This is a genomic window from Neoroseomonas terrae, assembly GCF_018129025.1.
Classification (GTDB): domain Bacteria; phylum Pseudomonadota; class Alphaproteobacteria; order Acetobacterales; family Acetobacteraceae; genus Neoroseomonas; species Neoroseomonas terrae.
Map to the genome: position 1 here is coordinate 107,277 of NZ_JAAEDI010000016.1, position 40,441 is coordinate 147,717.

A 40,441-nucleotide genomic window follows, 5' to 3' on the forward strand; every position below is an offset into this window, starting at 1 on the left:
AACAGCATCGATCAGGACCGCATCATCGCGGACTTGGTCGACCTCGCCGGCGAGGTCGCGGTGCGAGAGATCGCGGTCGATCGGTGGGGCGCCACGGGCTTCCTGAACCGCTTGCAGGATCGCGGCTTGCCGGTGGCGACGTTCGGGCAGGGCTTCGCGTCCATGTCGGCACCCTGCAAGGAAATCGAGCGCGCGATCCTCGGTCGGCAGTTCCACGCCGGCGGCGACCCGATCCTGCGCTGGAACATGGGCAACATCCGTATCGAGATGGATGCCGCGGGCAACGTGAAATTCAGCAAGAGCAAGGCTGACGGGAAGATCGACGGTGCCGCGGCGGTCGCGATGGCGATCGGGCGGGCGCTGGCGAACGAGGTGACGCTGTCGGTCTACGACCGCGACGGCGCGCGCCCTGATGGCTTTCTGTTCGTGTGAGGTGAGAAGATGGACCAGGTAACTCGCTCGATCGTGCAGGCCGGCCTCGACGCGTCGCAGTACCAGCGCGGCGCGCAGCAGGTGGAAGCCGCCAACGCCAGCATGGCGCGCTCCGGCGAAGGCGTGGTAGCGGCCGGCACGCGGGTGGAGCAGACAACCACGTCGCGTGCCTCTGCGACGACCTGCTGACGGCGGGCGGCGCGCTGCGGTGCTAGCGAACAACCGGGCCACCCTGGCCGCAGGGGGCCGCGGCCAAATGATGTGGCTAGAAGACCCGTCGCCGGAATGTATCCGTCTTCGCGCGAGAAGCCATGAGCGCACGGGCAGGGGCGAGACCCCGGTGGAGTCTTCTACGGCGCGGTAGAAGCGTTGTGGCTGTCTGTGACAGGTGCGAAGCCAACAGTAGAGTAGATGACCACCATCATGACACTGAACACGAGCGCGCACGCTGCCATCATTAGGCTGAAACGATGCTTGGATATGTAGCTGACGAGGCCTGATGAAGACGGGTGTATCTTGTGCGGCATTCCCGCCTCCTTGGTTGTGCGTTCCGGATGTTGGATCGGCATTTCACAGCATCCCATACTGCGCAGCGCTAACGCCCCAACGGAACGGATCGCTCGTCCTCCTCATCAATGTCGGGTGAGCCGCCATTCACAGGCGCGGGGGTCATACGCACAGTGTCGTCGTCTTCAGGCCCCTCGTCGTCGAGCCCTTTGCTCGCTTCAGCGAGCGCTAACGCGGAAACCGTGAGCCGCACCGTGTCGTCATCGACACTGCGCACCAAACTCAGCGCGATATGGGAGTCGCCGGCCTCCGTTGGATCCGGGCTGTCGCTACGAGTAAGCTTGATCCGGGGACCCTCGACGCGATCGACGGTCCCAACGTGGAGACCATTGATGTCGACAACGGCCATATGCTCGCGCACCTGATCGATCAAGAAGTTCATGACGGTTTCCTTCGGCGCGACGGCTCAGTTATGCGCCGCCCGTCTGGGATGTGGGGATCGATCGCTGGACACTGCTGCTGCGAAGAGACTGTGGCGACCAGCGCCCGTTCGTCTCAACCACCCAAGGCGCTAGCGATCACCATATGGAACGCGCCGTGGCTCCGAATAGTTTGCGCATCTCCCTCACACCACGGAGAAGTCATCGACGCTTATGATGCAGGCGACAGCCGTGCCCTTTTTTCTTGCCCTCCTCGTCAGGGATCTCTCGAGACAGTGCAGGCGATGCTTCGCGCTACTGGCGCTTGCGGACGGCGCTGAAACCATCCAGAGCATCTGCGATCTGCATGGCCGCGGCCGCAGCTTGATGGTGGCCATCCGCTGTTAGGCGGGTGGCGTCACTCCGATACTCGTTTTCCAGATCCCACACCCGTTGCTGCAGAGCGGCTATCGCCGATCCGAGTTGATTGTCCGATGAGCCGAACCCCAAACCTGCCGCGCGGGTCTTCCAAGCGGCCAGGATTGTCTCAGATACCTGCTCCACATCAACTCTGTTACCGGAGGCAGCACTAGCCTGGATCAGCACGAACGCTTCTTCGATCAGCGCCACCGGATCCTCCGTTCTGTTCGCAAAAATGGAGAGGCCGGCCTGACCTCCCCGACGTCAGTGCCGCTTGCCGCTACCTTCCTGGAAAGTAACCGACAAGAATTACGGTCATGGCTGCGACCAAAACCACTGCAATCCAGAATCGTCGGTCGTTCATGGCGCTCCTCGCGTCTGGGTAGTACCTAGCGCCGGTCAGGCGGGCGCCGTCGGGAGCGCCGCCCCGATGCCGATCAGGCTAACTTGCGGACGCGTTGCGGGAGGTTCGGCAGATCCATGACGAGGCGAAGCAGGAAGCTAAGGCCCGCGCGCCGCCAACACCTCCGTGACGACGGTTTGCCAATCAATCCGCGGGGGAAGCAGATCGCCCTTCCGCGACCCATTCTCCAACAGCCAGCGCCGCAAATAGCCACTGACTTCGGGGTGCTCCAATCGTTCGAGGCGCACCACCGATATCGGGGCAGTAGAGCCGATTTCCAGATGGCCGAAGCGCTTTCCGTCGCTGATCTGGAGCAGTTTGCCTTCAGGACCGATGGTTCTGATTTCGAGTGGCGCGCTCATGATGGCGGCCTCCGGAGACTGACCGTTCAGCATACACGCATTATTGGCCCGCAGATGCATCGCACGCAGACGTGCGTACTACCCGTTACATTTCTCCGCTTTCAGCCCCCGCCTAACGGAATTCTGTTGAAGATGGTGGCCACCGACTCCTGGGTCGCCGCTACATAGACGCTGTCGGTCGCAGGGAGCGCGCTTCAGCGCAAGCAAGTGAACAGCACCGCGGCGGGCAACACATCGGGCCGAATGCAGGAGCTCCTCTATGGGTAGTCCTCCGGCACGACGAGCGGCGCGCGATAGGCCTCTGGCGTCGCGGTGCTGGACAAGTACCGCCGTGCTGGTGACCTCGAAGGGTTCGCGGGAGCGGCGCCCGGCGTCATCTCGACGGCACGGGACTTCCTCGGCACGTCGGAGGCGTATGGCAGCTTCACCAGCGCCCTGCGGAACACTCTCTCGAAGCTGGGCGGCGACCCGGAGGCAAAGGAGCTGCTTCGCCGGCTTCTCGCCGAAGATACAGTCGCGCCGCCCACCGACGCCCGCCGGGCGCGGTTCAGCGTGGTGAAGGGGGAGAGGTAGGTCGGCGCTGGAGGTGGTGGCTACCGCAGCAGAATAAAGACGGCGGCGAGAAGGGCACCCAATATGCAGCCGACGCGAATCCAGTAGGCACTATGCCCCATCGCGGTTCTCCGCGGGTGATGTGGGTTGGGCCAAGCCGGCGAGGCACTATGCGAGGACGGAGCCAACGGCACGGGGCGCGCTTTCCGTCCCGGTGTCGACTCTATTCGACGATATGCCGACAAGGTGCGCGCATGACTCTGCATCGGCACAAAGAAAACCCGCCAGTCATCTCTGGCGGGTTAGTTTGATACCGTGAAACATCACGTTCACTAGCGATCGAACGTCGGCACTCTACGACGCGCGCGGCTGCCGTCGCGTCACATGTTGCGGCAACGATGAAGGGGCGTGCAGTAGGGCCGGAGGATCTGAGGTATTACTCCGCCTTGCGCAGCCTTTCCCGCTCTAGCTGCTCCTCCGCCGCGCGCTGGAAACCCATCACTTCCCCGAGGACGAGCCGCGCCTGATGCAGCATGCCGACGTTGCCGGCCTTCTCCAGCGCATAGATCAGATCGAGCTGGCGTCGGATCCGCACATGCCCCTCCGCCACATGGCGCTCGCACACTTCCAACGGGGTTTCCACGATTGGTGCCTCCCTGTTGGCGAGAGGGTAGCACGGGGGAGCGGGAAGGCCCTGCCTCAGTCAGGCAGGGACCTTCTTCAGGGCCTCCGGTTGAAAGGCTTCGTCCTGCCGCTTCTGCGCTCCGTCGAAAAAGGCGCAGCTCACGAGAACGCCGCCAATGCCGTTGTTGATGTGCGTCACGGTCATGGGAGGGCCACCTGACTTCAGCTTGAAGACGTCGCCCGGTGAAAAGTCCATGTTTGCGAACCCTTGTTGCGTTACGCACCAAGAATAACGCAACCGAGAGGCGATTCGCCATGGTTCCGACGCCCGGGCCGGAGGTGGTGGCGGGGTAGGGCGGCGCAGAGGTTAGGTGCTACCTACGTCGACTCGCAGCCTGCCGCTTTCGTTCACCAGTACCATAGCCCTCGGCAAGTTTTAGAAGACGGAGGATTTCCGCGAGGAAGTCTCGTGCCTCCAACGCAGCTTCCACATCATCTTCAGCCGCGACGACCTCCATCTGTCGCTGAAGCATCTCGCGGATCACGCGAGCATGTTGCTCGTACGCGACAAGTGAGTCCACCATACCGATGCCCTCGTCAGACGCCGTTGCTCAGCAGCGCCGGTAAAGCGCTTTCCTCCGCTTAGTCGGCGAGCCGTTCAACGCCTATCTGCTTCGAGAAGCGCCAAAAGGCTTTGAACGTTAGCAAGCGCCCTATGATGGATCGGCGTGTCTTCGCCGCCTGTGATTTGTCGCAAGAGAGCTTCTTCGTGGCGCAGGAGCTCAAGCTCAAGCTCCGATATCGTCGGCATTGATTGTCCTAGCGCCGAGGGGTGTCACTGACCTGGGTGAATAGCGGCCAGACGTGATGAGATTGAAAGCGGTTAAACGAGTGTCGCGACAGAGTGATCCCGCAAAGCGCGGGGGACCCTTTCGGCAGCGCGTGCCACAGCAGCCGGGCGCGGCCTGCTGTCGGCAAAAGAAAGCCCGCCGTTGGGGTGCGGCGCGCGCGACCGATTCCGCATAGCGTTCGCGATGCCGGGAACGTGCAAGACGATGGCACCTCAGCGAGATGCCCCGGCGCAACCAAATTTTCGCCACCGCGCTACGAGTAAACCGAAGTTCATCCTGAAAGCACGGTCACCAGCCATGACGCCGCCGGAGACCCTCCCCCCAAATCCATCGTTCTATGGCGTGCGCATCAACCACGCACCACCCATGCTCGACCAGCGGCTCAAAGGCGTCATTCGAGCCAGCGATCTATCGGCCCGTATGTCGATGCTGGCTCATAGCCGCCGCGAGTTCGAAGCTGCGAAGGGGCAAGTCGCCCGTGATGGATGGAGTGCGGTTATCACGTTCCTCGTATGGCTGCCGGCCGACTGAACGCGCATCCCTCAGCGAATGATCGCCCACGCGACGAGAGCAGCGGCCACGAATAGGCAAGCCACGTACTGCCAGAAGGCGCGCCCGTTCATGGCTTGGAGCGCTCCAGCTTCAAATGGCCGTGCCTTACCAGCCATTCGCGCAGGACACGCTCGACCAAGTTCGAGACCGAGCGGTCATCGGCCTTCGCCGCGCGCTCTACGGCTGCCTTCACCTCAGCCGACAAGCGGACACTCGTGGGATAGACGTCTGCCATGGGGCACCTTTGACTACAAACTAGTTGACGGCCGGCGTCGAATCTAGCAGATTGTAGTCACATTCGCTACGGCGAGTTCGGCCGGACTGTGTGCTGGAACACACAACCCGGCCTGACCAAACCGCGATCCGGGAGACCGCGACTATGGCTGAGCCTAACACTATCACTCTCACCGGCGGCACGCGCCTGGATCTTCTCGGTCCGATCGAGGGGCCGGTGAACGAGTTGCGCACCCGCCTCGAGTTCCTCACGGAGTTCTTCGCGCAGAAAGACGCTGCGGCGACGATGGGTAGCGGAATGCTCTACCTCCAGCTCGCCGATTGCCTGGACGAGGCGCACGCCGCCTGCGTGGCCTGGGAAGCAGCGTGGGTGGCGACGGGCGGCTTGCCAGACGGCGGGGTGCCGGCATGACCCGCCCCCGCTTCCACCTGTCCCGCCGTCGCCGCCAGCGCATCGAGGCCCTGGTCGCGCATCTGGTGGACCTGCTCGACGCCGTGGACGGCGACCCGGACATGGAGCCGGAGACGGACGAGGACGACGGGGAGGAGGCAAGTCTGCAGCCGGTCCCGCGCCGGGTCCGGTGCTTCCGCCGCATCCGTCACGTCACCCTCGCGGATTACGCCCGGTGACCCGCCCCTTCCGCTGGCCGGAGCGTCCCAAGCCCGGCGACAAGCCCGAACCGCCGCCGCAGTGGTGAAAAGGGGGGCCGGGGAGACCCGGCCCTTTTCGCGCTCGCTTGCACAATAGTCGTTTACACGAATCGTAAGCGTTTGCTAAACGCGAAGGCATGAGCAAAACACTCCCCTGGGCCGAGCCCACGTTCACCTTCGCTGAAGTGCTGACTGTGGTCGGTACGGAGAGCGCTTGGCTGCGCACCCTCCTGCAGAGGGACAAGGACGGCCGGCTCGGGACGAAGCATCGCACCGGCCGCCTTCTGTTCGCTCTCAAGGACGTCGTCGGTATCAATGTTCTGTGGCAGCTGAACACCACCCTGCGCATGGCGCCCGCTGCGGCGTGGGAAGTGGTCGAGTCCGTCTATTGGGTCATCGGCAACGCGAAGAAGGCCGACGGCACCAAAGACCGCACACATGCAGATGTGCGCATCGCTTTCGATAGCGACGGCGGCGTACTGGTCTGGACTGTCCGTGACGATGGCCGTGTCATCACTTGGAACGACAACGCGACGGAGAAGATGTCCATCACGGTCGCCGCTGAACGCGGGCCGCGGATCGTCTTTCCTATGTCGGCAATCATGGCGCCATTCCACAGGGCGGTACAGTTGTGGGCAAACTGGCCGGAGGCCGGCGCGGAGGCTGACGAGGAGCCCAGCGGAGGCGAGAAGTCCCCCGATGACGACGGCGTGCCGGCCACGGCGAAGGCCAACTGATAACCGCGCCCCGTGACCGCACCCGCCACCCCGCGCGCGCCTGCCACCCCTGCCGTGCCCCGTGGCGCGCCGGTGCCGGCTGCGCTGGGCTTCTCGGCACGCCTGAGCCCGCCTGACGCCTCGCGCTACCTCGCCGCCGTGTGGGCCATCCGGCGCACGCCGAAGACGCTGGCGAAGATGCGGTGCGTCTCCGTCGGCGGTGGGCCGGCGTTCCAGAAGTGCGGGCGCGATGTGATCTATCAGCGCACCGCGCTGGATGCTTGGGCGAATGAGATGACGCGGGAGGGCGGCGATGGGTGATCGCTCCGTCCGGACCCGCTGGGGGCGCGGCCTGCGCCGCGAGGATGCAGCCGAGTACCTCGGGCTGTCCGGCTCCATGCTCGACAAGGCGCGCAAGGAAGATCCGACCTTCCCGAAGCCGGTCCCCCTGGTGGGTAGTGTTGAGGCCTGGGACCGCGAGGCCTTGGACCGCTGGTTCGAGGACCGGAAAGCTACCGCAGAAATGCGGGAGGTTCCTGCGTCCGTATCCTGGGTAGCGCCATGATCACGAAGCCCCGCCGGTGGAAGCATGTCGTGCAGGACAAGGACCGCCATGGGAACGTGCGGACCTACCTGCGCGTGCCCGGCCGGCCAAAGGTGCGCCTGACCGAGACGCCTGGCACCGACGCCTTTGAAGCCGAATATCGCGCCGCCATGCATGGGCCAGTGTCGCGCAAGGCGAAGCCCCTGCCGATCGGCGAGGTGCGTTCTGGCTCCATCGACGCGCTGTGCGTCGCCTACTTCGGCACGGCCGAGTACAAGGGCCTGGACGAGCGCGGGCAACGCGTCCGCCGTCAGATCCTCGACCGCTTCCGGGCGAAGAACGGGACCAACCCTGCGGCCTCTCTGACGGCCAAGGCGCTGTGGGACATCAGCGACGCCCTGGCCGATCGGCCGGAGGCGTTCAACGGCCTCCTGAAGGCGCTGCGGGCCGTCTACAAGGCCGGGGTGCGTCGGCAGCTGGTGAGCGCCAACCCGGCCGCTGCGGTGCCACTGTTGCCCAGCAAGAACCCCGACGGGTTCCATTCATGGACGATGGACGAGGTCGCGCAGTTCGAGGCGCGCCATCCCATCGGCACGAAGCCGCGCCTAGCGCTCGCGCTGCTTCTCTACACCGCCCAGCGCCGTAGCGACGTGGTGCTGTTCGGCCGGCAGCATGTGAAGGACCGGTGGCTGTCCTTCACGCAGCAAAAGAACCGAAAGCGCAAGCCGGTCCATCTGACGATACCTGTTCGGCCGGAGCTACAGGCGATCATCGATGCGACACCGTCAGCGGGGCTGACGTTCCTGTCGACCCGCACCGGCGGGAATTTCTCTGCCGAGTCGTTCGGCAACATGTTCCGCAAATGGTGCAACGAGGCCGGCCTACCGCACTGCTCCGCGCATGGCCTGCGCAAGGCGACGGCCGCGCGCCTGGCTGAGACCGGCGCCACGGAACTCGAAATCATGGCCATCACGGGCCATCGGACCTCGAAGGAGGTGGTGCACTACACGCGCGCCGCCTCTCAACGGACGCGGGCGGAAACGGCGTTTGGCCGCCTCGCGGGGGCGGCTGCCGCCCAACAAAAAGTCCCACCAGCCGGTGCAACGGCTGAGTGGGACGAAAACGCTAACCAAACCGTTGATTCGAAAGGCAATTCAAGTGCTTGGTGCCCAGGAAAGGACTCGAACCTTCACAACCTTGCGGTCACTGGCACCTGAAGCCAGCGCGTCTACCAATTCCGCCACCTGGGCAAGGAGGCCGGCGCCTTGCGGCGAGGGCCGGGGAATTACCCGCGGTCCGGCGGGCCGTCAAGCGTCCCCGATCGGAATTGCGCCAGCTTTCGTGACCGTTCCGCGGCCGCTGCGCCGCCGGCTTGGTTCCCCCGTCCCTGCCCCATATGAGGGCGACACAGGCGGGCGAGGGGTAGGGTGATGATGCGGCAGGTGGCGACGGTGTTCGGCGGCGCTGGGTTCATCGGCCGGCACGTGGTGCAGCGCCTCGCGCGGCAGGGCCATGTCGTCCGCATTGCCGGGCGCGATACGGAACGGGCACACCGCCTGCGCACACAGGGGGACGTCGCGCAGGTGGTGCCGGTCTCCGCCTCGGTGACGGATGAGGGATCGGTGGCGCGCGCCGTGGCGGGGGCGTCGATCGTGGTGAACCTCGTGGGCATCCTGTTCGAACGGCGGCCGGGCGACTTCGGGCGTATCCAGGCGGAGGGCGCCGGCCGCATCGCGCGGCTCGCAGCCGCGGCGGGCGTGTCGCGCCTGGTGCATGTCTCGGCGATCGGCGCGGACCCGGCAGCAGAGAGCCGGTACGCGCGCAGCAAGGGGGAGGGCGAGGCAGCGGTGCTCGCCGCCTTCCCTGGCGCGACGATCTTGCGGCCCTCACTGGTGTTCGGGCCGGACGACCAGTTCTTCAACCGCTTCGGCGCGCTGGCGGCGGCACTGCCGTTCATGCCCGTGGTGGAGGGCGGGACTCGCTTCCAGCCCGTCCATGTCGGCGACGTGGCGGACGCGGTGATGGCGGCGATCGAGCGGGACGATACGGCCGGCCGGATCTTCGAACTCGGCGGGCCCCGCGTGATGACGATGCGGGAGGTGCTGGAATTCGTGCTCGAGCATACGCATCGCCGCCGGCGGCTGGTGGCGCTGCCCGAATGGCTCGTGTCGCTGCAGGCGCGGCTCGGGGAATGGCTGCCGACCCCGCCGCTGACGCGCGACCAGCTGATCATGCTGCGGCGGGACAATGTGGTGACGGCGGCGGATGACCTCGGCGCACTCGGGATCCAGCCCAAGGCTGTGGAGGCCGTGGTGCCGGCCTATCTGGCGCGATTCCGGCGCGGCGGGGTGCGCCAGGCGGTGCCGCTGTGAAGGTAAGGCCGATTCGGACATAAAATCCGATATTGCGAGCCTCTCGCAATCAGCTGTGCGGCATTTCGGAGAAAATTAGGACATAAAAGCTGCCTTATCGGCTCGGAAAGGACTCGCGTCGGCTCTATTCATGCCGTATGTGACCGAAGCCGGCGCCCTTGCATTGGGTTAATGCCCCACGCGCGCCGGCTCGTTCGGGTGGTCCCTGAACGCGACCTAGCAATACCGATGCCGCCGCGGGGGTTCGCATGGCCGAGAAAATGCTCCAGTTCGTGCGCCTGCAGCAGCGGCAGCCCGACAAGCGCGATGCCGGGGAGCGCCGTGCCGACTGGGAAGAGGTGTACCGCCCCTTTGCGCAGGAAGCCGCCGCGACCCAGGCCTCGCGCTGCTCGCAATGCGGCGTGCCGTTCTGCCAGGTGCATTGCCCGCTGAACAACAATATCCCGGACTGGCTGAAGCTGACGGCCGAGGGCCGTCTGGAAGAGGCCTACGAGATCGCCGCCGCGACCAACACCTTTCCCGAGATTTGCGGCCGCGTCTGCCCGCAGGACCGGCTCTGCGAAGGCAATTGCGTCATCGAGAAGGGCTTCGATTCCGTCACCATCGGCGCGGTCGAGAAGTACATCACCGACACCGCCTGGGAACGCGGCTGGGTCAAGCCGCCGAAGCCGGCGATGGAACGTGGCCAGTCGGTCGGCATCATCGGCGCGGGCCCCGCCGGCATGGCGGCGGCCGAGCGGCTGCGCGTCATGGGGTACCAGGTCACGGTCTATGACCGGCATGACCGCGCCGGCGGGCTGATGATCTACGGCATCCCGAACTTCAAGCTGGAGAAGGACGTCGTGCTCCGCCGCCAAAAGCAGTACGAGGATGGCGGCATCGAGTTCAGCCTGAATGTCGCGGTGGGCCGCGATGTCACGCTTGGCGAGCTGCGCAACAAGCATGATGCGGTGCTGGTCGCGACCGGCGTCTACAAGGCGCGCGACATCGCCAATCCCGGCGCGGAGCTGCCGGGTGTGGTCGCCGCGCTGGACTATCTGATCGCCGCGAACCGCAAGGGCCTGGGCGATGCCGTGCCCGAGTTCGAGGGCGGCGCGCTGAATGCCGAGGGCCGGCATGTCGTGGTCGTCGGCGGCGGCGACACCGCGATGGATTGCGTGCGCACCGCGGTGCGGCAAGGTGCGGCTTCCGTCACCTGCCTCTATCGCCGCGACAAGGCGAACATGCCGGGCTCGATGCGCGAGGTGAAGAACGCCGAGGAAGAGGGCGTGATCTTCGAATGGCTGGCGGCGCCCGAGGCGTTTCTCGGCGGGACGGCCGTGGAGGCGGTGCGCGCGCAGCGCATGCATCTCGGCCTGCCGGACGCGACCGGCCGCCAGCAGGTGGAGCCGATCGCGGGTGCGCTGTTCGACCTGAAGGCGGACCTCGTCATCAAGGCGCTCGGCTTCGATCCCGAGGATCTGCCGGCCGCCTTCGGTGAGCCCGAGCTCGGCGTGACGCGCTGGGGCACGCTGAAGGTGGATCACCGCACGATGATGACGGCGCTGCCCGGCGTGTTTGCCGCCGGCGACATCGTGCGCGGCGCCTCGCTGGTCGTCTGGGGCATCCGCGACGGGCGCGACGCCGCCGACCAGATCCATGCCTACATCCAGGCGCGGGCCGAGTGCCCGGCCATCGCGGCGGAGTGACAGCCACCATGTCGCAGTTCGAATCCGGTCCCGACTTCGTCGCTTCCTACGCCGCCGGCCGCGCGGCGCTGGAGAGCCACGCGCATCTCGACCTGACCGAGCATGATGCCTGTGGCGTCGGCATGGTCGCAGCCCTCAACGGCAAGGCGTCCCGCAAGGTGGTGCAGGCGGGTATCGATGCGCTGAAGGCGGTGTGGCACCGCGGCGCAGTCGATGCCGATGGCAAGACCGGCGACGGCGCGGGCATCCATATCGAGATCCCGCAGGATTTCTTCGCGGAAGTCGTGCGCCGCGGCGGCGACAAGCTGAAGCCCGGCCACATCGCCGTCGGCATGGTGTTCCTGCCGAAATCCGACCTCGGCGCGCAGGAACGCTGCCGCCAGATTATCGAGACCGAGATCCTGAACGCCGGCTACCTGATCTATGGCTGGCGGCAGGTGCCGATCAACGTCGCCTGCATCGGCGAGAAGGCGAATGCCACGCGCCCCGAGATCGAGCAGATCCTGATCTTCGACCCCGAGCAGCGCGAGGTCGCGACCGCCGAGCGCGACATGTATGTGATCCGGCGGCGCATCGAGAAGCAGGCGATCGCCGCGCAGATCCCGGAGTTGTATCTCTGCTCGCTGTCGGCGCGCTCGATCATCTACAAGGGGATGTTCCTGGCCGAGAGCCTGACGGAGTTCTACCCCGATCTGGTGGACGACCGCTTCGTCTCGCGCTTCGCGATCTATCACCAGCGCTACTCGACCAACACCTTCCCGACCTGGCGCCTCGCGCAGCCGTTCCGCATGCTTGCCCACAATGGCGAGATCAACACGCTGCACGGCAACGCCAACTGGATGAAGAGCCACGAGACGCGGCTCGCCCATCCGCTGCTCGACGACCACATGGACGACCTCAAGCCCATCGTGCAGGCGGGCGGGTCGGATACGGCGACGCTCGACAACGTGTTCGAGCTTCTGGTGCGGGCGGGGCGCGACGCGCCGATGGCCAAGGCCATGCTGATCCCGGAAAGCACCGGCAACAACGCGACGATGCCGGAAAACCACCGCGAGCTGTTCATGTACTGCAACGCGGTGATGGAACCCTGGGACGGGCCGGCCGCGATCGCCGCGACGGATGGCCGCTGGGTGATCGGCGGGCTCGACCGCAACGGGCTTCGCCCGATGCGCTATACCGTCACGACCGATGGGCTGCTGATCGTCGGCTCCGAGACCGGCATGGTGAAGGTTGCCGAGGACAGCACCGTGCTGAAGGGCCGCGTGGGTCCGGGACAGTGCATCGGCGTCGATCTCGAAGAGGCGAAGTTCTACGAGGACGCCGCGCTGAAGGACCTGATGTCCGCCCGCAAGCCCTTCGGCAAGTGGACGGCGCGGACCACGCGGATCGATGAGATCGTGAAGGCCGAGGCGGACGAGCGTGCGCATTACGGCGTCGAGGAGTTGCGCCGCCGCCAGCTCGCCATGGGCTACACGCTGGAGGAACTGGAGCAGATCCTGCACCCGATGGCCGACGAGGCGGCCGAGGCGCTGGGCTCGATGGGCGACGACACGCCGATCGCCGTGCTGTCGGAACAGTACCGCGGCCTGCATCACTATTTCCGCCAGACCTTCGCGCAGGTGACGAATCCGCCCATCGATTCGCTGCGCGAGACGCGCGTGATGACGCTGCGGACGCGGCTCGGGAACCTCGGGAACATCCTCGACGAGGACCCGTCCCAGTGCGACATGCTGATGCTGGAAAGCCCGGTGCTGTCGAACGCGCAGTTCGAGGCGATGCGCGACTACATGGGCAGCACCGTCTGCACCGTGGATTGCACCTGGCCGGCCAGCGACGGTGAGACGGGCCTGCGCCGCGCCATCGAGCGCATCCGGCGGGAAGCCGAGGAGGGCGTCCGGTCCGGCTGCGCGCATGTGATCCTGACGGATGAGGCGCAATCGGCGGAACGTGCCGCGATCCCGACCATCCTCGCGGTCGGTGCCGTGCAGGCGCATCTGATCCGCCACGGGCTGCGCACCTTCACCTCGCTGAACGTTCGCTCGGGCGAGTGCATGGACGTGCACTACTTTGCCGTGCTGATCGGCGCGGGCGCGACGACGGTGAATGCCTATCTGGCGCAGGAGAGCATCGCGGACCGGCACCGCCGCGGGCTGTTCGGCAATGCCGGGCTCGGCCAGGCGGTGGGCAAGTACAAGAAGGCGGTGGACAAGGGCCTGCTGAAGGTCATGTCCAAGATCGGCATCGGTGTGCTGTCCTCCTATCGCGGCGGCATGAATTTCGAGGCGATCGGCCTGTCGCGCGCGCTGGTGGCGGAATTCTTCCCCGGCACGCCGTCGCGTATCTCGGGCATCGGCCTGTCGGGCATCGCGCGGCGCGTGCTCGGGCTGCATGCGAAGGCGTGGCAGATCGGCGCGGTGACGCTGCCGGTCGGCGGGCTGTACAAGCTGCGGCGGCGGGGCGAGGTGCATGCCTTCGACGGCAGCCTGATCCACACGCTGCAGAAGGCGGTCGAGACCGACAGCTACCAGACCTACAAGCGTTACACGGAGGCCGTGCGGCGGCTGCCGCCGGTCGCGCTGCGGGACCTGCTGGATTTCCGCCTGGAGGGCCGCACGGCCGTCTCGCTCGAGGAAGTCGAGAGCATCACGGAGATCCGCAAGCGCCTGCTGGCGCCCGGCATCTCGCTCGGCGCGCTGTCGCCCGAGGCGCATGAGACGCTGTCGATCGCGATGAACCGTATCGGTGCGCGGTCGGACAGCGGCGAGGGTGGCGAAGATCCCGCGCGCGCCAAGCCGCGCGCCAACGGCGACAATGCGAATTCCGCGATCAAGCAGATCGCCTCCGGCCGCTTCGGCGTGACCGCGGAATACCTGAACAACTGCCGCGAGATCGAGATCAAGGTCGCGCAGGGGGCGAAGCCCGGCGAGGGCGGGCAGCTTCCCGGCTTCAAGGTCACCGGGCTGATCGCGAAGCTGCGGCATTCGACGCCGGGGGTGATGCTGATCTCCCCGCCGCCGCATCACGACATCTACTCGATCGAGGATCTCGCGCAGCTCATCTACGACCTCAAGCAGATCAACCCGGATGCGTCGGTCTGCGTGAAGCTCGTCTCGCGGTCGGGCATCGGTACCATCGCGGCGGGTGTCGCGAAGGCGAAGGCGGATGCGATCCTGGTGTCCGGCCATTCGGGCGGCACAGGTGCGTCGCCGCAGACGTCGATCAAATATGCCGGCCTGCCTTGGGAGATGGGGCTGTCCGAGACGCATCAGGTGCTGCAGCTCAACCGCCTGCGGCATCGCGTGAAGCTGCGCACCGATGGTGGCATCAAGACCGGGCGCGACGTTGTCATCGCCGCGATGCTGGGCGCCGAGGAGTTCGGGATCGGCACGGCCTCGCTGGTCGCGATGGGCTGCATCATGGTGCGGCAGTGTCATTCCAACACCTGCCCCGTCGGCGTCTGCGTGCAGGATGAGGCGCTGCGCGAGAAGTTCACCGGCTCCCCGGAGAAGGTCATCAACCTGTTCTCCTTCGTGGCGGAGGATGTGCGCGAGATCCTGGCCTCGCTTGGTTTCCGAAAGCTGACGGACATCATCGGCCGCACCGACCTGCTGCAGCAGGTCTCGCGCGGGTCGGAGGATCTCGACGACCTCGACCTCAATCCACTGCTGGTGCAGGCGGATGCGGGGCCGCACCCGGCCTATTGCACGCTGGAAGGCCGCAACGAGGTGCCGGAGACCCTCGACGCCGAGATGCTCCGCGACGCCGACGCGCTGTTCCGCCACGGCGAGAAGATGCAGCTCCAGTACAACATCCGGAACACGCATCGTGCGATCGGCACCAAGGTGTCGTCGCGTATCACGCGGCAGTTCGGGATGTCCGGGCTGCAGCCGGGGCATCTCACGGTGCGGCTGCGTGGCACGGCGGGGCAGTCGCTGGGCGCCTTCGCGGTGCGCGGGCTGAAGCTCGAAGTGTTCGGCGATGCCAACGACTATGTCGGCAAGGGGCTATCGGGCGCCACCATCGTGGTGCGGCCGGCGCCGTCATCGCCGCTGGTGTGGAACGACAACACGATCATCGGCAACACCTGCCTGTATGGCGCGACGGCGGGGGAGCTGTTCGCGGCGGGCCAGGCGGGCGAGCGATTCGCGGTCCGCAATTCCGGTGCGACGGCGGTGGTGGAAGGGTGCGGCGCCAATGGCGCCGAGTACATGACCGGCGGCACGGTCGCGATTCTCGGCGCGGTGGGGGATAATTTCGGCGCCGGCTTCACCGGCGGCCAGGCCTTCGTCTACGACGCCGATGATACCTTCGGCGTGCGAGTGAATCCCGAGACGCTGGAATGGTCGCGGCTTGCCCATCCGCATTGGGAAGGCGTGCTGTGCGACCTGATCGCCCGCCACGTTGCCGAGACGGGCAGCCGTTTCGCTGCTCGCCTGCTGAACGAGTGGGCGGTGGAGCGCACGCGCTTCTGGCATGTCGTGCCGCGTGAATTCTTGAAGTACCTGCCGGTGCCGATGACCGAGGCCGCGGCCGTCGCCGCGGAGTGACCTGGCACACCGCCCACTGAAGCGATTCAGCGGGCGGTGTGCTGCCATCTTCCGTTCCCATGACGACGGGGTAATCTACACCCGTGCGATGCGCGTCCGGCGCGTCGCGAGAAGGGGAGCAGAGTCGTGCGCCGTCTTGCCCTGGCCCTGGTGGCCACCCTTGCCATGGCAGCGCCCGCGGCGGCGCAGCAGGTCCGCAACCTCGCGTCAAACAATGGCTGGGTCGCCTATACGGCCCAGAGCAATGCCGGACCGCTTTGCGGGATGGGCACCGAGGCCAACTCCGTCGGCCGCTTCTTCTGGATCAAGGTCGAGCGCCTACGGGGCAACCTGCACGGCTTCATCCAGGTAGGCGACCGGAGCTGGAACGTGCGCCAGGAGGCGCAGGGCCGCATCGTCGTCGGCATCGACCGCCAGCGCGCCGAGCTGAACTACACCGGCACCTCGCGGCCCGACATGGTTGAGGCATCCTATCGTGGCGCCTTCGAGAACTTCCTCAACTTCGTGCGCGCCTTCGCGCTCGGCAACCGCATGCAGGTATCCTTCCCGGGCGAGGACGTCTCGCCCTGGGGCGCCAATCTGCGCGGGACGCGCGCGGTGACCGAAGCCTTCCTCAACTGCGCGCGTCGGATGTGACGCGACGGCTTTGCGCCGGCGCTGGGGGGGTGGCATAAGCAGCCCATCGTGAGGCTGCTTTTCCACCTTCCCCTCTCCCCCTTCTCCCGTAAGGTGCGCCTCGCGTTGGCCGAGAAGCGCATCCCGTTCGACATGCGCATCGAGCGCGTCTGGGAACGGCGAGAGGATTATCTGTCGATGAATCCTGCCTGCACCGTGCCGGTGCTGCAGGAGGACAACGGCCTGACGATCGCCGATTCCACCGCGATCTGCGAGTACCTCGACGAAGCCTATCCGGACATGCCGCTGCTGGGCCGTACCCTGGCCGAGCGTGTGGAAGTGCGCCGCCTGGTCGCGTGGTTCGACGGCAAGTTCCATGCCGAGGTCGGCATGAACCTGCTGTACGAGAAGCAGATGAAGCGGCTGATGGGGCGCGGCAACCCGGATGCGACGGCGATCCGCGCCGGCTACGCCAATCTGCGGCCGCACCTGGAATACATCGGCTGGCTGGCGGAGACGCGGCCCTGGTTGGCGGGCACCTCCCTGACGCTGGCCGACCTGGCCGCGGCGGCGCATCTCTCGGCGCTCGACTTCACCGGCGATCTCGACTGGACGCTGAATGAATCGGCGAAGGATTGGTATGCGCGGATGAAATCCCGCCCGTCCTTCCGCCCGCTGCTGACGGACCGGGTCAGCGGCGTGACACCGCCGGCGCACTACGCGGACCTCGATTTCTGACGTTACCGAGGGCCGGCGGCTGAGGGCTTTTTTTCCGTCAGATGCCGGGCGCCTCGGCTCGCGCCGCGTGGGCGGTTTGTGTCGTGTGTGGTGCGGACGCAGTCCGATGGTGCTGGCGGCGCTACCGCACCGGCCCGGCCTCGATCAGCGCCATGTTTTGCGCCGCGAGGTCCGCGGCCGCTCCATCCGGCGCCAGTTCCACCACCCGTTCCCAATCGGCGCGCGCGCCAGCCGCGTCGCCTTGCGCCTGCCGGATGATGCCGCGCTCCAGCAGCGCCTCGACATTGTCCGGTTCGAGCCGCAGCGCATGCACCACGCTCTCCGCCGCCGGGCCGAGCCGTTCCAGCCGTCGCAGCGCGGAGGCGCGGATCACCCAGGCCTCGGCGAAGGACGGTTCGGCCGCGACGACCTGGTCGAGATCGGTCAGCGCCTCCGCCGGGCGGTTCAGCGCCAGGGACGCCATGGCCCGTTCGGCCAGCAGCTCGGGATTGGCCGGCGTCAGCGCCAGGGCGAGCGACAGCGCCGCATGGGCGCGCTCCGGTCGGCCGGCGGCGATCCAGGCCTCCCCTGACTGACCGAAGACGGCAGCGCGCGCGGCGATGCCCGCGCGGCTGCGCGTCGCGATGCGCTCCAGGGCTTCAGCGGCGCGTTCCGCCTCGCCCAGCGAGAGCATGGCGAGCGCCGCGCAATGCGCCGCCGCTTCGCCGCCGCCTTCCATGGCCCAGGAATCCGCGAGGCTGCGGGCGCCCTCGGGGTCCTCGTCCAGCATCTGCAGGCAGCGCTCGTATTCCGGCGCATCGGTCAGGCGCGGAGGGTCGGGCGGGGTGGGCAGGGCCTCGTCGATGCCGGGGCTGGCGGACAACCACCACCATGCGCCACCCCCGGCCACGATGAGCAGCATCGCGGCCCCGGTCAGCAGGAGGCGGAATGGCGTCATGCCGGGCAATCTAGTGCCCGCTGCGCAGCCGTGCCAGATCACGACCGTGGGAGGTAGCCATGCTTCTGGTGGTGGGACTCGGCTTTGCCGGTACGGCGGTGGCGAAGGCTGCGGCAGCGGCGGGCCTTCCGGTCGCCGGGACGGCACGGGAACCCGGCACGGCCGCACCGGTGCCGATCATACCCTTCGCCGGCGCCGGGGAGGCGTTCCGCGCTGCGACGCATCTCCTCCTCACCGCGCCGCCGGGGGAGGTCGGCGATCCCACGCTGCTGGCGCACCGCGCGGCGCTGGAGGCGGCGCTCTCGGCCGGCACGCTGCGCTGGGTCGGCTACGTCTCGACCACCGGTGTCTATGGCGATCGGGGCGGCGCGGAGGTGGATGAGGCGACGCCCCCCGCGCCTGGCCAACCGCGCAGCCGGCGCCGCGTGGCGGCCGAGCAGGCCTGGCGCGACGTCACGCGGGGGCGCGCGGCGCTCGACCTGATGCGTGCCGGTGGCATCTACGGACCCGGGCGCTCGGCGATCGATGATCTGCGGGCCGGCACGGCGCGGCGGATCCTCAAGCCCGGCCACGCCTTCTCCCGCATCCATCGCGACGACATCGCCGGCGCGGCGCTCGCCGCGATGGCGCAGCGCCGCGCGCCGGAAGCGCGCGTCCTGCATCTGGTCGATGATGAGGCGGCCGAAAGCGCCGCTGTCACGGAGTACGCCGCCACGCTGCTCGGCGTGCAGCCGCCGGCGGCGATCGCCTTCGAGGCCGCCCGCGAGACGATGTCTCCCATGGCGCTGTCCTTCTGGTCGGAGAACCGTCGCGTCGCCAATGCGGCCACGAAGGCCGCGCTCGGCATCGCCTGGCGCTACCCCACCTATCGCGAGGGCCTAGCCGCCATCCTCGCTGAGGAACGGCGCGAGCGTCTCGCCCAGTAGCGCGAGGTCCTGCGGCCGCGACAGACGGTGGTCGCCATCCTTGATCAGGTGGACGCGAACATCGTCGCCCGTCAGCGCCTCGGCGATGCGCAGCGCATGTTGCCACGGGACGTCTGGGTCGCGCTGCCCTTGCAGGATGCGCACCGGCACCCCGACCGCGAGCGGTCCGCGCAGCAGCAGGTTCTCGCGACCGTCCTCGATCAGCGCGCGCGTGATGGGGTAGGGGGCGCCGTACTCGCTCGGGCGGTGCCAGACGCCGTCGCGCTCGATCGCCGCGCGGATCTCGGGCGTGAATTCGGCCCACATCAGGTCCTCGGTGAAGTCCGGCGCCGGTGCGATGCCAACCAGGGCGCGCACCGCCATCCGGCGCGCGAGCAGCAGCGCGATCCAGCCGCCCATGGACGATCCGACCAGCACCTGCGGTCCGGGCGTCAACGCAGCGATAACGCAGGCGGCATCCGCGGCCCAGCGGCCGATCGTGCCGTCCACGAAGCGGCCTTCCGACGCGCCGTGCCCCGAATAGTCGAAGCGCAGGAAGGGCGCGCCGCGCGCCGCGCACCAGCCGGCGAGGAACTCCGCCTTGCTGCCCGTCATGTCCGAGTTGAAGCCACCGAGGAAGACCACGCCGGTGCCGCTGCCGGCGATGCGACGCCAGGCGAGGCGGACGCCGTCGCTGCGGTCGAGGGTGCCGGTTTCCTCCTTCATGGTGCGGCCGTTGGAGAGAGATGCCGCCGCCCGCCAACCCTTATCCCGGCCGAGGCCGCGCGGCGGAGCATCTTGAGCTGCCAGACCGCCCGCCGCGCCGTCATGGCCGTGGCAATCCACGCCGCGTCAGCGACGCGAACAGCGCGCCCGTCCCGAATACCCAGGGCGGGCATTCATCCGTGCGGTCGACCTCGTTCACCAGCGCACCCAGTCGCGGCGAGGCGACGCGCACCACGTCGCCTTCCTTGTGCGTGAAGCCCATCCCTGCCGTGCCGCGGTCCTTCGAGGGTGAGAAGGGCGTGCCGAGATACAGCACCGCGCCGTCCGGGTATTGGTGATGGGCGCCGATCATCTGCCCGACGATCGCGGTCGGGTCGCGACTGATCGAACCGACCGCGCCGCGTTCCTCCAGCGCGAAGCCGTCGGCGCCACTGATGGTCAGGGTGATCTCGGCCCGGCGGACGTCCTCCAGGGTGAAGCCTTCGTCGAACAGCCTGATCATCGGGCCGAGCGCGGCGGAGGCGTTGTTGTCCTTCGCGCGGCCGAGCAGCAGCGCGCTGCGCCCTTCCACATCGCGCAGGTTCACGTCGTTGCCGAGCGTCGCGCCCTGGATGCTGCCGCGGCTGTTCACCACCATCACCGCCTCCGGTTCCGGGTTGGACCACTGGGACGCGGGATGCACCCCGACCTTCGATCCGGTGCCGACGGCGGCCATCGGCGCGCACTTCGTGAAGATCTCGGCATCCGGGCCGATGCCGACCTCGAGGTACTGGCTCCACCAGCCCTTCTCGACCAGCGCGGCCTTCACCTTCATCGCCTCGGCGCTGCCGGGAACCAGGTTGGCAAGATCGTCGCCGATGATGGCGCGCACCTCGGCGCGAACGGCTTCGGCGCGGGACGCATCCCCGCGGCAGCGTTCCTCGATAACGCGCTCCAGCATGGATCGCACATAGGTGACGCCGGCGGCCTTGACCGCCTGCAGGTCGATCGGCGCGAGCAGCCATGGCTTCGCCGGATCGCGTGCGTCATGCGCGGAATTCGCCAGCAACGCATCGAGGTCGATCGCCATCGGCACGCCGCGTGTCCGGATGCAGGCGGCTGGCGTCTCGGACTCCATCCAGCGGGACATCGTGCCGAACTTCAGTGTCATGTCGAAGGCTGCGCCGCCGATGAAGCCGATGATGGAGGGGCCGTCGGCCGTCATCACGCGCGCAGCGAAATTGCCTTGCATGAAATCCGCCGGCAGGCACGTGCGGTCCAGTCGCATCGGAGCTTCTCCCCCCGTTCCCTCCGCACAGGCTGGCCGGACTGCGGGGAACTGTGAAGAGGGGGCGGCCCGACGATTTGGGGAGGAGCGGGCGTGGCCCTACTGCGACAACTGTCCTGACGCTTCCAGCAGTGGCTTCCACCGCGCCACCTCCGCCTGCCAGAAGGCCTGCGCGCCGGCCGGGGTGGTCCGTTCGCCGGTGGCGGGGATGCTGCCGAGTTCGACCATGCGCCGCGTCACCGCTTCATCCCGCAGCGTGGCGAGCAATGCGCGGTTCAGCCGTGCCACGATCGGCGCCGGCGTGCCGCCGGGCGCGAACAGCATGTTCCAGCCGGACATGCTCATCGCCGGCAGCCCCGCTTCGGCGGTGGTCGGCACATTGGGCAGGGCAACGGCGCGCTGGGGCGTGCTGATGGCATAGCCGCGGATGGCACCGGCGCGGATCTGCTCGGCGTTGTTGGTCGTCTGGTCGCAGCCGAGGTCGAGCGTCCCGGACATCAGGTCGTTCATCACCGGCGCATTGCCGCGATAGGGCACGATGGTGACCGGCGTGCCGATGGCCGAGATCAGCAGCAGGCTGCAAAGATGGCTGGTCGAGCCGACCCCGGCATTGCCGAGGTTCAGCCGCAGCCCCTCCCGCCGCACGACGGCGGCGAGTTCCATGAGGTTGGCGGCGGGGAAGTTCGGCCGTGCGATGATGGACATCGGCACTTCGTTCACCATGCCGATCGCTTCGAGCGCCATGGGGTTGAAGCCGGGGTTGCGGATCAGCGTCGGGATCGTCGCCTGGGCCAGGCTGCCGAACAGGATGGTGTAGCCATCGGGCCGTGCCGCAGCGACGCGCGCCTGCCCGATCGATCCGCCGGCACCGGAGGCGTTCTCGACCACCACGGGCTGGCTGAGATCGGCGCTGAGTGCCGGGGCGATCAGCCGGGCGATGATGTCGGCGGGGCCGCCGGGGGCGAAGCCGACGACCATGGTGATGGGGCGGCTGGGGAATTCGGCGGGCGCACCACCCTGCGCTGCGGCTGTGCCGGCCAGGATGGCCGAGAGCGCAAGCCCCAGCACCCCGCGACGCGCTGTCCTGAACATGAACCATCTCCCGATTTCGTTGCGCGGGAGCGTCGCAGCATTGGCGGTGGCTGCAAAGGGCTGCGACGGTCGAATCGGTGGCCGCTGCGACGAGTTGTCGCCGCGTTGTGCCCGCGCTGTCGCCCGCGTGGCGCTGCGGCGGGAACGCCGGACGACGACGGCGCGCAGCATGCCGCGCTCTGCCGGGAGGGTAAGGGCGTGCTGCTGGCGGATGGACGGGCGCCGCGGCAGCGTCCACTCTCCGCGGCATAACCACAATAGCGCCTGGAGGACCCCGTCATGACCACTCGCCGCGCCGCGCTCGGCACCATCGCCGCCACGGGCGCACTCGCCCTGCCGCGCATTGCCCATGCCGCCTGGCCGGCCGATCGGCCGATCGAGGTCGTCGTTCCCTATCCGCCTGGCGGCGGCGTCGACACCATGGCGCGCATGGTGCTGCCGGCGGTGCAGAACCGGCTGCCGGGCGCGCGCTTCATCGTGACGAACCGCGCCGGTGCGGGCGGGCAGCTCGGCTGGGAGGTGGTGTACAACGCGCCGGCCGACGGCTTCATGCTGGCGGCGACGTCGGTGCCGGCGATGGTGACGTATCCGATGGAACGCACCACCCGGTACAAGGCGATGGACTTCACCTTCATCGCGAATGTCGTGGATGATCCTGGCGGGTTGTTCGTCTCGCCGAACTCGCCGCTGCGCACGCTGGAGGATCTGGTTGCCGCGGCGAAGGCACGGCCGGGGGCGATCAGCTACGGCACCACGGGCATCGGCTCGGATGACCACCTGCTTGTGCTGGGCCTCGAGGACAAGCTGAGCCTGCCGCCGATGACGCATGTGCCGTTCAACGGCATGGCGCCGCTGTCGACTGCGCTGGTCGGCGGGCATCTGCAGGTGGGTGCGTTCAACATGAGCGAGGGGCTCGCGCTGCTGCGCGACAACCGCATCCGCTGCCTGGGGCAGGCCGCGGCCGCGCGCTGGTCCGGCACGCCGGAGGTGCCGACCTTCAAGGAGCAGGGCGTGGACCTGATCAGCGGTGCGACGCGCGGCATCGTCGGCCCGCCCAACATGCCTGCCGAGATCACCGCGCGGCTGGAGACGGCCTTCCGGCAGGCGCTGGCCGACACCGACTTCGTGCGGGAGGCCGAGCGGATGGGCCTGCCGCTGGCGCCGCGCATCGGCGCCGATTTCCGCAACGACATCGCGGCGCTGGAGGTCGAGTTGCGCGGCCTGTGGCAGCGCCGGCCCTGGAAGGAATCATGACCGAAGCGGCTACCGTTCACGTCGAGGTAGGATCCCTCGGCGACTTCCTCCGCGCCATCGTCGGCGCAACCGGCAGCACGAATCAGGAGGCGGCGGAGGTCGCCGCCCACCTGCTGGAAGCCAACCTGCAAGGGCATGACAGCCACGGCATCATGCTGCTGCCGCGCTACGTGCAGCATGTCCGCGAGGGCAAGCTGCATCCGAATGTCGGGCCGACGCCGGTGCGGCAGGAGCCGTCCCTCGCGCTGTTCGACGGCAACATGGGCTACGGCCAGCATGTCGGGCGCATCGCCATGGATTGGGCGATCGAGGCCGCGCGCACCCATGGCCATGCGGTGATGGGGCTGCGCAACGTGCACCACATCGGGCGCGTGGGGACCTATGGGGAGCAGGCGGCGCGCGCCGGGATGATCTCCGTCCACTTCGTCAACGGCGTGTCGGGGCCGCCGTCGGTGGCACCCTTCGGCGGGTCGGATGGACGGCTGTCGACCAACCCGGTCTGCGTGACGATCCCGCCGGCCGCGGAAGGCGGGCAGCCGCTGGTGCTGGACTTTGCGACGGCCGCGATCGCGCTCGGCAAGTGCCGCGTCGCGTTCAACGCGGGGAAGGCGGTGCCGGAAGGCGCGCTGGTCGACGCGAAGGGGCAGCCGACGACCGACCCCGGCGTGCTGTATCGCGACAATCCGCGCGGCGCGCTGCTGTCCTTCGGCGCGCATAAGGGGTACGGACTGGCGCTGGTCTGCGAGGTGCTGGCCGGCGCGCTGCTCGGCGGCGCGACCGCCTGGCGGCCGGAAATGCGCGAGCGCGGGATCGTCAATTCCTGGCTGGCCTTCGTGCTGGACCCCGCGCGGTTCGGAGATGTGTCGGCGTTCCGCGAGGAACTCGCCGCGGTGATCGCGGATGTGAAGGCGTCGCCGGCGGCCGATCCGGACAACCCCGTGCTGGTGGCGGGGGAGAAGGAACGGATCACCAAGGCGAAGCGGCTGTCAGGCGGCATCCCGGTGGATGCGACGACCTGGGGGAACCTGGTCGAGGCGGCGCGGAGCCTCGGGATCAACGACGTGCCGGGCGTGCGGTGAGAGGCGTGTTGTGGAGGGGCTCGGCGGTTTTTGCGCGGCGGTAAGATCGGAGAGGGGCGCTGCCCCTCTCCGAGCCTCTCCCCGCCAGGTGCTTGGAGCACCTGGACCGCAGTGACTTGGCCTTGAGCGCGACGGTCAGTCCCCTGCTTTGCGCAAAGGCGTGTCACGACAATGGTTTGAACCCTCCGCGCACAGCGACAAGTGGAGGTTTGCAAAGGCCTTTCGGCCTTTGCCGGGGAAGGGTTCGGGAAGGGGCAGCGCCCCTTCCTGATCCGACCGTCAAGCGCTGGCGCGAACGGACCGAACTCGGCGCGTCTGGCGGTCGCTCAGAGTTCCACGATAGGGATGAAGCCTGAAGCGATCAGGCGCTTCCCGTCGAAGATCGCTTCCTCGGTGTCGGCGACATGCATGCGCGGGTCGGCCATCGCGGCGGCGAGGCCTCTGTCGCGCGTTTCCTTGTCGGGCCATTCGGTCCAGGCGAAGACGATGGCTTCGCCGGGTTGAAGGCGCATGGCCTGGGCGAAGCTCGTGACCATCGCCGGCGTTCGTGCGCCAAGGCCATCGCGGGCGTCGTCGGCGTGGAACTGGGCGTCGTCGCCCGACTGGTCGTCGATCCAGCATTCGACGATGCGCAGCGCGCCGTACTCCTTCAGCACGGCGCCGGTGCGCTTGCTCAGTGCGACGTATTGCTCGCGCTTGTTCGCGGGGACAGGCGCGAGGTAGCCATCGACATAGGTCATTCTGTCAGATGCCGGCGGGGACGTTGCTCAGCGCCCTTCGAAGGATGGGGGGCGCTTCTCCAGCATCGAATCCACCGCCTCGCGATGGTCGCGCGTGCCGTGGGCGAGGGCCTGGTACGCGGCCGACATCTCCAGAAGCGTCGACAGGCGCATGTGCTGGCTTTCGCGCAGCAGACGCTTGGTCATGCGCACGGCCTGCGGTGGGTTCACCGCGATGCGGGCCGCCATCTCACGTGCGGCGGGCAGAAGCTGATCGGGGGCGACGACCTTCGACACCAGCCCGCAGGCCAGCGCCTCGGCCGGGTTGATGGCGTCGCCGGTCAGCGACATCTCCAGCGCCTTGGACATGCCGACGACCTTCGGCAGCAGATAGGCGCCGCCATCGCCTGGCACGATGCCGACTTTCACGAAGGATTCGGCGAAGCGCGCCGTGTCGCTCGCGATGCGGATATCGCACATGCAGGCGAGGTCGAGGCCCGCGCCGATCGCCGGGCCGTTGATCGCGGCGATGGTGGGGATGTCCATCTCATACAGCGCGAGCGGGATCATCTGGATGCCGAAGCGGTAGGAATCCCGCATCTCGGCGCCGGTCTCGCCGCGGGTGATGCCGGTGCGATCGCGCATCCCCTTCAGATCGCCGCCGGCGCAGAATGACGTGCCGGCGCCGGTGACGATTACCACGCGCACATCGCCGTCGCGGTTCAGCGCGCGGCAGGCGTCCGCGACCTCGGCGCATTCCTCGGCGGTCGAGATGGCGTTGCGCTTCTCCGGCCGGTTCAGCGTCAGCGTCACGACATGCCCGTCGCGCTCGATCTTCACGAAGTCGGTCATGCGGCGGGTTCCTCGTCGCGGTCGGTGATGAAGGTCCAGAGACTGCCCGGCGCGGCCTGCACCGTCGCGCCGAGGCGCGCGGACCAGAAGCGTTCGGTGCCGCCTTCCTCGCGCCAGGACCACAGGCGGCGCGTCAGGTGGTGCAGGGAATGCTCCTCGGTGATGCCCATGGCGGCGAGGACCTGGTGCGCGATGGCCGCGCCCTTGGCGGCGGCCTCGCCGGCCGTGACCTTGGCGCAGCCGATCTCGAAGGCGGCGCCGGCCAGCCCGCGCCGGTCCGCGGCGCGCGCTGCGGCAGCGGCAGCGACGGACACTGCCGACGTCTCCGCGGCGAAGACCGCAAGCTGTTGCTGCACGGCCTGGAAGCGCCCGATCGGGCGGCCGAACTGCTTGCGGGTGTTGGCGTGTTCAACGGCCAGCGCCAGCGCTGCCTGCATCGCGCCCGCGATCTGCGCGGCACGGAGCAGCGCGGTGACGAGCATGGCGGCTTCCGCGCCCCAGCCGTTCGGCAGCGTGCCCTCGGCGATCGGCGCACCGGTGATCGCGGGCCGGTCGCGCGCCTCGCGTGCGGTGTTGGTGCCGTCCGTCCAGCGTAGCGACGCGGCCGGATACAGCGCGACCCGCGCGCCATCGACCAGCGCGACATGGCTGGCGTGACGGCCCCAGGGCACCGCCGCGCCCGATGCGGCGAAGGTCAGCACACCATCCGGCACGTCGATGCCCGCGGCCGCCAGCAGCGCGGCGCTGCCGATGCCTTCCGCCAGCGGCACGGGCGCACCGGCGCGCCCTAGCGCCTCCAGCACCGGCACGACATCGAGGAAGCCGAGGCCCGCGCCGCCGCGATCCTCCGCCACCAGCGCGGCGCCGAGGCCGAGCGCGTTCAGCGCGTCCCACGCGGCATCCGGAAACATGCCGTCCTCGACCCTGCGCAGCACCTCGACGCCCGCGGCGTCGTCCAGCGCGCGCGTGACCTGCTCGGCGAGTTCCGCCCCGATCGTCGTGCTCATCAGCGCAGCCCCAGCTCGCGCGCGATGATGCCGCGCATGATCTCCCGCGTGCCGCCGCGCAGCGAGAAGGTCGGCACGATCTGGGTGAGGTAGGCGTGCATGCGACGCATTGCCTCCGGCATGTCCTCGGTGTCGATGACGTCGCGCATGCGGTCGGGCAAGGCCTGTTCGAAGTCGTTGCCGAGATCCTTCACCAGCGCTGCCTGGCGGATCGGGTCCTCGCCTTCCTGCAACATGCCGGCGACGGCGGTGGACATGGACCGCAGCGTCCACAGCCGCGCGACCTGCCGGCCGAGCGTGGCCGCCGAGGCGGGATCGTCGCGCAGCGCCGCGATGCCGGCTTCCAACAGCGGATGGGATGACATGAACCGGTCGGGGCCGGAGCGCTCGAAGGCGAGTTCGGATGTCGCCTGTGCCCAGCCCGCGCCTTCCTGGCCGATCAGCGCGTCCTCGGGCAGCATCACGTCGTCGAAGGTGATCTCGTTGAAGCCTTCCTCGCCAACCAGGTCGCGGATCGGGCGGATGGTGACACCCGGCGCCTTCAGATCCACCAGCACCTGCGACAGGCCTTGGTGCTTCGATCCGCTTTCAGGCGCGGGGGATGTCCGCACCAGTGCGATCATCCAGTCGCAGAGATGGCCGAAGGTGGTCCAGATCTTCCGCCCGTTCAGCTTCCAGCCGCCATCGACGCGATCCGCGCGCGTGCGCAGGGAGGCGAGGTCGGACCCCGAATCCGGTTCCGACAACCCGATGCAGAAGGCGTAGTCGCCGGTTACGATCTTCGGCAGGAACTTCTGCCGCTGCGCCTCGGTGCCGAGCCGCAGGATCAGCGGCCCCGACTGCCGGTCGCCGATCCAATGCGCACCCACCGGCGCGCCGGCGGCGAGCATTTCCTCCAGCACGATGAAGCGGTCGAGGAAGGACCGCTCACCGCCCCCGTATTGCTTCGGCCAGCACATGCCGACCCAGCCGCGCGCGCCGACCGCCCGGGTGAAGTCGCGGTCGAAGCCCATCCAGGATCGGGCGCGCACTTCGGGCGCCCAGCCCTGTTCGTGTTCCGCGATGAAGGCGCGGACCTCCGCCCGCAAGGCGGCCGCGCCCGGCGGCGGGTCGCGAAGGTCGAAGCGCAATCCGGTCATGGCGTTACTCCCGCCACGATCCTCCGCGTCGGGGCCGCTGCGTCAATGCCCCTTGTGCAGCAAGCGCGAGAGCAGCGGGATCGATGCCCATCCCACCGCGAAACCCAGGATGCCGGCGAGCGTGGCTTCCACGATCCAGCCGATGAAGCCGCCGCCCACGGCCAACCCGGCCCCGTGCACCCAGTGATACGGCGCCGCCAGGCCGAAGAACTCCAACCCATGCAGGATGATGCCGCCGCCCACCCACAGCATCGCGACCGTGCCGACGATCGACAGCAGCTTCAGGACCTTCGGCATGCCGCGCACCAGCAATGCGCCGGCACCGATGCCGCGGCGGACCATCGCCGCCCCGACATCATCCGCCTTCACGATCAGCGCGACGACGCCATAGACGCCGACCGTGATGGCCAAGGCGACGACGGCGAGCGCCGCCCCCTGCGTCCAGACGGTCGCCTCCGGCATGGTGGACAGCGCGATCGCCATGACCTCGGCCGACAGGATGAAGTCTGTCTTGATCGCGCCCTTCACCCGCGAATCCTCGAGCTGCTTCGCATCCATCGGCACGTCCGAGGACTGCGCCTGTTCAGGATGCGGGCGGGTCCATTCCAGCACCTTCTCCGCACCCTCGAAGCACAGGTAGATGCCGCCCAGCATCAGCAGCGGGGTGATCAGCCAAGGAGCGAAGGCGGCGAGCAGCAGGGCGGCCGGCAGCAGGATGACGAACTTGTTGAACAGCGAGCCCATCGCGATGCGGCCGATGATCGGCAGTTCCCGCTTCGCATCGAAGCCGACGACGTAGCGCGGCGTGACCGCCGCATCGTCGATCACCACGCCGGCTGCCTTGGCGCCGGCCTTGGCGGCCTGTGCCGCAACGTCGTCGATCGAGGCAGCGGCGACCTTCGCGATGGCCGCAACGTCGTCCAGCAGTGCCAGCAGGCCTGTGCTCATCTGTAATTCCCGGCTGTTTGTGGCTGAGTCGGAACATCATGGCACGGGTGGAGCAACGCCGTCGCCACGGAGGCTGCGACAGATCGAAGAAGTGGGACCCGCGCGCCGTCCCTCGGATCACAGTGCGGGAGGGGCGTCTTGCCGCGATGCGAGCTCGTGGGGCGCCAGGCCGCGCAAACCGCGCGCGTCAGCCGCTGCGCAGGAGCCCGCCGCTCGGCGCCGCCGCGTCGCTGCCCGGGAAGGCGCGCGCCACCGCCTGGTCCTGGAGCTTCAGGTGGTCGCGCAGCAGCCCCTTGGCGAGGCTGCGCAGGTCCGTCGTCGGCGCCAGGTCCCGTCCCTGGAACAGGGTGCGCTCCGACAGGCCGGGCCAGTCGCCGCCGATCCGACCGCCGGCCACCGCACCGCCGACCAGGAAGGCGATGCCGCCGGTGCCGTGGTCGGTGCCGCCGGTGCCGTTGATGCGTACGGTGCGGCCGAACTCGGTCGTCACCAGCACCGCGGTGCGCCGCCAGTGGTCGCCGAGCGCCTCCTTCAGCGCGGCCAGCCCGTCATCGAGCTGGCCGAGCGGCCCGGGCAGGCGATTGACCTGTTGGGCATGCGTGTCCCAGCCGGTCAGCTCGAAGGCCGCGATGCGCGGGCCGTCCGGTCGCGCCAGCAGCCGGCCGGCGGCCTGGGCGAGGGTGCGGAACGCGCCGCCCGGCGGCGGCCGGGCGCCGGCATCCATGCCGAGCGCCTCCATCGCATAGCCCCGCGCCTGAAGCCCTTCGATGATGGCCGGGCCGGTCAGCGGATCGGTGTGGTTCAGCTCGGCGATGCGCGCCATCAGATCGGGGGAGGGTGCCCCGCCGCCCCGCCGCGAATAGGTGCCCACCTGCGTCGGACCGCGCATCAGCAGCGGCAGGTCCGCACCGACGGCGAGCCCGTTGGGCTGCGCGCCCGGACGGGCCGGTACGGCCGACAGGGCGCGGTTCAGCCAGCCGCTGTTCAGCCGCTGGTCGGCACCCGATTCCAGCAGGTCCTGCGCGTCGAAATGGCTGCGCGTGCGCCAGTTGCCGGCGACGGCGTGGATCAGCAGCGCCTCGTTCGCCGCATACATCGCATGGAGCTGCGGCATGCGCGGATGCAGCCCGAAACGGCCGCCGAGGTCGAGCAACCCGCCTTCCTGGCCCGGTTCGGGCAAAGCGAGGGCGCCGCGCAGCTCACCGAAGCCGGGCTCGCCATAGGGCTGGACGGCGAACAGCCCATCCAGGCCGCCGCGCAGCAGCACCACGGCGAAGCGGGCCTCCCCGGGTGCCTGGGCGAAGGCGACGCGGGCGCGCGGCAGGGTAATCGCGGCGCCGAGGCCAAGCAGCAGCGAGCGGCGGCCCAGGGCAGGCAGATGGGCGGTCATCGGCGATGGAACTCCGGGCTCACCAGCACAAGTGTCAGGGCCTCGCGCGCGGAGCCGGCGCGGGCTGCTGCCCGCAGCGTTTCGGGTCGGCAGATCGGGCCGAGCACGGCCTCCGCGACCTCGGCCGCATCGCGCCCGGCGCCGCGGCCCGAGATGTTGTTCGCCCAGTCGAGCCGGCGGACCATGATCTCAGGCCCGGACCAGGCCGCACCGCTGTCGGGGAAGCCGATCGGTGCCGGCGGGCTCCACCAGCCCTGGCCAAGGTTCTGCATGAAGTTCGCGGCACGTGGCGCGATGTCGTCCGGCGCTTCGACGGCGCGCAGCACGGCGATCACGTAGTCCTGCGGATTGCGCAGCTTGCCGAGCGGCGGCTGCCACGCTTCGGGCAGACGGACCAGCGCGCGGGTGGCGGCGCCGAGGTCACCGCCAGTGTCCCGGAGCACGCCATATATCCGGTCCACGGCGGCCGGCGGCGGATCATCGGCAACGAAGTGGCGCACCAGCTTGGTGGCGAGATGCCGGTGCGTCTTTTCATGCCGGGCGAGCCAGGTCAGCGCCATGACGCCGCCTTCCTGGCCCGGCGGGAAGGTGCGGCCCATCAGCCGCTTGGGGCCCGGTTCGTGGGCATTGGCGCGGAAGACAAAGCCGTAGGGTTCGCGCTGGCCCTGGAAGGACCATCCGGTCAGGATGCGCGCGAAGGAGGTCACGTCCTCCTGCGTGTAGCCGGCCGCCGGGGTCACGGTGTGCAGTTCGAGGATCTCGCGCGCCAGGTTCTCGTTGAGCCCGCGTCGCATGCGCTGCCCTGCCGGGCTGTTCGGACCGATCGATCCGTTGTTGTCGAGATAGGCCAGCATCGCCGGGTGCCGGGCCATGGCGACGAGCATGTCCTCGAACTTGCCGGTCACATGGGCGCGGATGACCTCTCGCACATAGTGGCCGGCGAAGAGCGGCACGCGGCCCCGCTGGATGGCGAGGTGATTGGCCCAGAAGGCGACCAGCCTTTCGCGGAACCCTTGCGCGCCGCCGACCGACAAAGCGATGGCGGCGGCGGTTTCCGTCTGGACGATGCGGGCCTGGTTCGGTCGCCCCATACCGCCGGCGCGCACGCGCTCCGTATCCTCCCGCCCGGCGGCGAATATCGCGGGCAGGGTGGCCGGGAGGTCCGCTGGCAGGTCGGGGCCGGGCAGGCCGGGGGCAAGCTGCGAGTCGAGCCAAGCCATCGGGTCGGCCGGGATGGGGTCTGCCGGGCGGCGCCCCTGTGCGAAGCGGATGGCGGCGATGACAGGCTGGGCATCCATCCCTATATTCTAGGCGCGAATGCCGGTGCGAGGCATGCAACAAAGCGTGTCGCCCGTGCGGTCGCATGGCCGCCACGGCATCATTGCAGGGCAGTTTCGGTGATGGGGCGCTTGCAAACCGCCGCCGGACGTCGCAGATAGCCGCACCGACTGATCGGCGTGAACCCTTGGGGGCGGCGCGGAGCGGATGCTCCCGTGCGGGCGCCCATTTCTGCTTGATGGAGGCCCACCGTGGCGCGCACCCCGCTTGAGAAGATCCGGAACATCGGGATCACGGCGCATATCGACGCCGGCAAGACGACGACGACCGAGCGCATCCTCTATTACACCGGCAAGTCGCACAAGATCGGGGAAGTCCATGACGGTGCGACGACCACCGACTACATGGACCAGGAGCGCGAGCGCGGCATCACGATCACTTCCGCGGCCGTCACGGCCGAGTGGAAGGATCACCGCATCAACGTCATCGACACCCCGGGCCACATCGACTTCAACATCGAAGTGAACCGCTCGCTGCGCGTGCTGGACGGCGCGGTGTTCGTGATCGAAGGCGTTGCCGGCGTGCAGCCGCAGTCCGAGACCAACTGGCGCTTGGCCGACCGCTACAACGTGCCGCGCATCATCTACATCAACAAGCTGGACCGGACGGGCGCAGACTTCTTCCGCGCCGCCGAGACGCTGACCGAGAAGCTCGGCATCAACTGGGTGGCGCTGCAGATCCCCATCGGGATCGAGGACAACCTCCAGGGCGTCGTCGACCTCGTCGAGATGAAGGCGCTGGTTTGGCAGGGCGACGACCTCGGCGCGAAGTACGACGTCGTCGAGATCCCGGCCGACCTGAAGGACAAGGCCGCGGAATACCGTGAGAAGCTGCTCGACGCCGTGGTCGCGGCCGATGACGAGGCGATGGAGCGTTATCTCGAGGATGGCGACGTCTCGGTCGAGCTGCTGAAGCGCGCCATCAAGAAGGGCACGATCACCGGTGAGTTCCGCCCGGTGGTCTGCGGTTCCTCCTTCAAGAACAAGGGCGTGCAGCCGCTGCTGGACGCGGTGATCGACTACCTGCCGTCCCCCGTGGACATCGAGGGCATCAAGGTCGCCCCCGAGGAAGGCCAGGACGAGAACGCCGAGCGCCGCGTGATCCCGGCGGACGAGAACGCGCCCTTCGCCGGTCTCGCCTTCAAGATCATCAACGACAAGTACGGCAACCTGACCTTCGTGCGCGTGTACCGCGGCGTCCTGAAGCAGGGCGACATGGTCATGAACACGACCAAGGGGAACCGCGAGCGCATCGGCCGCATGTTCCAGATGCACGCCGACAAGCGCGAGGAGATCAAGGAAGTCTTCGCCGGCGACATCGCCGCCTTCGTGGGCCTGAAGGACACCGGTACGGGTGACACCCTGGCCGCGCAGGACGATCCGGTGGTGCTGGAGCGCATGGCCTTCCCGGTCCCGGTCATCGACATCTCCGTCGAGCCGAAGACCAAGGAAGGCGTGGAGAAGATGACGATCGGCCTGCAGAAGCTGGCCGGCGAGGATCCCTCCCTGCGTCTGAAGACCGACCAGGAGACCGGCCAGACCATTCTGTCCGGCATGGGCGAGCTGCACCTCGAGATCATCGTCGACCGGCTGAAGCGCGAGTACGGCGTGGATGCGAACATCGGCGCGCCACAGGTGGCCTATCGCGAGACGATCACCAAGCCGCACACCGAGGTCTACACCCACAAGAAGCAGTCCGGCGGTTCGGGCCAGTACGCCGAGGTGAAGATCACCTTCGAGCCGAAGGAGCGGAACGAGGGCATCGAGTTCGTCAACGCGATCGTCGGCGGCACGGTGCCGAAGGAATACATCCCGGCGGTCGACAAGGGCATCAAGATGCAGGCCGACACCGGCGTGCTCGCCGGCTTCCCGACGGTGGACTTCAAGTACACGCTGACGGACGGCAAGTACCACGACGTCGACTCGTCGGCCCTGGCCTTCGAAATCGCCGCCAAGGCCTGCTTCCGCGAAGGCATGAAGAAGGCCGGCCCGGTCATCCTCGAGCCGATCATGGACGTGGAAGTGACCACGCCGCAGGATCACGTGGGTGACGTCGTCGGCGACCTGAACCGCCGCCGTGGTGTGATCCAGAGCCAGGACATGGCCGGCACCTCGGTCATCGTCCGCGCGCACGTCCCGCTGAAGGAGATGTTCGGCTACATCTCCAACCTGCGTGGCATGACCAAGGGCCGCGCGTCCTTCTCCATGCAGTTCCACCACTACGATCCGGTGCCGCGCAACGTCGCGGAAGAGATCATGGCGAAGTCCGCGTAATCCACGCGGCCTGAACCGGGCTTTGGAAGCGGCGCGGCGGGGCAACCTGCCGCGCCGTTTCCATATCCGGTGCCAGGTTTGGAACATCTGGCGGCGCCGGTCGCGCCCGTTCCTGCCGTTGACCGGCCTCGTGCCGTTCAGCGCCTGAGAAAGTGCGTCACCACCGCATCGAGAACCACCACGCCGTCGGCCACCCGCCGCGCCGTGTAGCGCATCTTCGCGACGCCGAGCCGCCGGCCCGAGCGGGAGGGGCGGATCTCGGCCACCTCGGCACGCACGGCGATCTCCTCGTCGGGGCGCAGTGGCGCGGGCCACTGGCTGTCGATCCGGTTGCCGCCGATCGAAATGCCGGTGATCAGCCCGCTGCGGATGACATGGCCGAACACGGCGGACAGCGTGTGCAACCCGCTGGCGACGAGTTCGCCGAACAGGCTCTCGCGCGCCGCCTCGGCATCGAGGTGGAAATATTGCGGGTCGTAGCGGGAGGCGAAGGCGAGCACCTCCTCGCGGCCCAAGGCCAGGGTGCCGAGATCCCAGGCCTGGCCTGGTACGAGGTCGTCGAGGGAATGCAGAGGCTCGATCATTCCTGTCGATATAGGGCGGCTTTGGCTCACGCGGAATCGCGCATCCCCCGGCTTGCCGAGAGGCGAAGCGCTGACGCAGGGTGCCGCCCCATGGCCATCATATCCCGTCGTTCCGGGCTCGCGCTGGGCCTTTCCCTCGCGACCGTCTCCTGTGCTGCCGTACCGCCGACGCCGCCGACCCCAGCCGGGCGCTATGCCGCACTGGTTACCGCGGCGGACCAGACTGCGGGACAGGTGGTCGATCATCTTGCGGCACGGGAGCGGCTGGAGGTGCAGGAGGCATCCTCGATGCGCTTCGCGGCCGGCGGCATGCCACCCACGCCGCCGCCGCCCGCCGCGCCGGTTGCCGGCGCCGTGCTGGACCCGGCGATGAAGCTGATCCAGTTGGAGGCGCAGCGGCTCGCGGCGCTGTCGGGCGGGCAGGCACTGGCTGAAGGGCAGGTCGGGACCGCGCTGATGGGGCGGCTGCGGGATGCGCTGGCGACGCTGGGTCGGGTGCCGGGGCGCTGGCCGTCCGAGGCAGTGCGGCGGCGGGGTTTGGCGGGCTTCGCCACGCTGGCCGAGCCGGCGCCGCCCGGCATAAATGCGGCCGGCCTGGCCCTGGCCCGGCAGGGTGCCATGGGCGATGCGGTGCTGCTGATGCGCGCCGTCGTCGGCGACGACCGGCGCAGCGGATTGCGTGGCGCGCTGGCGCAGCGCCACGAGGCGTGGCGCTCGGCCCAGACGGCGATGCTGAACAGGGTCCGCAACGATCCCAACATCGGCCCGGATGAGCGGATGCGGATCTGGGGGGCGACCCAGGCCCGGCTCGCCGCTGATCCGCCGGATGTGACGGCGGCGGAGCTGAGCCGGATGTTCGACGCACTGCCCGCAGGGCACGCGTCGGCCGGGGCAGGGGATGCGGCGGGGGTCGAGGCCTTCGGCGCGGCCGTCGCCCGGCTCCAGGCCGTAATGGCCCAGCCGCGATAGACCCGGCGCCCTTGGCGCGCCGCCCCGCCCGGTGTAGCCACCCCGCATCCTGAACGACCGGAGAGCGCCCCATGGCTGCCATCGCCGACATCATCGCCCGCGAGGTCCTCGATTCCCGTGGCAACCCGACCGTCGAGGCGGAGGTGGTGCTGGACAGCGGCGCCATCGGCCATGCCATCGTCCCCTCCGGCGCCTCCACCGGTGCTCATGAGGCGGTGGAGCTGCGCGACGGCGACAAGAAGCGCTATGGCGGCAAGGGCGTGCTGAAGGCCATCGCCAACGTCGAAGGCGAAATCTTCGACGCGATCTCCGGCCTCGAGGCGCAGGACCAGGTCCGCATCGACGAGATCATGATCGAGCTGGACGGCACGCCGAACAAGGCGCGGCTCGGCGCGAATGCGATGCTGGCGGTGTCGCTTGCGGTGGCGAAGGCAGCGGCCGCCGATCTCGGCATTCCGCTGTATCGCCACGTCGGCGGTGTCTTCGCCCGCACCCTGCCGGTGCCGATGATGAACATCATCAATGGCGGTAAGCACGCGGACAACCCGATCGACATCCAGGAATTCATGATCATGCCGGTCGGTGCCGGCACGATCGCGGATGCCGTGCGCGTCGGCTCCGAGGTGTTCATGGCGCTGAAGAAGGCGCTGCACGACGCCGGCCATTCGACCAATGTCGGCGATGAGGGCGGTTTCGCGCCGAATATCGGCTCGGCGGACGAGGCGCTGGGCTTCATCGCCAAGGCCTGCGAGGCGGCCGGCCATCGCGTAGGCGAGGATGTGGTGTTCGCCCTGGACTGCGCGGCGACCGAGTTCTTCCACGACGGCGCGTACAAGCTGGAGGGGGAGGGCAAGACCCTCGATGCCGGGGGCATGGTGGACTACCTCGCGGCGCTCTGCGCCAAGTGGCCGATCGTCTCGATCGAGGACGGCATGTCCGAGGATGACTGGGCCGGCTGGAAGGCGCTGACGGACAAGATCGGCGACAAGGTCCAGCTGGTCGGCGACGATCTGTTCGTGACCAACCCGGAGCGCCTGCGGCAGGGCATCGAGCAGCACACCGCCAATGCCATCCTGGTGAAGGTGAACCAGATCGGCACGCTGACCGAGACGCTGGAAGCGGTCGAGACCGCGCACCGCGCCGGCTATCGCGCGGTGATGTCGCATCGGTCGGGCGAGACGGAGGATGCGACCATCGCCGACCTCGCCGTTGCGACGAATTGCGGGCAGATCAAGACCGGCTCCCTTTCCCGTTCGGATCGGCTGGCGAAGTACAACCAGCTCATCCGCATCGAGCAGGGCCTCGGGCCGGCGGCGCGCTATGCCGGGCGGGGCGTCCTCCGGCGCTGATCGCCGGTATGTGAGTCCATTTTGTCGCGCCGCCGCGCAAAACCCCGTGCGGTGCGACGAAATCCTGGACGAAGCGCGTGACACGGATTCGCCACGGCGGTTAGAGTCGGCGCCTCCTCGCCCACTGTCAGGTGTCAGCGTTGCGGTTTCTCAAGCGCTTCATTCAAGCCATCGCCATGCCGTGTCTGTTCGTGGCGCTGTCGGGCTACTTCGTCTGGCATGCGATGCATGGCGACCGCGGCCTGATCGCACGCGAGCAGCGACTGGCGGACATCGCCGCCGCCCGCGTGGATCTGGCACGGGCGGAGGCCGATCGCGATGCGATGGAACGCCGCGTGGCGGGGCTGCGCGGGGACCGGGTCGACCGCGACCAGCTCGATGAAAGGGCACGGGCGCTGCTCAACATGGTCGGACGCGATGAGATCGTCGTTCCCTACACGCCGGAACGACGACTGTATTGAACCGCCGGGCGGCCGCCGGACACCGCGTTGCTTCGGCAGGTAGAAGGCGGGTCGGCGGGCGCTGAGTCTCGCCGTTTGAAGCACTTAACCGCATTTCGGTTAAGTGTCTTATTGCATTGCAATAGAAGGGTTTTCGAGAGGCCCGTCTTGCAGATTTCGGTTTCTGGCGCCTAATACGGGATCAGGACAGCTTCCCGAGGGAGACGCGCCATGGCCCAGGCCGCGGAGACAACCAGCAAGCGCCGTGGCAGGGGGAAGGAGCCGCCGATCGGGCGGGATGATCTCCAGCGCGCGTATCGCGACATGCTGCTGATCCGCCGCTTCGAGGAGAAGGCGGGGCAACTCTACGGCATGGGTCTGATCGGCGGGTTCTGCCACCTGTATATCGGGCAGGAAGCCGTCGTCGTCGGCATGCAGATGTGCCTGAAGCCGGGCGACCAGGTCATCACCTCCTATCGCGACCACGGCCACATGCTGGCGACCGGCATGGAAGCGCGCGGCGTGATGGCCGAGCTGACCGGGCGCATCGGCGGCTATTCCAAGGGCAAGGGCGGGAGCATGCACATGTTCTCGCGCGAGAAGGGCTTCTACGGCGGGCACGGCATCGTCGGTGCGCAGGTGTCGCTGGGTGCGGGCCTCGCCTTCGCGAACTGGTATCGCGAGGACGGTGCGGTCGCGCTGACCTATTTCGGTGAGGGCGCGTCGAACCAGGGGCAGGTGTTCGAGAGCCTGAACCTCGCCGCGCTGTTCAAGCTGCCCTGCGTGTTCATCATCGAGAACAACAAGTACGGCATGGGCACCAGCGTGGAGCGCGCCAGCGCATCCCGCGACCTGTCGCAGAACGGCGCCGCCTGGGGCATTCCGGGCGAGCAGGTGAACGGCATGGACGTTATCGCCGTGCGCGAGGCCGGTGAGCGCGCCGTCGCCCACTGCCGCGCGGGCAAGGGGCCGTATCTGCTGGAGATGAAGACCTACCGCTATCGCGGCCATTCCATGTCGGACCCGGCGAAGTACCGCACGCGCGAGGAAGTGCAGAAGATGCGCGAGACGTCCGACTGCATCGAGACGGCGCGCAAGATGCTGCAGGAACAGTTCGGCGTGACCGAGGGCGACCTCAAGGTGATCGACGACGAGGTGAAGGCGATCGTGCAGGACAGCGCGGATTTCGCGCAGCAATCGCCGGAGCCGCCCGAATCCGAATTGTGGACCGACGTGCTGGTGGAGGCCCGCTGAGATGGGTGCCGTGATCCTGATGCCGGCGCTATCGCCGACCATGACGGAGGGCAAGCTCGCCCGCTGGCTCAAGAAGGAAGGCGATGCGGTGAAGTCCGGCGACGTGATCGCCGAGATCGAGACCGACAAGGCGACGATGGAAGTCGAAGCGGTGGACGAAGGCACGCTGACGAAGATCGTCGTGGCCGAAGGCACCGAGGGCGTGCAGGTGAACGCGCCGATCGCCGAGCTGGATGGCGGGTCGGGCGGTGCGGCCGCTGCACCCGCGCCGGCAGCCGAACCGGCACCCGCCCAGGCACCGCCCGCCGCGGCGGCGCAGGCTTCCGTGCCGGCCGCGCCGAAAGGCCCGGCTTCCGCGCCCGAGAAGGATTGGGGCGCCACCAGCACCATCACGGTGCGCGAGGCGCTGCGCGATGCCATGGCGGCCGAGATGCGCGCCGACAAGGACGTGTTCCTGATGGGCGAGGAAGTCGCCCAGTACCAGGGCGCCTACAAGATCAGCCAGGGTCTGCTGGAGGAGTTCGGGGCGAAGCGCGTGATCGACACGCCGATCACCGAGCACGGCTTCACCGGCATGGCGGTGGGCGCGGCGATGACCGGGCTGAAGCCGATCGTCGAGTTCATGACCTTCAACTTCTCGATGCAGGCGATCGACCAGATCATCAATTCGGCGGCCAAGACGCTGTACATGTCGGGCGGCCAGCTCGGCTGCCAGATCGTCTTCCGCGGGCCGAATGGTGCTGCGTCCCGCGTCGCGGCGCAGCATTCGCAGTGCTACGCGTCCTGGTACGCGCATTGCCCGGGGCTGAAGGTGGTCGCGCCGTGGAATGCGGCGGATGCCAAGGGGCTGCTGCGCGCGGCCATCCGCGACCCGAACCCGGTCATCGTGCTCGAGAACGAGATCATGTACGGGCATTCCTTCGACTGCCCGACCGATCCAGACTTCATCCTGCCGATCGGCAAGGCGAAGGTGGAGCGTGAGGGCAGCGACGTCACCATCGTCGCCTTCTCGATCATGGTCGGCATGGCGATGCAGGCGGCCGAGAAGCTGGCCGAGCAGGGGATCAGCGCGGAGGTGATCAACCTGCGCTCCATCCGCCCGCTGGATACCGAGACGATCGCCAATTCGGTGCGCAAGACCAACCGGCTGGTGACGCTGGAGGAAGGCTGGCCCTTCGCCGGCATCGGCTCCGAGGTTGCGATGCAGATGATGGAGACCTGCTTCGACTACCTGGATGCGCCGCCGGTGCGTGTGCACGGGTTGGACATCCCGATGCCCTATGCGGCGAACCTCGAGAAGCTCGCGCTGCCGCGGCTCGAACAGGTGGTCGATGCCGTGAAAAGCGTGACCTACAAGTAAGCCGGGGGGAACGATCCATGGCCACGAACATCCTGATGCCGGCGCTGTCCCCCACCATGACGGAGGGCAACCTGGCGCGCTGGCTGAAGAAGGAAGGCGAGCGCGTGAAGGCCGGCGACGTCATCGCCGAGATCGAGACCGACAAGGCGACGATGGAAGTCGAGGCCGTGGATGAGGGCATCCTCGGCAAGATCCTGGTGCCGGACGGCACGCAGGGCGTGAAGGTGAACGACCCGATCGCCGTGCTGGTCGAGGAAGGGGAGGCGGTGCCGGACGCCGGCGCCAAGGCCCCGGCTGCGGAAGGCGGCCCCAAGGCCGCCGCGCCGGCGCCC

42 protein-coding genes, 1 tRNA gene and 1 pseudogene (1 of these 44 running past the window's edge) are annotated in these 40,441 nt (G+C 68.3%); 25 read left to right on the forward strand and 19 right to left on the reverse strand.

Going from position 1 to position 40,441, the window contains the following annotated elements; all coding sequences use genetic code 11:
* Positions 1–432, forward strand: the 3' portion of a protein-coding gene (locus tag GXW78_RS16010; protein ID WP_211869838.1) for a terminase TerL endonuclease subunit. It extends 2,508 nt beyond the left edge of the window; 432 of the gene's 2,940 nt are visible here — the last part of the coding sequence; its start codon lies off the left edge, out of view; its stop codon occupies positions 430–432.
* A gap of 9 nt (positions 433–441) precedes the next feature.
* A complete protein-coding gene (locus tag GXW78_RS16015) occupies positions 442–621 on the forward strand; it encodes a hypothetical protein (RefSeq protein WP_211869839.1) in 180 nt (59 codons plus the stop codon).
* A gap of 406 nt (positions 622–1,027) precedes the next feature.
* Here GXW78_RS16015 and GXW78_RS16020 read toward each other — a convergent pair whose 3' ends face one another.
* The 3 genes from GXW78_RS16020 to GXW78_RS16030 form a co-directional block, all read right to left on the reverse strand.
* Complete coding sequence (locus GXW78_RS16020) at positions 1,028–1,381, reverse strand: DUF2171 domain-containing protein (RefSeq protein ID WP_211869840.1); 354 nt, start codon at positions 1,379–1,381, stop codon at positions 1,028–1,030.
* A 292-nt stretch (positions 1,382–1,673) separates the two neighbouring features.
* A complete protein-coding gene (locus tag GXW78_RS16025; RefSeq protein WP_211869841.1) occupies positions 1,674–1,988 on the reverse strand; it encodes a hypothetical protein in 315 nt (104 codons plus the stop codon).
* A 291-nt stretch (positions 1,989–2,279) separates the two neighbouring features.
* Complete coding sequence (locus GXW78_RS16030) at positions 2,280–2,543, reverse strand: hypothetical protein (protein ID WP_211869842.1); 264 nt, start codon at positions 2,541–2,543, stop codon at positions 2,280–2,282.
* Positions 2,544–2,855: 312 nt separating this feature from the next.
* Between GXW78_RS16030 and GXW78_RS16035 the strand changes: the two genes are divergently transcribed.
* Positions 2,856–3,116, forward strand: a complete 261-nt coding sequence (locus GXW78_RS16035) for a hypothetical protein (protein WP_211869843.1) — start codon at positions 2,856–2,858, stop codon at positions 3,114–3,116.
* Between the two features lie 415 nt (positions 3,117–3,531).
* Here the strand turns inward: GXW78_RS16035 and GXW78_RS16040 are convergent, their stop codons facing one another.
* Both GXW78_RS16040 and GXW78_RS16045 read right to left on the reverse strand, forming a co-directional pair.
* Positions 3,532–3,738: a hypothetical protein gene (locus GXW78_RS16040; RefSeq protein ID WP_211869844.1), complete on the reverse strand. Its 207-nt coding sequence runs from the start codon at positions 3,736–3,738 to the stop codon at positions 3,532–3,534.
* A gap of 60 nt (positions 3,739–3,798) precedes the next feature.
* Positions 3,799–3,975: a YodC family protein gene (locus GXW78_RS16045; protein ID WP_211869845.1), complete on the reverse strand. Its 177-nt coding sequence runs from the start codon at positions 3,973–3,975 to the stop codon at positions 3,799–3,801.
* An 892-nt stretch (positions 3,976–4,867) separates the two neighbouring features.
* Here GXW78_RS16045 and GXW78_RS16050 point away from each other — a divergent pair.
* Positions 4,868–5,101: a hypothetical protein gene (locus tag GXW78_RS16050; protein ID WP_211869846.1), complete on the forward strand. Its 234-nt coding sequence runs from the start codon at positions 4,868–4,870 to the stop codon at positions 5,099–5,101.
* Positions 5,102–5,189: 88 nt separating this feature from the next.
* On the opposite strand, the gene GXW78_RS16055 is transcribed toward GXW78_RS16050, so the two are convergent.
* Positions 5,190–5,357: a ribbon-helix-helix protein, CopG family gene (locus GXW78_RS16055; protein ID WP_211869847.1), complete on the reverse strand. Its 168-nt coding sequence runs from the start codon at positions 5,355–5,357 to the stop codon at positions 5,190–5,192.
* A 144-nt stretch (positions 5,358–5,501) separates the two neighbouring features.
* On the opposite strand from GXW78_RS16055, the gene GXW78_RS16060 reads away from it, so the two are divergent.
* From GXW78_RS16060 to GXW78_RS28655, 6 genes and pseudogenes are all read left to right on the forward strand, one after another.
* Entirely contained in the window at positions 5,502–5,768 is a 267-nt protein-coding gene (locus tag GXW78_RS16060) for a hypothetical protein (RefSeq protein WP_211869848.1), read from the forward strand.
* Complete coding sequence (locus tag GXW78_RS16065) at positions 5,765–5,986, forward strand: hypothetical protein (RefSeq protein ID WP_211869849.1); 222 nt, start codon at positions 5,765–5,767, stop codon at positions 5,984–5,986. The genes GXW78_RS16060 and GXW78_RS16065 overlap by 4 nt, the downstream gene beginning before the upstream one ends.
* Positions 5,987–6,144: 158 nt before the next feature.
* Complete coding sequence (locus GXW78_RS16070; protein WP_211869850.1) at positions 6,145–6,744, forward strand: hypothetical protein; 600 nt, start codon at positions 6,145–6,147, stop codon at positions 6,742–6,744.
* 12 nt (positions 6,745–6,756) lie between these two features.
* Complete coding sequence (locus tag GXW78_RS16075; RefSeq protein WP_211869851.1) at positions 6,757–7,044, forward strand: DNA-binding protein; 288 nt, start codon at positions 6,757–6,759, stop codon at positions 7,042–7,044.
* The gene (locus GXW78_RS16080) at positions 7,037–7,288 is read left to right on the forward strand and encodes a helix-turn-helix transcriptional regulator (RefSeq protein ID WP_211869852.1); all 252 of its coding nucleotides are present in this window, start codon (positions 7,037–7,039) and stop codon (positions 7,286–7,288) included. The genes GXW78_RS16075 and GXW78_RS16080 overlap by 8 nt, the downstream gene beginning before the upstream one ends.
* 530 nt (positions 7,289–7,818) lie before the next feature.
* Positions 7,819–8,280: pseudogene (locus GXW78_RS28655) on the forward strand (tyrosine-type recombinase/integrase); the annotation flags it as partial.
* 150 nt (positions 8,281–8,430) lie between these two features.
* On the opposite strand, the gene GXW78_RS16090 reads toward GXW78_RS28655, so the two are convergent.
* Positions 8,431–8,517, reverse strand: a tRNA-Leu gene (locus tag GXW78_RS16090).
* Between the two features lie 177 nt (positions 8,518–8,694).
* Here GXW78_RS16090 and GXW78_RS16095 point away from each other — a divergent pair.
* From GXW78_RS16095 to fzlA, 5 genes are all read left to right on the forward strand, one after another.
* Positions 8,695–9,639 (forward strand): complex I NDUFA9 subunit family protein, encoded by a 945-nt coding sequence (locus GXW78_RS16095; protein ID WP_211869853.1) that lies wholly within the window; start codon positions 8,695–8,697, stop codon positions 9,637–9,639.
* A 248-nt stretch (positions 9,640–9,887) separates the two neighbouring features.
* Positions 9,888–11,327: an NAD(P)-dependent oxidoreductase gene (locus tag GXW78_RS16100; protein WP_211869854.1), complete on the forward strand. Its 1,440-nt coding sequence runs from the start codon at positions 9,888–9,890 to the stop codon at positions 11,325–11,327.
* Between the two features lie 8 nt (positions 11,328–11,335).
* Entirely contained in the window at positions 11,336–15,874 is a 4,539-nt protein-coding gene (gltB, locus tag GXW78_RS16105; protein WP_211869855.1) for a glutamate synthase large subunit, read from the forward strand.
* A gap of 126 nt (positions 15,875–16,000) precedes the next feature.
* Positions 16,001–16,510, forward strand: a complete 510-nt coding sequence (locus tag GXW78_RS16110) for a hypothetical protein (protein WP_211869856.1) — start codon at positions 16,001–16,003, stop codon at positions 16,508–16,510.
* Positions 16,511–16,558: 48 nt separating this feature from the next.
* Positions 16,559–17,227 carry an FtsZ-binding protein FzlA gene (gene fzlA, locus GXW78_RS16115; protein ID WP_211869857.1) on the forward strand — a complete coding sequence of 223 codons (669 nt, stop codon included), beginning with the start codon at positions 16,559–16,561 and terminating at the stop codon, positions 17,225–17,227.
* Between the two features lie 121 nt (positions 17,228–17,348).
* Here the strand turns inward: fzlA and GXW78_RS16120 are convergent, their stop codons facing one another.
* Positions 17,349–18,164 carry a tetratricopeptide repeat protein gene (locus GXW78_RS16120; protein WP_211869858.1) on the reverse strand — a complete coding sequence of 272 codons (816 nt, stop codon included), beginning with the start codon at positions 18,162–18,164 and terminating at the stop codon, positions 17,349–17,351.
* A gap of 59 nt (positions 18,165–18,223) precedes the next feature.
* Between GXW78_RS16120 and GXW78_RS16125 the strand changes: the two genes are divergently transcribed.
* Positions 18,224–19,090: a Rossmann-fold NAD(P)-binding domain-containing protein gene (locus GXW78_RS16125; RefSeq protein WP_211869859.1), complete on the forward strand. Its 867-nt coding sequence runs from the start codon at positions 18,224–18,226 to the stop codon at positions 19,088–19,090.
* Here GXW78_RS16125 and GXW78_RS16130 read toward each other — a convergent pair.
* From GXW78_RS16130 to GXW78_RS16140, 3 genes are all read right to left on the reverse strand, one after another.
* On the reverse strand, positions 19,043–19,795 hold the full coding sequence (locus GXW78_RS16130; RefSeq protein ID WP_211869860.1) for an alpha/beta hydrolase: 753 nt from the start codon (positions 19,793–19,795) through the stop codon (positions 19,043–19,045). The genes GXW78_RS16125 and GXW78_RS16130 overlap by 48 nt on opposite strands.
* Positions 19,796–19,895: 100 nt before the next feature.
* Positions 19,896–21,062 carry a fumarylacetoacetate hydrolase family protein gene (locus tag GXW78_RS16135; protein ID WP_211869861.1) on the reverse strand — a complete coding sequence of 389 codons (1,167 nt, stop codon included), beginning with the start codon at positions 21,060–21,062 and terminating at the stop codon, positions 19,896–19,898.
* Between the two features lie 99 nt (positions 21,063–21,161).
* The gene (locus GXW78_RS16140; protein WP_211869862.1) at positions 21,162–22,154 is read right to left on the reverse strand and encodes a tripartite tricarboxylate transporter substrate-binding protein; all 993 of its coding nucleotides are present in this window, start codon (positions 22,152–22,154) and stop codon (positions 21,162–21,164) included.
* 279 nt (positions 22,155–22,433) lie between these two features.
* Here GXW78_RS16140 and GXW78_RS16145 point away from each other — a divergent pair, with 279 nt between their 5' ends.
* Positions 22,434–23,408, forward strand: a complete 975-nt coding sequence (locus tag GXW78_RS16145; RefSeq protein ID WP_211869863.1) for a Bug family tripartite tricarboxylate transporter substrate binding protein — start codon at positions 22,434–22,436, stop codon at positions 23,406–23,408.
* The gene (locus tag GXW78_RS16150) at positions 23,405–24,487 is read left to right on the forward strand and encodes a malate/lactate/ureidoglycolate dehydrogenase (protein ID WP_211869864.1); all 1,083 of its coding nucleotides are present in this window, start codon (positions 23,405–23,407) and stop codon (positions 24,485–24,487) included. Before GXW78_RS16145 ends, GXW78_RS16150 begins: the two co-directional genes overlap by 4 nt.
* A 326-nt stretch (positions 24,488–24,813) precedes the next feature.
* Here the strand turns inward: GXW78_RS16150 and GXW78_RS16155 are convergent, their stop codons facing one another.
* The 7 genes from GXW78_RS16155 to GXW78_RS16185 form a co-directional block, all read right to left on the reverse strand.
* Positions 24,814–25,227, reverse strand: a complete 414-nt coding sequence (locus GXW78_RS16155; protein ID WP_211869865.1) for a DUF1428 domain-containing protein — start codon at positions 25,225–25,227, stop codon at positions 24,814–24,816.
* Between the two features lie 27 nt (positions 25,228–25,254).
* Positions 25,255–26,058 (reverse strand): crotonase/enoyl-CoA hydratase family protein, encoded by an 804-nt coding sequence (locus tag GXW78_RS16160; protein WP_211869866.1) that lies wholly within the window; start codon positions 26,056–26,058, stop codon positions 25,255–25,257.
* Positions 26,055–27,065: an acyl-CoA dehydrogenase gene (locus GXW78_RS16165; RefSeq protein ID WP_211869867.1), complete on the reverse strand. Its 1,011-nt coding sequence runs from the start codon at positions 27,063–27,065 to the stop codon at positions 26,055–26,057. Before GXW78_RS16165 ends, GXW78_RS16160 begins: the two co-directional genes overlap by 4 nt.
* Positions 27,065–28,204: an acyl-CoA dehydrogenase family protein gene (locus GXW78_RS16170; protein WP_211869868.1), complete on the reverse strand. Its 1,140-nt coding sequence runs from the start codon at positions 28,202–28,204 to the stop codon at positions 27,065–27,067. The genes GXW78_RS16165 and GXW78_RS16170 overlap by 1 nt, the downstream gene beginning before the upstream one ends.
* A gap of 42 nt (positions 28,205–28,246) precedes the next feature.
* Positions 28,247–29,152, reverse strand: a complete 906-nt coding sequence (locus GXW78_RS16175) for a DUF808 domain-containing protein (RefSeq protein ID WP_211869869.1) — start codon at positions 29,150–29,152, stop codon at positions 28,247–28,249.
* Positions 29,153–29,339: 187 nt separating this feature from the next.
* Positions 29,340–30,542 carry a DUF1501 domain-containing protein gene (locus GXW78_RS16180; protein ID WP_211869870.1) on the reverse strand — a complete coding sequence of 401 codons (1,203 nt, stop codon included), beginning with the start codon at positions 30,540–30,542 and terminating at the stop codon, positions 29,340–29,342.
* Positions 30,539–31,840: a DUF1800 domain-containing protein gene (locus GXW78_RS16185; protein WP_211869871.1), complete on the reverse strand. Its 1,302-nt coding sequence runs from the start codon at positions 31,838–31,840 to the stop codon at positions 30,539–30,541. The genes GXW78_RS16180 and GXW78_RS16185 overlap by 4 nt, the downstream gene beginning before the upstream one ends.
* A gap of 231 nt (positions 31,841–32,071) precedes the next feature.
* Between GXW78_RS16185 and fusA the strand changes: the two genes are divergently transcribed.
* Positions 32,072–34,153: an elongation factor G gene (gene fusA, locus GXW78_RS16190; RefSeq protein WP_211869872.1), complete on the forward strand. Its 2,082-nt coding sequence runs from the start codon at positions 32,072–32,074 to the stop codon at positions 34,151–34,153.
* Positions 34,154–34,290: 137 nt separating this feature from the next.
* Here the strand turns inward: fusA and GXW78_RS16195 are convergent, their stop codons facing one another.
* Positions 34,291–34,737, reverse strand: a complete 447-nt coding sequence (locus GXW78_RS16195) for a MaoC/PaaZ C-terminal domain-containing protein (RefSeq protein ID WP_211869873.1) — start codon at positions 34,735–34,737, stop codon at positions 34,291–34,293.
* A gap of 90 nt (positions 34,738–34,827) precedes the next feature.
* On the opposite strand from GXW78_RS16195, the gene GXW78_RS16200 reads away from it, so the two are divergent.
* From GXW78_RS16200 to GXW78_RS16225, 6 genes are all read left to right on the forward strand, one after another.
* Positions 34,828–35,706: a hypothetical protein gene (locus GXW78_RS16200; protein WP_211869874.1), complete on the forward strand. Its 879-nt coding sequence runs from the start codon at positions 34,828–34,830 to the stop codon at positions 35,704–35,706.
* A gap of 71 nt (positions 35,707–35,777) precedes the next feature.
* Positions 35,778–37,055: a phosphopyruvate hydratase gene (gene eno / locus GXW78_RS16205; RefSeq protein WP_211869875.1), complete on the forward strand. Its 1,278-nt coding sequence runs from the start codon at positions 35,778–35,780 to the stop codon at positions 37,053–37,055.
* Positions 37,056–37,231: 176 nt separating this feature from the next.
* Positions 37,232–37,516 carry an FtsB family cell division protein gene (locus GXW78_RS16210; RefSeq protein WP_246522277.1) on the forward strand — a complete coding sequence of 95 codons (285 nt, stop codon included), beginning with the start codon at positions 37,232–37,234 and terminating at the stop codon, positions 37,514–37,516.
* A gap of 210 nt (positions 37,517–37,726) precedes the next feature.
* Positions 37,727–38,749: a pyruvate dehydrogenase (acetyl-transferring) E1 component subunit alpha gene (gene pdhA, locus GXW78_RS16215; RefSeq protein WP_211869877.1), complete on the forward strand. Its 1,023-nt coding sequence runs from the start codon at positions 37,727–37,729 to the stop codon at positions 38,747–38,749.
* A 1-nt stretch (position 38,750) separates the two neighbouring features.
* A complete protein-coding gene (locus GXW78_RS16220) occupies positions 38,751–40,109 on the forward strand; it encodes a pyruvate dehydrogenase complex E1 component subunit beta (protein ID WP_211869878.1) in 1,359 nt (452 codons plus the stop codon).
* A gap of 17 nt (positions 40,110–40,126) precedes the next feature.
* Positions 40,127–40,441 (forward strand): biotin/lipoyl-containing protein (locus tag GXW78_RS16225; protein ID WP_211869879.1); only part of this gene is annotated, 315 nt, incomplete at its 3' end.

Bases quoted from the DNA above. Each gene is read 5' to 3' on its own strand.
- GXW78_RS16180 (WP_211869870.1), bottom strand. From the start codon at position 30,542: ATGACCGCCCATCTGCCTGCCCTGGGCCGCCGCTCGCTGCTGCTTGGC.
- GXW78_RS16175 (WP_211869869.1), bottom strand. From the start codon at position 29,152: ATGAGCACAGGCCTGCTGGCACTGCTGGACGACGTTGCGGCCATCGCG.
- gltB (WP_211869855.1), top strand. From the start codon at position 11,336: ATGTCGCAGTTCGAATCCGGTCCCGACTTCGTCGCTTCCTACGCCGCC.
- GXW78_RS16055 (WP_211869847.1), bottom strand. From the start codon at position 5,357: ATGGCAGACGTCTATCCCACGAGTGTCCGCTTGTCGGCTGAGGTGAAG.
- GXW78_RS16200 (WP_211869874.1), top strand. From the start codon at position 34,828: ATGGCCATCATATCCCGTCGTTCCGGGCTCGCGCTGGGCCTTTCCCTC.
- GXW78_RS16015 (WP_211869839.1), top strand. From the start codon at position 442: ATGGACCAGGTAACTCGCTCGATCGTGCAGGCCGGCCTCGACGCGTCG.
- GXW78_RS16185 (WP_211869871.1), bottom strand. From the start codon at position 31,840: ATGGATGCCCAGCCTGTCATCGCCGCCATCCGCTTCGCACAGGGGCGC.
- GXW78_RS16060 (WP_211869848.1), top strand. From the start codon at position 5,502: ATGGCTGAGCCTAACACTATCACTCTCACCGGCGGCACGCGCCTGGAT.
- GXW78_RS16100 (WP_211869854.1), top strand. From the start codon at position 9,888: ATGGCCGAGAAAATGCTCCAGTTCGTGCGCCTGCAGCAGCGGCAGCCC.
- GXW78_RS16135 (WP_211869861.1), bottom strand. From the start codon at position 21,062: ATGCGACTGGACCGCACGTGCCTGCCGGCGGATTTCATGCAAGGCAAT.
- GXW78_RS16030 (WP_211869842.1), bottom strand. From the start codon at position 2,543: ATGAGCGCGCCACTCGAAATCAGAACCATCGGTCCTGAAGGCAAACTG.
- pdhA (WP_211869877.1), top strand. From the start codon at position 37,727: ATGGCCCAGGCCGCGGAGACAACCAGCAAGCGCCGTGGCAGGGGGAAG.
- GXW78_RS16150 (WP_211869864.1), top strand. From the start codon at position 23,405: ATGACCGAAGCGGCTACCGTTCACGTCGAGGTAGGATCCCTCGGCGAC.
- GXW78_RS16220 (WP_211869878.1), top strand. From the start codon at position 38,751: ATGGGTGCCGTGATCCTGATGCCGGCGCTATCGCCGACCATGACGGAG.
- GXW78_RS16045 (WP_211869845.1), bottom strand. From the start codon at position 3,975: ATGGACTTTTCACCGGGCGACGTCTTCAAGCTGAAGTCAGGTGGCCCT.
- eno (WP_211869875.1), top strand. From the start codon at position 35,778: ATGGCTGCCATCGCCGACATCATCGCCCGCGAGGTCCTCGATTCCCGT.
- GXW78_RS16160 (WP_211869866.1), bottom strand. From the start codon at position 26,058: ATGACCGACTTCGTGAAGATCGAGCGCGACGGGCATGTCGTGACGCTG.
- GXW78_RS16155 (WP_211869865.1), bottom strand. From the start codon at position 25,227: ATGACCTATGTCGATGGCTACCTCGCGCCTGTCCCCGCGAACAAGCGC.
- GXW78_RS16195 (WP_211869873.1), bottom strand. From the start codon at position 34,737: ATGATCGAGCCTCTGCATTCCCTCGACGACCTCGTACCAGGCCAGGCC.
- GXW78_RS16210 (WP_246522277.1), top strand. From the start codon at position 37,232: ATGCCGTGTCTGTTCGTGGCGCTGTCGGGCTACTTCGTCTGGCATGCG.
- GXW78_RS16020 (WP_211869840.1), bottom strand. From the start codon at position 1,381: ATGAACTTCTTGATCGATCAGGTGCGCGAGCATATGGCCGTTGTCGAC.
- GXW78_RS16145 (WP_211869863.1), top strand. From the start codon at position 22,434: ATGACCACTCGCCGCGCCGCGCTCGGCACCATCGCCGCCACGGGCGCA.
- GXW78_RS16065 (WP_211869849.1), top strand. From the start codon at position 5,765: ATGACCCGCCCCCGCTTCCACCTGTCCCGCCGTCGCCGCCAGCGCATC.
- GXW78_RS16140 (WP_211869862.1), bottom strand. From the start codon at position 22,154: ATGTTCAGGACAGCGCGTCGCGGGGTGCTGGGGCTTGCGCTCTCGGCC.
- GXW78_RS16080 (WP_211869852.1), top strand. From the start codon at position 7,037: ATGGGTGATCGCTCCGTCCGGACCCGCTGGGGGCGCGGCCTGCGCCGC.
- GXW78_RS16130 (WP_211869860.1), bottom strand. From the start codon at position 19,795: ATGAAGGAGGAAACCGGCACCCTCGACCGCAGCGACGGCGTCCGCCTC.
- GXW78_RS16165 (WP_211869867.1), bottom strand. From the start codon at position 27,065: ATGAGCACGACGATCGGGGCGGAACTCGCCGAGCAGGTCACGCGCGCG.
- GXW78_RS16120 (WP_211869858.1), bottom strand. From the start codon at position 18,164: ATGACGCCATTCCGCCTCCTGCTGACCGGGGCCGCGATGCTGCTCATC.
- GXW78_RS16170 (WP_211869868.1), bottom strand. From the start codon at position 28,204: ATGACCGGATTGCGCTTCGACCTTCGCGACCCGCCGCCGGGCGCGGCC.
- GXW78_RS16125 (WP_211869859.1), top strand. From the start codon at position 18,224: ATGCTTCTGGTGGTGGGACTCGGCTTTGCCGGTACGGCGGTGGCGAAG.
- GXW78_RS16070 (WP_211869850.1), top strand. From the start codon at position 6,145: ATGAGCAAAACACTCCCCTGGGCCGAGCCCACGTTCACCTTCGCTGAA.
- GXW78_RS16050 (WP_211869846.1), top strand. From the start codon at position 4,868: ATGACGCCGCCGGAGACCCTCCCCCCAAATCCATCGTTCTATGGCGTG.